Here is a 55,796-nt window from a genome sequence, read left to right as displayed (position 1 = left end):
GATGAGGTACGGCGTGGTGTTGCGTTTGAGCAACTGCGTCAGAGCAAGGCGAGTATCAGCGATATTGCCGAACAGCTTGGCTTTCAGGAGCCAAGCGCGTTTCACCGGGCGTTCAAGAAGTGGACGGGGGAAAGTCCCGGACGGTATCGGGCCCGGTATCAGGGGGAGCTCACTGAGTGAACCCTGTTCTTGATCGTTTCACTTCCTTACTCGACCAGGCGAGACGCGCGTTGCTACTGGTCTGGGCAACGTCTCGCGGACTGTTTCTGGGGTTGGTACTGGCGACATTGATCGCCGGTGTGCTTCCCGCGCTGGCCGCTTGGTTAGGCCAACGCATTGTCGATGCTGTCGTCACCGCTATGCAGTTGCACGCACAACAGGGCAGTGCGCCGTTGTGGCCGGTCGTGCGTTATGTGCTGTTTGAAGCGGGCGTGCTCGCGTTGCTGTCCGGGACTCAACGGGCGCTGTCGGTTCAGCAATCGCTGTTGCGGGTGCAGTTGGGGCAGAAGGTCAACACGATGATTCTGGAGAAGGCCCAGACGTTATCGCTGGTGCAGTTCGAAAACTCCGAGTTCTACGACAAGTTGGTTCGGGTGCGCCGTGAAGCCTCGACCCGGCCGTTGGCGTTGGTGATGAAGTCGTTGGGGCTGATCCAGAATCTGATCGTCTTGATCAGCTTCGGTGTGTTGCTGGTGCATTTTTCGCCTTGGGCTCTGGTGCTGCTGGTTATTGGCGCGTTGCCGGTGTTCTTCGCCGAAGCGCATTTTTCCGGCGATGCTTTCAGACTGTTCACTCGTCGTGCGCCGGAGAGTCGACAACAGAATTACATCGAGACGCTGCTTTCCCATGAGGGCTACATCAAAGAGGTCAAACTGTTCGGTTTCGCGCCGCTGTTGTTGCAACGTTATCGCGACACGTTCGCACGGCTTTATGCCGAAGACCGGCGCCTGACGCTACGTCGGGATGGCTGGGGGTTTGTCCTCGGTCTACTGGGCACCGGCGCATTTTATCTGGCCTATGCCTGGGTCGTAATCGATACCGTCCACGGCAACATCAGCCTCGGGCAGATGACTATGTACCTGGTGTTGTTCAAGCAGGGACAGACGGCAGTCAGCAGCAGCTTGAGTGCCATCAGCGGTCTCTACGAGGATGGCCTTTACCTCTCCAGTCTTTATGAATACCTGGCTGAACCAGTTGTGGCGGATACCGGCAACCTCACCATGGGCGCCGTGCCCGGTGATGGCCTGCGTTTCGAAAACGTCGGTTTCCGTTATCCGGGCGCCAGTCGCGCCGCGCTGGAAGGCATCGATCTACACCTTGTGCCCGGCCACAGTGTGGCGTTGGTGGGGGAGAACGGCTCGGGCAAGACCACGCTGATCAAATTGCTGACGCGGCTGTACCGTCCTGATCAGGGCCGCATCCTGCTGGACGGCAGCGATCTGCAAGCGTGGGAAGAGGACGCGCTGCGGCGGCGTATCGGGGTGATTTTTCAGGACTACATCCGCTACCAATTCTCTGTCGGTGAGAATATCGGTGTCGGTGATACCCTGGCGTTCAGCGATGAACAGCGCTGGCAGGAGGCCGCCGTCGCGGGCATGGCCGCACCCTTTATCGAGGGGCTGGATCGAGGGTATGCCACGCAATTGGGGCGGTGGTTCGCCGGGGGCCAGGAGCTGTCCGGCGGGCAATGGCAGAAGATCGCGTTGTCGCGCGCCTACATGCGGCGCAACGCCGATATCCTGATTCTGGATGAGCCCACCTCTGCCCTTGACCCGGCAGCGGAAGCCGCGGTATTCGAGCATTTCAGTGAGCACACTGAAGGCCGGATGACGTTGTTGATCTCTCACCGGTTTTCCAGTGTGCGCAATGCGGATCACATCATCGTGCTGGACCAGGGAGCGATCCTTGAACGGGGCGATCACGACAGCCTGGTGGCTGCGGGCGGACGCTATGCGCAGTTGTTTGATTTGCAGGCGCGCGGTTACCGATAGACCTCAAGACTCCTGAGAAACCCGATCCACGCCCGGCCCGGCAACCTGGGATGGTTTTGTTTTGATCAAGCCGTCGAGCGCCTGGCGATACTGGGTACCGCCCCGGCTCATGCTGTTGTTGTGCGTACCACCGGGCACCAATAACAGGTGTTTGGGTTCGTTGGCGGCATTGAACAACTGCTGGCTGAATCGCGATGGCATGAACGGGTCGGCCAGGCCATGGACCACCAGCAACGGCACGTTGATGTCGACGATCTTGTCGATGCCTACGGCGTGCCGCTGCCGGGTTCGGCGTTTGAGGGGCATGATCTGGTGGTGTATCAACCGTATTTGCAAGGCAACAAAGACATGACGCAGGTCTCGGAACCGCTGGGCTGCGGGCGCATTGTTTCGAGCCTGAGTCTGCTGGTGCGCCGATTCATTGCTGCGGGGATCGGGCTCGGGGAAATTCCGGTGTACAGGGGGGAGAGGGACGGCCTGGTCAGGTTGTGGCCGGAGCGCACGCGACTGGTGCCGTATGACCTGCTGCTGGTGACCCACGCAGACCTGCGGCACACCGCCAGAGTCCGTGTAGTGATTGATGAAATTGTCGCGGTGTTTTCTGGCACCGGCGAATAAAACGCAAAACCCAGTAGCAGCTGGCGAAGCCTGCGTCCGGCTGCGTAGCAGTCGTAAATCCAGCGAACGCGGTGTGTCATAAAGACCACAGCGTCTGATTTCACGGCTGCTTCGCAGCCGGACGCAGGCTTCGCCAGCTGCTACTGGGATCGCGGGTGGCCGTTATGGCATGTCCGGCAGTTCTTGAGGGCGCAGATCGAACACCAGCACTTCGGCATCGACGCCGTTGCACAAGGTCAGCACCTGTTCATCGCGAACCCGCACGCCATCGCCTTCCTGCAACGGCACTCCGTTGAGCTCGACATTGCCACGGGCTACGTGCACATAGGCGTAGCGGTTCGTGGCCAATTCCAGAGCAGCGCTTTCCTTACCGTCGATCAGCGCGGCATACACCCGTGCATCCTGACGCACCTTCAGCGAGCCATTCGCCCCGTCGGGGGAGATGATCAGTTGCAGACGGCCGCGTTTCTTCTGCGTGCTGAAATGCTCTTGCTGATAACGCGGTTTGGCGCCGCTGACGTCTGGCACGATCCAGATTTGCAGGAAGTGCACCGGCCGGGTGGCTGAGTGGTTGAATTCGCTGTGCGCCACGCCGCTGCCGGCGCTCATCAACTGCACATCACCGGGGCGGATCACCGAGCCGGTGCCCAGGGTGTCTTTGTGTTCCAAAGCGCCTTCAAGCACATAAGAGAAAATCTCCATGTCGCGGTGTGGGTGCTGGCCGAAACCTTTACCGGCGGCAACCCGGTCATCGTTGATCACCAGCAGGTCGGAAAAACCCTGCTCTTTCGGGTTGCGATAGTTGGCGAAGGAAAAGGTATGGAACGACTTCAACCAACCGTGATTGGCCGTGCCGCGATCCGAAGCTTTGCGAAGGGTCAGCATGATGAAATCTCCTATGGGGACGTTGATTCGTCCGAGTAAGGAGAAGGTTAATGGTTACTGGTTGGTGCAATAAGTAGGTGGAAATTGAAATACTGTCCCTTTTAGGTTGACAGTTATCAAGAGGCGATGACGGATTCTTCTCCGGCGTTGAATGCCATATTTGGCCATAATGCGCAGCATCCTTCTGATACCGACACCAAACCCTGGGGTGGTGTTTGGCAGATGGATTTTCTTTTGACTTCAGTGATTTTGAACCCATGAAAACCGTGGCTATGGTGTTGTTTCCGGACTTTCTCCTGCTGGACATGGCAGGCCCGATGGAGGTGTTTTCCATCGCCAATCGATATCTGGCACCGAATGATCGTTACGAACTGTCGACCATCGGCACCGAACATGGCGCACTGCGCGCCTCAAACGGCGTCAGCGTCCAGGCCGATTTGCACATCGATCAGGCCGATCACGCGTATGACCTGTTGCTGGTGCCGGGCGGTCCGGGTGCCTACAACGAAAAACATCCACCGTTGTTGTGTTGGCTCAAAGCCGCAGTCGGTCGCGCCGAGCGATACGGCTCGATCTGCACCGGCGCGTTCGTGCTGGGCCATGCCGGTTTGCTGGATGGATATCGCGTGACCACCCACTGGCATTACACCGAACGACTGATCAAAGGCTTCCCGAAGGCTACCGTCGAGACCGATCAGATTTACGTGCAAGACCGCAACCTCATCACCTCCGGCGGCGTCACTGCCGGCATTGACCTGGCGCTGTCGGTGGTCGCCGAAGACCACGGCAAGAAAGTTGCCCAGGACGTCGCCAAGGTATTGCTGGTGGTCATGAAACGCCAGGGAGGGCAGGCGCAATTCAGCCCGTTGATGGCCGCTGTCGCACCACAGGAAACGCCGATCACTCGCGTGCAGAACCATGTGCTCGAACATATCGATGAAGCATTCAGCATCGAACGCATGGCCAGCCTCGCGAACATGAGTGCGCGGCACTTCGCCCGGTTGTTTGCTCGGGAAGTGAACATGACGCCCATGGAATTTCTGCAAAGTGCGCGTATCGACAGCGCCAGGAATCTGCTGGAAACCAGCGACTTGCCGCTCAAGACAGTGGCGTTCAAAAGTGGGTTCGGCAGCGTGCGGCACATGCGTTTCCTGTTCAGTGAAAAGCTTGGTTTGACGCCGACCCAATACCGCGAACAGTTCAGCTAGAGCCTTCTTGTCCGTTATGCGCACCGTGATGGCTGTGACGCTCCCACCGTGGCAGTTGTACCGTCACTGATGCCTGCCAAGATAGCCTGAACGCTTTGCGACGGAGGTGCGGGAGCCTGGAAGGCGGGTGCAAGTGATGGTGCTGCACTGTGAGCCGGGCCAGGTTTCAGCACGTGAATGTGCATGAACAGCCTCAGAGATTTAAACAGCGATGCGGTGCTGCGATTCGGCCCCTATGCATTCCACCTGCGGCAACGGCTGATCCTTGAAGGCGATCGACCGCTGCGCATGGGCGGTCGTGCACTGGATATCCTCCAGGTGCTGGTCGAGCGCGCCGGTAACGTGGTCAACAAGGACGAACTGATTGCCCGCGTCTGGCCGACGTCGGTGGTCGAGGAAATCAACCTGCGCGTGCACATTGCAGCCCTGCGTCGGGCGCTTGGCGACGGGCAGAATGGCCAGCGCTACATCATCAACATTCCCCAGCGCGGCTACAGTTTTATCGCCCCGGTGCACCATGCATCCGTGGGCACGGGACTCTTGATCGATACCGTGCAAAAAAATCAGCACAACCTTCCTGCGCGGCTCACGCCGGTGATCGGTCGAGATTCGCTGGTCGGCAGTCTGGTCCGGCAGTTGCCGATCCGGCGTCTCATGACGCTGGTTGGCCCCGGTGGCGTCGGCAAAACCACCGTGGCGTTGCGTGTCGCCGAACTGCTGTTGCAGCACTATGAAGAGGGTGTGTGGCTGGTTGATTTCGCGGCGATCGATGATCCCGCGCGAGTGGTCGATCATCTGATCCAGACCCTTGAACGGGCGATCGGCACGACGCTGGAGGTGCCTGCAAAGTGGCACGCATTGCTGGTGCTGGACAACTGCGAACACCTGTTGGAGCGCTGTCGAACCCTGGTCGAGGATTTGCTGACCTCGGCGCCTCGGCTGTCCATTCTGGTGACCAGCCGCGAGCCTTTACAGGCAGGAGGGGAAACGGTTCAGCGTGTACCGTCTCTGGCGGTGCCGCCCGCGTCGGCGTTGCACAGTGTCGCTGAAACCATGGGGTATTCGGCAGTGCAGCTGTTCGTCAGTCGTGCCCGAACCCGTCAACAAGGGTTTGCCTTGCGCGAACAAGACCTCAAGGCGGTCCGTGAAATCTGTCGGCGGCTCGACGGTTTGCCACTGGCTATTGAACTGGCTGCGGTGCAGATCCATGCGCTGGCGTTGGTCGGTTTGCAAGCTCAGCTGGATAACTGTCTTCAGCTGCTGACTCAAGGTCGGCGCACGGCGGTGCCCCGACATCAGACGCTCAAAGCTGCCCTGGACTGGAGCTATGAACGGCTGAGCCTGCCGGAACAAACCGTGTTGCAGCGCCTGTCGGTGTTCAAAATGTCCTTCACTCTCGATGCCGCGATTGGCGTGTGCAGTTGCGTGGAGATGAAGCCCGGTCAACTGGCGGCGCTGATGACGCGATTGGTCGCCAAATCGTTGCTCTCGATGGATCAGGTCAACGGCACGACCCGTTATCGCTTTCTCAACACCACGCGTACCTATGCTCTTGAGAAGCTCGAACACAGCGGCCACCTGCGAGTGTTTGAGAGGCGCCATTCGCATTACATCAGCCGGGCGCGCTGGGTCTCAGGCGTGCAGTTGCCCATGGATCTCGTCGAGTAATCGACGGACTTTGCTCAAGTCCGGTGTCGAAAATCCCTCGGTGAACCGATTGTAGATCGATGCCAGCAGCTCATGAGCTTGCTGATACAGGCCTCGACGCTGCCAAAGTTGCGCCAGTGAGGTGGCGCTGCGCAGTTCCCAAGCCAGGGCACCCTGATGTTTCGCCACGCTTGATGCCCTGATCAGCAGTGCCTCGGCCGCTTCGGTTTTCAGAGGACAACCCTCGGCCAGCAGTGCATCAGCCCGGGCCCGTAGAACTTCCGCCGTGCTCCAGCCGGCCGTACCGGTGTCGGCGCGTTGCACCAGGGCATCATCGACGAAACTGCCATCCAGCGTGACCATGATGTCCTTGATCAGCCCCTGGCCCGGCTGAAGCGGCAAGTGTGCCTCGGCGCGGTCGATCACCTGCGCATAGTGTCGGGCCCAGGTGTAGAACAGCAGTACCGAGTGTTTCTGTGCTTGTTCCAGCAGCAGGTGCAAGAGTTCACGAGCCGTACGGGTATCGCCGTTGTAGTGAGCGATCAGGCAACCGGCCAGCGCCAGGGTGTAGCAGATGGACGTGCCGTGGTTGATCTGGGTTGCAATGTCCAGCGCTTGCCGGGCGGTGCGCCAGGCTTGTTCCGGTTGCCCTTGCAACCAGAGGATGCGCGCCAGAATCGTCAGGGCGGCGACGCTCTGGTCGTAGTGCACGCCAAAACCGTAGGTGAAGCGGTTGAGGTGGCCACTCTGGGCCATGCGCTGAAGCACCTGCTCTGCGTTCCGCCGGGCCTGCGGCTGGTCCCCGGCAAAGTGCAACGCCAGCACCCGCAAGCGATGCATGCTGAGGGACAACACCGCATCGCCGTGCAGCCCCAGCCGATCGAATTGCCGGCTCTGTTCCAGAGCCATTTGATAGTTGGCGCAACAGAGGTTGACCGCCATGTGCCCGGACACCGCCCGCAACTGACCGGCCAAATCATCGCAATGTTCGGCCAGGATTCTGGCACTGACGAATGCCTCGATGGTTTCTTTTGTGCCGACCTGAGTGTGATAACAGGCGCTGCCAAGGGCGAGATGCAAGGCTATTTTCAGCTGTGGACAGGGATCGGACGTTGCATCGAGCAGCGCCAGCGCCCGGCCCACGTACAAGCCGTGCTCCTTGAGCAGCGACAGTTCCTGCCAAAGCGGGGTGGAAGCTGCCGTCAGGCGGATTGCCAGTGCCCGCGGTCCTTGCGCGTTAAAACACCAGTCGAGGGCCGAACGAATATCTTCCAGAGCACGGGCATATCGCTCGATCCACACGCCTGTCGGGATCAGCTCCCAGTCGTGCTGGGCCTGATTCATCACCGCCAGACAGCGCTTGGCGTGACGTTCCCGGGTATCGGGCAGTTCGGCGGCCTGGTCAAGTTTCTCCAGGGCATAGCTGCGGGTGGTGTCGAGCAATCGGTAGAACACCTCTTCGTCACCCACCTCCACGTTCAGCAGCGATTTGGCCACCAGTTGCGTGATCGAGCCAAACACTGCTTGCGGTTCGATGTGTTCGCCGACGATCACCGCCGCCGCCGATTCCAGGGTGAACCCGCCTCTGAACACACCCAGTCGGCGCAGGCAGGCTTGTTCGCAGGCATTTAGCAGCTCGAAGCTCCAGTCCAGTGTGGCGCGCAGGGTTTGGTGTCGGCCCAGCGTAGTCTGACAACCCTGGGTGAGCAGGCGAAAACTGCCTTGGAGTTGGGTCAGTAATCCGCTCAATCCGAGGCTGCTGACTTGTGTGGCCGCCAATTCGATCGCGAACGGAATACCGTCCAGACGCCGGCAGATTTCAATTGCCAGCGGTAGTTCGTTATCGGTCAGTTCGAAGCTGTCGTGGCTGGCCATCGCCCGTTCGACGAACAACTGCAGGGCGGAAAAGGTCAGGGCCTGAGCGCGGTCTGGCACGGCAATGGGGGGAGGGCAGTCCAGCGACTCCAGGTGCTGGACACATTCACCTTCGGCCCGCAGGCTCTCACGACTGGTGGCCAGAATGTGCACCTCTGGCGCGGCGCGCAGGAGGCTCTCGCTCAGCAATGCGATGGCGTCGACCAGGTGTTCGCAATTGTCGATCACCAGCAGCATCTGCCGGTCGCGCAAAAATGCGGCGAGGCCGCTCATCGGCTCAGCGTCGTGCAAAGACAGTTCGAGCAATGTCGCCAGGTGAACGGTGATCATCGACGGATCATTGATCGGCGCCAGGTCCAGCAGGCGAATGCCATCCCGGTAGCGCCCGATCAGTTGTTCGGCGACACGCAGGGCCACGGTGGTTTTGCCGATCCCGCCGGGGCCGACCAGGGTAATGAAACGCTGGCGCGACAGCTGGACCACCAGGCTATCGACGAGAGACTGGCGGCCGATCATGCGGGTTCGACGAACGGGCAGGTTGTGGCCACTCGGCGCGGGCGCTTCTCTCTCCGGAGGGTGCTCGATGTGCTCCAGAGAATATGGCGCCACAAAGCTGTACCCACGCTGCGCCACGGTGATGATGTAACGCTGGCCGGCCTGGCCGTCACCGAGGGCCTTGCGCAAGGCCGCCATGTGCACCCGCAGGTTGATGTCTTCCACCACGTTTTTCGGCCAGACCCTGGCGATCAGCGTTTGTTTGCTGACCACATTCCCGGCGTGTTCCAAAAGGATCAACAGAATGTCCATGGCGCGTCGACCCAGGCGCAGGGGCTGGTCGGCCTCCATGACCAGACGTTGTCCGGGATAGATCCGGTAGGGGCCGAAATGGATGGCTTGGTCGGGGGGAAGGCTCAACGTGTCACTCCTGCTTGCAGCCGTCTGATACGCGGCTTTCGAGCATATTCGTCAGGTTTTTACGGCAACGCAATGCGCTGGCCGGATGACGCTGCGCTGTCCGCCAGGACTGCTGGTTTCCCGCCCTTGTTCATGACTTCCGCAAATATTGGGCGAGACAGTCTTGAAGGTATCGCTGAGGCTTTTGGCGCGCCAGGGAAAATTAACAACGTTTAACTCGTCCTGCGTCCCGTCTACGCCCAAAACTCCATAGCAGGGACTAAACATGTCATGAGGACGCCGGAATGAGCAACGTGGAGGTCTATCACAGTGGCTCCCGGCACACCCGTTTCATGACCGAAGCCGTGACCCCTAACGCCCACTGCCCCCCAAAGACCGCTGTCCATCTGGGCGAACGAGTGGCGCGGCTGGCTGAACGCATGAGCCACTCAACGGTTTGATCCCCCAACACTCACTAAGGAGACAATGCATGAGCACGTTCACGACCCGAGACGGCACCGAGATTTATTACAAGGACTGGGGCACCGGTCAGCCTATTGTCTTCAGCCATGGCTGGCCGTTGAACGCCGACAGCTGGGAATCGCAGATGATCTTCCTGGCCGCCCAAGGCTACCGGGTGATCGCCCATGATCGGCGCGGTCATGGCCGCTCCAGCCAGCCGTGGAGCGGCAACGACATGGACACCTACGCCGATGATCTGGCGCAGTTGATCGAGTTGCTGGACCTCAAAGATGCCGTGCTGTTCGGCTTCTCCACCGGCGGCGGTGAAGTGGCGCGCTACATTGGTCGCCACGGTACCGAACGCGTGGCCAAGGCCGGGCTGATTTCTTCGGTGCCGCCGCTGATGCTCAAGACTGAAGCCAACCCTGGCGGCCTGCCGATCGAGGTGTTTGACGGCATTCGTCAGGCGTCCCTGGCCGACCGTTCGCAGCTCTACATCGACCTCGCCAGCGGTCCGTTCTTCGGCTTCAACAAACCGGACGCCAAGCCATCCCAGGGCATGATCGACTGGTTCTGGATGCAAGGCATGACCTCCGGCCACAAGAACGCTTATGACTGCATCAAGGCATTCTCCGAAACCGACTTCACCGAAGACCTGAAGAAGTTCGACATTCCGACGCTGGTGGTGCATGGCGATGCTGACCAGGTGGTGCCGATCGAAGCGTCGGGCATTGCGTCTGCAAAACTGGTGAAAGGATCTACGTTGAAGATCTACCCCGGCGCGCCTCATGGCTTGACTGATACCCACAAGGATCAGCTCAACGCCGATCTGCTGGCGTTTTTGAAGGACTAAGCGTTAATCCCTGGCCCCCCGATCCTGCCATGGAAGCTTTGTAGCAGCTGTCGAGCTCCGGCGAGGCTGCGTTCGGCTGCGAAGCAGTCGCAAAATGCGAGCGCGCCGCCTGCCTGAAAACACCGGGGGGCTGAGTTCACGACTGCTTCGCAGCCGAACGCAGCCTCGCCGGGGCTCGACAGCTGCTACAAGAAATGTGTTAGCGGGTTTGTTGCGCGTGAAGTTGAGCGGTGCAGGCGGGACGGTGAGCCAGGGAGCGCACGGTGCGGCAACGCCACGCAAATGGAGTGATGCCTTCATTGCGAGTGAAGATGTGGCAGAAATGTGCCTGATCGCAGAAGCCGCATTCGAGACTGATTTGCGTCAGCGTCAGGTCGGTGCTCTGGATCATTTGCTTGGCGCGGGCGATGCGCTGGTTGCGAATCCAGTCTTGAGGCGAGAGCCCGGTGCTGCACTTGAACGCGCGGGAGAAATGACTGCGTGAAAGAGCACAGGCGCGGGCCAGTTCGGTCACTTCCACGGTCTCACCAAGGCGCTCGAGAATCAGTTGCTTGACCAGGCTTTCGCGCCAAGGAGTCAGGCCGCCGGTCGTTTTCTTTCGCGTTTCAGTGGTCGTCTCGCGGGTGACGTTTTGCTGTGAGCGGGCCATGACAAATGTCCGTGTCGGTGAGCTTCATTTTTGGCCGCAGGGTTCTGGCAGGCGAGTTAAACGTTGTTAATTCCGTCGGTGTGCGGGGGTAACCAACAGCACGGACTCAGCACATTGCTGCAATTTCTGCAGATGCGAACCGTGCAAAATCGACGTTATCTGGTGGTTTTCGCCCCAGCGCCAAGTGCCTGGCTGAACACACAAGGAAATCTGCCTGTGAACCGTAACGATCTGCGCCGCGTCGACATGAACCTGTTGGTGATTTTCGAAGCGTTGATGTTTGAAAAGAACCTCACCCGTGTTGCCGAAAAACTGTTCATGGGGCAGCCAGCGGTGAGTGCGGCGCTGGGGCGGTTACGGGATCTGTTCGATGATCCGCTGCTGTTGCGCAACGGCCGCGGGATGGAGCCGACAGGGCGGGCACTGGCGATTCTCAAGGAGCTGCAGCCGGCGATGGATGTGATTTCCGGGGCAGTGAGCCGAGCTAAAGAATTCGACCCCGCTACAAGCTGCGATGTGTTTCGCATTGGGCTGTCGGACGACGCCGAATTTGGTTTGTTTCCACCCTTGTTGAGCCAGCTCCGGGAAGAGGCGCCAGGGATCATAGTGGTCGTTCGGCGGGCGAATTATCTGCTGATGCCGGCATTGCTGGCGTCTGGGGAGATTTCGGTAGGAGTGAGTTACACCACGGATCTGCCGGCCAATGCCAAACGCAAGACGTTGCGGGATATTCCGTGCAAGGTGCTGCGTAGCGACAAACGACCGGGGACGCTGTCGCTGGATGAATACTGTGAACGACCGCATGCGATGGTGTCGTTTTCGGGGGATTTGAGCGGCAACATTGATCTTGATCTCGCGAAGATCGGACGAAGTCGGCGGGTGGTGTTGGGCGTTCCGCAGTTCAGTGGATTGCGGGCATTGCTGGCCGGGACCGAGATGATCGCCACCGTGCCGGATTACGCAGCGTGTGCGTTGGTCGAGGGGTGTGCGTTGCGGGCCGAAGCCCCGCCGTTTCCGATTGAAGCGGCGCAGCTTTCGATGGCCTGGAGCGGGGTGCATGACAACGATCCGGCGGAACGGTGGTTGCGGTCACGGATCAGTGAGTTCATGTCCAGGCCTTTGCCTATTTCGGCTTGACCGTGGCGGTCTTCGGGCCGACCTGTTTATATCCTGATGTACCCAGTCCAACTGTGGGAGCGGGCTTGCTCGCGAAGGTGGCCTGATAGCCGACCTATTTCTTTGAGGTGTACATATCCATTTCTGCGGTAACGGCGGCTGGCGGTTTCGCCCTTACGGCGAGGCACTTTTTTCAAACGCCAAAAAAGTACCCAAAAAGGCTCGCCCCAAGCGTCCGGCCCCTCGCCTAGGCTCGGCGTTCCTTCGTTCCGGCATTCATCTGGGGGCATCGCCTCCGGTTGGCTTCGCTTCAACCTCCTCTCGATGTGTTCGACTTCGTCGAACGGCGCTGCGCGCCCCCCCCAGATGAACACCTCCACTCAGCCTTCCGAAGGGGCGGGTAGATCAAGATCAAAAGCTGCAGGCGAGCTAACGCTCGGCCTGTTGAGTGGTGAAGGGCGAAAGGCGTACGCCGATCTTCTGTGGGAGCGAGCCTGCTCGCGATGGCGGCCTGACAGCCGACCAATCTCTTCCTGCCGAATCCAATCTCTGTGGGATCTGCGGTGGATCGTGTCGCCGGGCTCATCCACAAAAAGAGCACACACATCCAATTTTTTCCGACCTCACACCGGCACTATCAAACCAAGTCCGGGCGCATGAACACCGGTGGTTTTTTATTTGTGCAGGTAGCCCATGAACACGTCGCGATGGGATGAACGAGCCCAGGATTTCGGGCTGTTATTTTTGCGGGTCAGCGGTGGTTTGTTTCTGCTGTGGGTGCACGGTTTGCCGAAACTGCTTAACTACAACGCTCAACTGCAAGTCATCGAAGACCCTTTCCATCTGGGTGTGAACGCCACGCTGATGCTGGCGATTTTTGCCGAGGTGTTGTGCCCGCTGCTGATCATCGCCGGGGTGCTGGTGCGTCTGGCGTGTCTGCCGATTTTGGCGGTGTTGCTGATTGCGCTGCTGGTGGTGCATGCGCAATGGAGTCTTGATGAAGGGCAGTTCGGTTGGCTGTTGTTGATTCTGTTCACCAGCGTTCTTATCGCCGGGCCGGGACGGCTGGCGCTCAATGTTCGATTCGCCGGAGCTTTGCGTTATGCCTGAATCCAATCGTTTCGAGGAAGTCGTGACCCTAGTCATCAAGCACCGGATCAAGGCGGGTTTTGAAGCGCCGTACGAAGCCTGGTTGCGCAACATTGTCAGCATTGCCGGGCAGCAGGAAGGGCACTTGGGCGTCGATGTGATCCGCGGCAAGAGCGCCGGCCTCGACCTGTACACCTGCGTGCTGCGCTTTTGCTCCACCGAATCGATGCAGCGCTGGCTCGATTCACCGCAACGGCTGGAACTGGTCAACGAAGCCGCACCGATGCTCGCTGACGGCGACCAGACCGAGGTCAATCCGGTCAACGAATTCTGGTTCGCACCGCAAGCCGACGCCGCTTCGCCACCACCGCCGCGCTGGAAGCAGGCCGTGGTGACGTTGTTGGTGATTTTGCCGCACACCTTGCTGGTGCCGCTGATCTGGGGCCCGCTGCTGCAGCTCAATACCTTCCTGTCCAATTACGTGGTCGCGACGTTCCTGATCACGCTGACCATCGTCGTGTCGGTGGTGTACCTGTTCATGCCAATGGCGACGCGGTTGTTCGCGCCTTGGCTGTCCTCTTCCACTCAGCCCAAGGAAAAGCGATGAACGCCGATCTGATTTTGTTCAATGGCCAATTTCATACGGTTGACCGTGAAAACCCACGCGCCAGCGCCGTAGCGATCAGCAATGGTCGTTTCGTCGCGGTCGGCACCGACGCCGAAGCCATGGCCCTGCGCGGTTCGGGGACGCAGATCATCGACCTCAAGGGGCGCTGTGTCATTCCCGGCCTCAACGACTCGCACTTGCACCTGATCCGCGGCGGTTTGAACTACAACCTCGAACTGCGCTGGGAAGGGGTGCCGTCGCTGGCCGATGCCCTGCGCATGCTCAAGGATCAGGCCGACCGCACGCCGACGCCGCAATGGGTGCGGGTGGTCGGTGGCTGGAACGAATTCCAGTTCGCTGAAAAGTGCATGCCGACCCTCGAAGAACTCAATCAGGCCGCGCCGGATACACCGGTATTTGTCCTGCATCTGTACGACCGCGCCTTGCTCAACCGTGCCGCGTTGCGCGTGGCCGGTTACACCCGCAACACGCCGAACCCGCCGGGTGGCGAGATTGTGCGCGATGCCAACGGTGAGCCGACCGGCATGCTGGTCGCCCGTCCTAACGCGATGATTCTGTACTCGACGCTGGCGAAGGGGCCAAAGTTGCCGCTGGAATATCAGGTCAACTCGACCCGCCAATTCATGCGCGAGCTCAACCGTCTCGGCCTGACCAGCGCCATCGATGCCGGTGGCGGTTTCCAGAATTATCCGGACGATTATCAGGTGATCGAGCAGTTGGCCAAGGACCAGCAGCTCACAGTGCGGATCGCCTACAACCTGTTCACCCAGAAGCCGAAAGAAGAACTGACTGACTTCAAGAACTGGACCAGCAGCGTGACCCTGCATCAAGGCGACGATTACCTGCGGCACAACGGCGCCGGGGAAATGCTGGTGTTTTCAGCGGCGGATTTCGAGGACTTCCTCGAGCCGCGTCCGGACCTTCCACAAACAATGGAAGACGAGCTGGAACCGGTGGTGCGCCACTTGGTCGAGCAACGCTGGCCGTTCCGTTTGCACGCCACATACAACGAATCCATCAGCCGCATGCTCGACGTGTTCGAAAAGGTTAACCGCGACATTCCGTTCAACGGTTTGCCATGGTTTTTCGACCATGCCGAAACCATTACGCCGCAGAACATTGAGCGGGTGAGGGCGCTGGGTGGCGGTATCGCGATTCAGGATCGTATGGCGTTCCAAGGCGAATATTTCGTCGAGCGTTACGGCGCCAAAGCCGCCGAAGCGACCCCGCCGATCAAACGCATGCTGGCCGAAGGTGTACCGGTCGGCGCCGGCACCGATGCCACGCGAGTCTCCAGCTACAACCCCTGGACTTCGCTGTACTGGATGGTCAGCGGCCGCACGGTCGGTGGCCTGGAACTGCATGCCGAGGGCTTGTCTCGTCAAACGGCGCTGGAGCTATTCACCCACGGCAGCGCCTCGTTTTCTTCCGAGCAGGGCAAGAAAGGCATGATCAAGGTCGGCCAACTGGCTGACATCGCGGCCCTGAGCGCGGATTTTTTCAGCGTCGACGAAGAAGCGATCAAGTGGATCGAGTCGGTGTTGACCGTGGTCGGCGGCAAGGTGGTGTACGCCGCCGGTGATTTTGAAAAACTCGGGCCGGCCAGCGTACCGGTGCTGCCGGACTGGTCGCCGGTGGTGAATGTACCGGGGCACTGGCGTCCGACCTCGCCATTGCAGGCGCAGGTGCACCATTGCAGCGGGCCGTGCGGCGTGCATTCCCATAGCCATGAAAAGGCGCGCTTGTCGAATGCGCCGGTCAGCGATTTCGCGGGTTTCTGGGGCGCGTTTGGCTGCTCGTGCTTCGCGTTCTGACGATCACAAAAAAGCGCCGGCCCTGCACGTCGGCGTTGTATGTCACACCCATCCATCGAGGAGTTTCACATGAGCAACGTTCCGTACAAACGCCTGAACAAAGATGACGCCGTTGTGCTGTTGGTCGACCACCAGACGGGCCTGATCTCGCTGGTTCAGGATTTCTCGCCGAACGAATTCAAGAACAACGTGCTGGCCCTGGGCGATGTGGCCAAGTTCTTCAAGCTGCCGACCATCCTGACCACCAGCTTCGAAAACGGTCCGAACGGCCCGATGGTTCCCGAGTTGAAAGAGCAGTTCCCGGACGCACCGTACATCCCGCGTCCAGGCCAGATCAACGCCTGGGACAACGAAGATTTTGTCAAAGCCGTTAAAGCCACTGGCCGCAAGCAACTGATCATCGCCGGCGTCGTCACCGACGTTTGCGTGACGTTCCCAACGCTGTCGGCGTTGGCGGAAGGGTTTGAAGTGTTCGTCGTGACGGACGCCTCGGGCACCTTCAACGAAACCGTGCAACAAGCGGCCTGGGCACGTATGGCGGCGGCCGGTGCTCAACTGGTGAACTGGTTCTCGGTGGCCTGCGAGCTGCAGGGCGACTGGCGCAACGACATGGAAGGCCTGGCCAACCTGCTGTCGCCGCGCATTCCGAACTACCGCAATTTGATGAACAGCTACTCGGTGCTGTCTTCGAAGTAAGTCCCGCCACAATGAAAGATGCCCGCCAATGTGCGGGCATTTTCGTCTGAGACAAAAAGCGGCTATATAGTGTCTGACTGTCAATCAGAGCGTGACAATGAACCCGTTCGAAGATATGCGTATTTTTTGCCAGGTCATGGACTCCGGCAGCTTTACTGCGGCGGCCGATCAATTGGGCCTGTCCAAGCAGTTCGTCAGCCGGCGGTTGATGCAGCTCGAAGAGCGTCTGGGTGTGCGGCTACTCAATCGCTCCACGCGGCGACTGGACGTGACGCCACTGGGGCAGAGTTATTACGAGTCAGCCTTGCGTCTGCTGGGCGAAGTCGAGCAAGTAGAGCAGGGCATCGCCGGCCAGACCACTGAGCCCCGCGGCACGATCCGTATCAGCGCGCCATTGTCGTTTGCGGTGGCGCATTTGGGCTGTTTGCTGCCGGTGTTTTTGCAGCGTTATCGCGACGTCACGGTAGAGGTCGACCTCAGTGATCGATCGGTGGATTTGCTCAGTGAGGGTTATGACCTGGCGCTGCGAATCGGCATTCTGGAGGATTCGACGCTGATCGCCCGACGCATCGCCTCCATCCAGCGGGTGTACTGCGCCAGCCCGGCTTACCTGGCCGAGCGCGGCACACCGCTCAAACCCGAAGACTTGCACGCACATGACTGCCTGCCTTACGGCCATGGTCGTCAGGTGCAATGGCGTTTCGAAGGGCAGGGCAAGCCGTTGGTGGTCAATGTCACCGGGCGGATGCGGGTGAACAATGGTGAATTGCTCAGGGATGCGGCGATTGCCGGTATGGGGATTACGTACTTGCCGACCTTCATTGTGGGTTCGGCGTTGAAGGACGGCAGGCTGGTGCCGGTGTTGGACGCATTTCGTTGCGCGCCGCTGACGTTGTCGGCGGTCTATCCGCAGCACCGTCAAGCATCGCGACCGGTGCAGGTGTTGATCGAGTTCTTGCGTGAAAGGCTGGATCAGGCTGAGGGTGGGTTGTAGAGCGGTTATAGTGTCAGCACGCAATTAATGAATTCCCCCCAGTCTGGAGCGCGCAATGGAAATGCCGACAAAAGAAAAAGCCATCGCCAGCAACCGCGATGCCTGGAATGACTCAGCCCGACACCACAAGGACACCCCCGAATGGCAGGCCCGTTTGACGGCGGTCAGCCACCGGGATTTTTGCTGCATGGACGACACCCTCCGAGGGTTACTGGAACAGGTCGGTGTTGACGGTAAAGATGTGGTGCAACTGGGCTGCAACAATGGCCGCGAAAGCTTGTCGTTGTTTGCGCTGGGTGCCCGCAGCGTCACAGGCGTCGACCAGTCTGAGGCATTCCTCGATCAGGCGCGGGAACTGGCGTCACGCTCGCCCCATGCGCCTGAGTTCATCGAGGCAGACATCCATCACTTGCCGACAGAACTTCATGGCCGTTTCGACGTGGCCCTGATCACCATCGGCGTGTTGAACTGGATGCCGGACATCGGCGAGTTTTTTCGCCATGTCGCCCAAACCCTCAAGCCTGGCGGCAGTCTGGTGGTGTACGAAACCCACCCGTTCCTCGAAATGTTCGACCCTGAGTCCATCGATCCGTATCGACCGGACAGCTCGTACTTTCGCAGCGAACCTTTCGTGCAGGACCAGCCGATCGTCTACGAAGGCAAAGTCGATCAACAGGCCGCGATGTCCTACTGGTTCGTCCACACCTTGGGCGCGATCTTCACCGGCGCCATTGAGGCGGGATTGCAGATCAGTCACTTCAAGGAGTACCCGCATTCCAACCGCGAGGAACTCTATGATCGGTATGAGCAGCAGACGGCGCAGCTGCCGTTGTGTTTTACGTGGGTGGCCGTGAAGCGATAGGTTTCAGGCATTTCGCGGTGCCGCTGCCGTCCGCTATCCTTGCTCCACGCACATCGAACGGTTTCCCCCATGCTTTCGGTCCAAGGCGTCTTCAAAAGCTACGCCACTCCCCAGGGCCCGCTGCCGGTTCTGCAAGGTGTCGACCTCACCTTGAAACCCGGCAGTAGCCTGGCGTTGATGGGGGAGTCGGGCAGTGGCAAGAGCACTTTGCTGCACCTGATTGCCGGGCTGGACAAGGTCGATCGCGGCAGCATCCGCAGCGGCGAGCATCGGCTGGAGCAGATGAGCGAAGGGCAACTGGCGAACTGGCGGCGGACCGAAATCGGCCTGGTGTTTCAGCAGTTCAACCTGATCGGCAGTTTGCGCGTGGAGGACAATCTGGCCTTCCAGGCGCGATTGGCGGGACGCCATGATCCGCGCTGGCAGGCGCATCTGGTGCAACGCCTGGGCTTGGCTGATTTGCTGCGGCGTTATCCGGAACAGTTGTCCGGCGGCCAGCAGCAACGGGTCGCGCTGGGCCGGGCCCTGGCGTCGCAGCCAAAACTGCTGCTGGCCGACGAACCCACTGGCAGCCTCGATGAAACCACCAGCGATGAGGTTTTGAAGTTGTTGCTGGAGTTGCTCGACGATAGCCCCACCACTTTGTTGATGGTCACCCACAGCCCGCGGGTCGCGGCGCGGCTGGCGGAAAAAGTGGTGCTCCACGGTGGTCGTCTGGCTGGCGCGGACGAGCGCTGAGGTGCCGGTCTTTCGCGAGACGCTACGGGCGCTGCTCAGTCATTGGCGGCAACACCCGGTGCAGTTTTTCAGTGTGCTGACCGGGCTCTGGCTCGCCACCAGCCTGCTGACCGGCGTGCAGGCGCTGAACAGTCAGGCGCGGGAAAGCTATGCCCGGGCCAGTCAGCTGATCGGCGGTGAACCCCAGGCCAGCCTCAGTGCGCCCAGTGGCGCGACTTTTTCTCAGCAAGTGTTTGTCGACCTGCGTCGTTTGGGCTGGCCGGTGTCGCCGGTCCTGCAAGGTCGGATGACGCTCAAGGAGCATGACGACCAGCGCTTGCAGTTGATGGGCATCGAGCCAGTGTCGCTGCCCGCCGGTTCCTCGGTGGCGGGGCAGGCGTTGCCGATCGAGCAGGTTGTCGAGTTTTTCAGCCCGCCGGGCAGCACCTGGGTTTCGCCGCAGACGTTGCAGGCACTGGGTTTGCACGAGGGTGATCGCCCGGAGAGTTTGAGTGGTCAGGCCTTGCCGCCGCTGCGTGCCCAGCCTGATATGGCCCCGGGTGTGTTGCTGGTGGACATCGGCTTCGCCCAGCAGATTCTCGGCCTGCCGGATCAGCTGTCACGCCTGCTGCTGCCGAAGGATTTCACCGCGCCGCTGCCTGAGCAATTCAAGGGTCAATTGCAGCTCAAGACCAGTGGCGAAGAGAACAATTTGGCGCGCCTGACCGAAAGCTTTCACCTTAACCTCGATGCGCTGGGTTTTCTGTCATTCGTGGTCGGTCTGTTCATCGTCCACGCCGCGATCGGCCTGGCGCTGGAACAACGCCGTGGTTTGCTCCGAACCCTGCGTGCCTGCGGTGTCAGTGCACGGATGCTGATTGCCTGTCTGGCGGTTGAACTGGGCGGTCTGGCGTTGATCGGAGGACTGGTCGGGGTCGCCAGCGGCTACCTGCTGGCCAGCGTGCTGTTGCCGGATGTCGCCGCGAGTTTGCGCGGTTTGTACGGCGCCGAAGTGGCGGGGCAGTTGAGCCTCAGTCCGTGGTGGTGGCTCAGCGGCGTCGGCCTGAGTCTGTTGGGCGCGTTGTTGGCGGGGGCCAACAGTTTGTTGCGGGCCGCACGCCTGCCGTTGCTGGCCCTGGCCGACCCGCAAGCCTGGCATCAGGCTCACGCACGCTGGTTGCGACGTCAGGGTTGGGTTGCCGTGATCGCCGCGGTGATTGCAGTGCTGGCGTTGATCTTTGGCGACAGCCTGGGCAGTGGCTTCGTGCTGATGGCGGCACTGCTGATCGGTGCTGCGCTGGCGTTGCCGGTGGTGCTCAATTGGGTGTTGAACCGGGTGCTGCATCGCAGTCGCTCGGTGCTCGGCCAATGGTTTCTCGCCGACTGCCGCCAGCAACTGCCGGCCCTGAGCCTGGCGCTGATGGCGCTGTTGCTGGCACTGGCGGCGAACATTGGAGCGGGCAGCATGACCGCCGGTTTTCGTGAGACTTTCAGCAATTGGCTCGAACAACGCCTGACCGCCGAACTGTACGTCAATCCGCGCAATCCGGCCCAGGCCACAGAGTTGCAAACCTGGCTCAAGCAGCAACCCGCACTCACGGCCGTGCTGCCCAACTGGCAAGTGTCGATCCAGTTGCAAGGCTGGCCGGCGGACGTCTTCGGCGTGATCGATCACCCGACCTATCGCCAGCATTGGCCGCTGCTGGAAGCCTTGGGCGACAACCCTTGGGACCGACTGGCCAAGGACGACGCACTGATGCTCAGCGAGCAACTGGCCCGCCGGCTGAAGGTGCGCCTTGGCGATCATTTGACGATTCCCACACCAAACGGCACCTGGTCGCCACGGATCGTCGGCATCTACGCCGATTACGGCAATCCCAAAGGCCATATTCTGGTCAACGTCGACCATCTGCTGCGCGGCTGGCCGCAGTTGACCCCGAACCGTTTCAACTTGCGCATCGACCCGACGTTGATCCCTGATTTCCTGACCGCGCTGCAAACCCACTTCACGCTGGAGGACAGCCGCATCGTCGACCAGGCCCGGCTCAAGGGCTGGTCCACGCAAGTGTTCGAACGCACCTTTGCCGCGACTGCCGCACTCAACAGCCTGACTCTCTGTGTGGCGGGCGTGGCGCTGTTCATCAGCCTATTGACGCAAAGCCAGAGCCGCCTCGGGCAACTCGCGCCCCTGTGGGCGCTCGGCGTGACTCGCCAGCAATTGATGCTGCTCAATCTGGGACAGACCTGGTTGTTGGCGGTGCTGACGCTGGTGCTGGCATTGCCGTTGGGAATCGCATTGGCGTGGTGCCTGGACACGGTGATCAACGTCCAGGCCTTTGGCTGGCGCTTGCCGCTGCGGGTGTTTCCGCTGCAGCTGTTGCAGTTGATGGGATTGGCGCTGTTGGCGACTTTGCTGGCGTCGGCGTGGCCGCTGTATTCGTTGTACCGCACGCAACCGGCGGATCTGCTGAGGACGTTCGCTCGTGAAGATTAAGGTCGGTGTGTTGCTGTTGGCGTTGTTGAGCGGCTGCGATGACTCGGCGCCTGTCGAGAAAGGTTTCGCCGGTCTCGGCAAGCAAGCGGCAGCATTCACCCCGGTGGTACCCGGTCGGGAGTTCAGCTTTCCGGAGGATCACGGTCCCCATGACGGTTTTCGCATCGAATGGTGGTACGTCACCGCCAACCTCAAGGACGATCAGGGGCGCGAGTTCGGCGCGCAATGGACGCTGTTTCGCAGCGCCTTGAAAGCAACGCCCGAGGTCGCTGGCTGGGGCAATCAAATTATCTGGCTTGGCCATGCGGCCGTGACGTCGGCGACGGTGCATCACGCCGCCGAACGTTACGCCCGTGGTGGCGTTGGTCAGGCGGGTGTGAGTCTCGCGCCGTTCAACGCGTGGATCGATGATTGGCGTTTCAGCAGTCAGGCTTCCGACCCTATGACGGATCTTCAACTCAGCGCCCGGGACAAGCATTTTGGCTATCAACTGCGGTTGACTTCCACGGGGCCCTTGGTGCTTCAGGGCGACAAAGGCTTTAGTCAGAAGTCCGAACAAGGGCAAGCGTCGTACTACTACAGCCAGCCGTTTTTCCAGGCCAGCGGCACGCTGGAAATCGACGATAAAACCTATCGAGTCAGTGGCCCGGCCTGGCTCGACCGGGAATGGAGCAGCCAGCCCCTGACCGCCAACCAGATAGGCTGGGACTGGTTTTCCCTGCACCTGGACAGCGGCGAACAAGTCATGCTCTACCGCATGCGGCACAAGGACGGCGCGCCTTACCTCACCGGCACCTGGATCGACGCTCAGGGCCAGACGCAGCTACTGCATGCCGCCGATATCAGCCTCACACCGCAAGACACTGCCAAGGTTGCCGGACGTTCGATGCCGGTGCGCTGGTCGATCAAAATCCCCGACAAACATCTCGACATCACGATCAGCGCACTCAATCCCAATGCGTGGATGGCTTTGCGCATTCCCTATTGGGAAGGTCCGGTGCAATTGAGCGGCAGCCATGGTGGGCAGGGATATCTGGAAATGACCGGGTATTGAGTCGGAACTCTCGGTAGAGCGCTAGCCTCCTAATTCTAGAAGCCCGTTCACAGGAGACCGCCATGAGCGAAGACCTGAAACCGCCAGACCTTGATTCGTGGCAGCGTCTGTTCGAGGACAAGGCCTACTGGCAACAATCCCCTGACGCCCATTACGTCGAACTGCTGCGGGTAGCAGACGACTTGCTGGGGCAGGGCGCCATTGACCTGGAACAATGGCAAGACTTGAAGGCCAAGGCGGATCAATCCCATAAAGATTCGCCTGCCGTGAATGTTGCCCATGAGGTTGACGATCCCGAAGCCTGAGGAGACCCCCATGAAACCGACGACCCCCACTGAGCACCCTGACGAACCGCGGCCACCGGGTGAAGTCGAGCGCGATAACGACGCCCTGCGCCCGACCGATCCGACCCGGCGCAAGGAAAGCGGCAAGGGCACAGAGAGCGGCGAATCCACCGCACAAGAAACTGCGAACACTCCCTGATCAGCGTCTATGCTCATCTGCACAAAGGGCGCCGGACGGTGGTCCAGCGCTCTTTGCTGCCTCCAATTCACAGGGAATGCATCGCTTATGAAACTTCATGCACTGACTAAAGCCATCACCCTCGCTACCTTGTTGTCTGCCGCCAGCCTTAGCGCCATGGCTGCGGACATTCCGCTGTCTGCCGTCGTGGTTGCCGATCAGGTCGTCACCAAAGTCGTCTCGGTCGATGCTGCCAAACATCAGGTGGTTCTGGAGGGGCCGGAAGGTCGTCAGGTCCATGTGCAATTGACCGACAAGGCCAAAAACCTCGGCAACCTGAAAGTCGGCGACCAAGTGGATGTCAAGGTGACTAGCGCTGTCGCCGCCTACCTCGACACCGATATCGACAAAGGCCTGCCAGGCACCGTCGAACGCGCGGGTGAAGTCCGTGCAGCCCCCGGCAGCGACAACCCGGGCGGCGAAGCCTACCGTCAGGTGCAGGTCCAACTGAAAATTTCCAAAATCGATGTGAAGAAAAACCAGGTAACCTTCGAAACCCCCGCTGGCGAGTCCAAGACTGTCGACATTGTAAGACCCGAAGTTCAAGCGAAATTGAAAGATCTGAAAGTTGGGCAGAGTGTCGTTGTGACCTATACCGACATATTGGAAGTGACCAGCAAGCACGAAAGTTGAGTATTAACTCTATATATCGATTGTTCTTGTACAACTTTTCTGTATAAGAACAATCAATTTTGATGGTCTAACTGGTGAGTTCTGATGATCGGTAAAAATAATATTTGGACCGACATTTAATCGAAAGTTGTTTCGATAAATTTCATGTTCATATACGCGGACATATTCGATAACTTCCATTAAAATACTTCCCGTTCGCCCAGTGTCAGGGCTCTTTACCGGTGCATGGATTGCCAGGCCATTACACTGGGCGAACACCTTATCGAGGTTCGATACACTTCCCCCGCAAGCAATACGCTGTTTCGCTGAACTCCCCCCGATTGCCATTTCGCTTTCTCAATCACACCACCAAACTCATCGCAAACGCGGTATGCAAAGGTCTGTGGTGGTTAAGTACGAGGTTGAGAAAAGTTTGCTGACTAGAAATACATGAAACGGGCAATCATTAGATCGTCCGTTTTTTTTTTTGGCGCCGGGTGGAAAATTTTTCATGGTGAAGCGCTTGAATCAATAGAACCGCAATGCGGCATTTGCATGCCGTGATGATATTCGGTCTGTCAAAACTGCTCGCTGAGGTTGCTGCGCCACTATTGACGGTTCAGTTCCGTCTCCGGATCAACAAAGTGAAAACTCTGGAAGGGCACAAATAACATCGACCAGCAGAGCTGGCCGATGCTTGAGACGGTCAGCCTGAGTCAGACGACCGGTTGACGCCAGTCATCGGAACCCGAAGTACCGGATACTTCGTGGGTCCAGGTGATTTTGCGGTAGGTGAATTGCACTTCTTCCAGGTGCGTGAAGTGCGAGTTCGACGGATCCTGGCAGTTGTGCATTTTGTTGTTGATGGCGACGATGATCGCGTCTTCCAGTTTGGTGGTGTAGTAGTGCTCTTGGGTACCTTGAGCCGAAGTGCGGTACCACTGGATAACGATTTCGCTCATGCGCTCGCCGGAGGTCAGAGCGGCTTGCAGCAGTGGCGAAGCCTTGTCGTAGACCTTGGTGATCACGACTGGCTTGTGAACGCGCTGACCGGTCGGTTGGCCGGACTGTGGGTCACGCGGGATGATCACGTCGTGGCTGAAAGCCTGAACCATGACCTGGTCTTCGTGACCTTCCTGGTAGGTATTGCCAACCGAGTCGGCAGTAAATGCGCCGGCAGTGATCAGACCTTGTTTCTCGCCAGTGACGGACATGTACGCGGGTGTAGCCATGGATGTGCTCCTTGCTAATGTTAAGGGTGCCCGGGAGGCAGTATCGCCCCGGTGGGTGCCTGACTGTTATCAAGGTCCGTGCCATAAACGGTTAGTGCTATATAAATCAGCAGGTTGAGAGTTTTTTTAGACCGTTTGAAGCATGTTCGGCAGCGATCGCCTGTGAATGTGCGCAAGAAGTTGCGCAGTGCTGGGCAACTTCTTGCGCACTTGGCTGGAGCGCCTGCCAGGCCGGGCGATCAGCGGTCCCGAATTGGTTTTCTTTGCGTTGAGTGCGCAACTTCTTGCGCATCAAAGCGGTTGGCCATCATTCGCTGCCTTATCAGGAAGAACCGCTAGGGTGACAGGTGCAACGAATGTGGCGGCCTGGAGGTCAAACTCAGCGCCGAGATCAATGAACATCTGCGAACTCAAGGAGCACGACATGAAAATCCTGATGGTTCTAACGTCACACGATCAATTGGGTGACACGGGTAAGAAAACCGGCTTTTGGCTGGAGGAATTCGCCGCACCGTATTTCGCCTTCAAGGACGCCGGCGCTCAGTTGACCCTGGCCTCGCCCAAAGGGGGGCAACCACCGCTGGACCCAAAAAGCAACGAGCCGGACGCGCAAACCGCAGCCACCGAGCGCTTTCGCAAAGACCCCGCCGCCCAGTCCGCATTGGCGTCTACCGCTCTGCTGAGCAGCGTGAGAGCTGAAGATTACGATGCGATTTTCTACCCGGGCGGCCATGGCCCGCTGTGGGATCTGGCCGAAGACAAAATTTCGATTGCTCTGATCGAGGCGTTTTACCAGGCGGGCAAGCCGGTTGCGGCCGTCTGCCACGCCCCCGGTGTGTTTCGTCACGTCAAAGACGCGGATGGCCAGCCGCTGGTCAAAGGCAAGCGTGTGACGGGTTTTACCAATTCTGAAGAGGAGGCTGTGCAACTGACGAAGGTTGTGCCGTTTTTGGTGGAGGACATGCTTAAGGAGAAGGGTGGTGTCTATTCCAAAGGTGCTGACTGGGCCAGTTATGTGCTCACCGATGGTTTGCTGATTACCGGTCAGAATCCGGCGTCGTCCGAGGCTGCCGCCGAGGCGTTGTTGGCGAAGCTGGCTTAATCCCCGGACGGCTAAAATATTGGCCGGACACTTTCATGTGGCGAGGGAGCTTGCTCCCGCTGGGCTGCGTAGCGGCCCCGCTTTCTGCGAACGATTGCAGATTTTTGTGAGTGCTGCGCACTCAAGCGGGAGCAAGCTGCCTCGCCACAAGGTCAAGCCAGACTCTACAATCCCATTGCCTCGCGGCATTCCTCGATCGAGCGTCGTTGCGTCTCGGCATACAACGCCAATTCATCAATTGTCGATCGCCCCAGCGCCATCTCGAACACCTGCCGGTTCGATTGCACGCCATAGTGGGTTTGCGCGGCATCTCCCAGGTTCGACTGAAAAATCCCCGCAGCGCTGACTGGCAGGAAATCTTCGTACACCAACGACTCAACCCGCAGATAGCCGCCGCTGAGCAGATCCTCCAGCGACCACGATTTCAATTCATCCGCCCCCAACCCTTTTTCCGTGAGGAAGTAGCGAAAGTACGCCAGTTCCTCTCGGCGCATGCCCTCAAGGGTGTCAGGGAACTGCGCAAAGTGCTGCGCCATCAGCGCGTTGTAACGTGCGGCATTGGCCTCATTGGGGAAGTCTTTCAGTTCATCACGGGCAGCGTTGAGCAATCGGTCGTAAAGCGCCCGGCCTTTGGGGGTGAGCGCCGCGCCGCGTTGTTCGATCTCGCCGAAACGGGCGCTGTGGCTGCCGTGAGTCCGGGTCTGATCGGTGAAGGCGACAGGCTCGTCCAGGGCTTTGAAACTGGTCTGGCGCAGCAGGATCGGGCACTGACGGCGGGGTGGGCCTTCGATCACCGCTTTGGGGGTGATGCCGTGAACAGGCATTTGCGCCTGGACGATGTCGATGTCCAGGGTGCGCGGCGTCAGGTGGTTGATATGCGGGCCGGTGAACGCTACCACGTCGGCGACCAGGCGATGCTGGGCGCAGAGCTTGCGGTACTGCTCGGCGGTCACGGTGGCGGTGTGGTGCCAGCGGAACGTTTCCAGTGCCTGTTCGACGAAGTCCCGGGCTTCCTGTTCCGTAAGACCGCCCTGGGTTTCGGCGCGGTCGATGAGGCTTAGCGCGGTGGGCGTGAAGATCGAACGTTTATCCAGCACTGACTGGGCGAATGCTCGCAGTTCCAGGTCTTCGATCAGTTCCAGGCGCAGCAGGGAAGTGAATACCCGGAACGGGCTGACCTGCAACGCCGCCTCATGCACCGCGCGAAAAGCCGTGGAGTGGACCGGTACGCCGGCCGGGGTCAGGTCGTAATAACCCACCGGTTGCATGCCCATCACCGCAAACAGCCGGGCGAGGGTCGCCAGTTCATCAGCGGTGCCGACACGGATCGCGCCATGCCGCTCCAGGTCCAGGCGCTGGATTTCACCGGTGCTGTGCAACTGTCGGGCGATGTGCGGATCGCTGTCCAGCACGTGACGGTTGGTCTGTTCCACCAGTTCCATCAGCGCGCCGTACAGCGGCACTTCTTCGCGGTACATGTCGGACATCGCTTTGGAAAAGCGTTGGCGGATCAGGTCAGGGCTGATGAAGTTCGGATGACTCATGAAAGAATTCCTGGCGCGGTGACGTAAAGGATGCGAGAAAAGATCGCAGCCTTGTGCGGCGCCGACAAACGAAGAATCTTACGAACTTCATTCTGCAAAGGACTGCTGGCTGAAGCAGCTTGTAGCAGCTGTCGAGCCTGCGAGGCTGCGTTCGGCTGCGAAGCAGTCGCAAACCCTATATGCACGTTCCTCCTGACACACCGCGGTGCCTGATTTCACGACTGCTGCGCAGCCGAACGCAGCCTCGCAGGCTCGGCAGCTGCTACAGGGGGGCGGTGTTCGGCTGCTACACCGGGAGTTCCGAGCGCAGTGATGCCAAAAATTCCCGGTACAGCCGTGCCGTGTTTGTCGGTTGTTCCACCATCGGCATATGGCCGGTGTGGTCCCAGACTTCCACTCGCAGGTCGGCGATGCCTTTGCTCCAGATCGCCACGCTGCTGACATCGATCAAGCGGTCCTTATGCCCCCACAGCAACAGTGCCGGGCACTTGATGTCGGGCAGTTTCGGCTCCATCGGCGGGCTGGCACGGAAGCCGTTGAAGATTTCCTCCAGCTCATCGCGGCTCTGTTCATAGCGTTGCGCGATGGCGTCCAGCACCACCTTGGGTACCCACGGCGGTTCAGCCATGGTCATGGCGTAGAAACGCTGGAATTCTTCCCGCGAGTGAATCAGGAACGGGTTGTGGCCCTTGGCCAAATGCCGCTCCAGGTCGCTGGCTTCGGGGGCGGTGACACCTGCCGGATCGATCAGGGCCACCGAAACAATGCGATCCGGGTAAGTGGCCGCCAGCCACGCTGCCATGTAACCGCCCATCGAATTGCCGATTACATGGACTTTCTCGACGCCGCAAACATCGAGCAACTGGATCATCCGCTTGGCCTGCAACGGAATGTCGTAACCGCCGCCCGCCTTGAAGCCGGTTTCGCCATGCCCGGCGATGTCGGGAATGATCACCCGATAGTTGCCGACAAAGTGTCGGGCAAAACGCAGCCAGACATTCTTGTCGGCGCTGTAGCCGTGGAGCATCAGCACACTGCTGGACGCTTCGTACGGCCCGCCTTGCCAGGTCGAGACGGTCATTTCGGCGATCGGCACGACAATTTTGTGCAGTCCATACAGCTTCGCCTCTACCGACATGTTCAAGTCATAGAGCCAATGACCGATGGCCGGGTAACTCAACCAGCTCCAGGCCACGAAAACCGCGATTGCGACAACCAACAAAAGCATCAGGCATCTTCCTTTTACGTGATCAGGACAGAATGTGATCGGCGGGTTTCAGCGCTCTGGTCAACCGGTGATAGCTGAAACTGAACCCCGGAAACATCGCAATCACATGACCGCTCTTGCTTTGATACCAACTGTGCAGCCCCCGGACTTCCATACCGTGCGTTCCATTTCCCGGTGGATCATTTCAGTGTAGGTACGTTCTGCTTCGGAGCGTACTTCGATGCTGCGCAAACCCTGTTCTTTTAACGTACGGATGCAATCAAGAATGTAGTTCATCTGAGACTCGATGATGAACAGCACCGAGGTATGACCGATGCCTGTGTTGGGGCCGATGACGATAAACAGGTTGGGGAAGTCGGGCAGGCTGGTGCCAAACATTGGGCGCCCGCCTCATGGCTATGCCTTGGTATTCAGGCCGCCCGCCGGTGATGGCTATTTGCCGCTTCCCTGATAGACTCTCACCAGACTTGAAACCCTTGTGTTTCAGGCTCCGTTCAGTGGCGCAGAGGCCTCTATGGGAAAAACGGGAGGAAAAGGACTTTCACTGGCCAGGAGGCTCTATACATCGCGAATCCTGGGTTTAGCCTTGGGGCTGTTGCTTGTGAGCGCGGCGATGTATCCACTCAACCCTGCACCGTGGGTCTGGGTGACGATGCTGCTCAATGCCGTACTCTGGCCGCACGTGGCTTATCAATGGGCGCGCCGCGCGCCAGTGCCTTATCACGCCGAACACCGCAACCTGCTGGTGGATGCCTTTCTCGGTGGTTTTTGGGTCGCAGCCATGCACTTCAATCCGCTGCCCGCCGCGACCACCCTGGCCATGATGGCAATGAACAATGTGGCCATTGGCGGTTTGCGTTTCCTGTTGGCGGGAACCGTGGCGCAAGTTCTCGGGATGGGCGTCGGACTGCTGGTTTTCTCCCCCACCTTTGTCCCACAGACCAGCCAACTGCAGATGTATGCCTGTTTGCCCTTGATGTGTTTGTACCCGCTGGCATTGGGCTGGATCTGCTTCCGCCAGGCCCACACCCTCGGTCGACAAAAGCGTGAATTGCTGGCACTGAGCCGCACCGACAGCCTCACCGGCCTGTTGAATCACGGCGCCTGGAAGGATCAACTGGAAATCGAATTCCAGCGTTGCAAACGTCAGCAGCAGGGCGGGGCGATTGCGCTGATCGACATCGACCATTTCAAAACCATCAACGACACCTACGGCCACGTTGCCGGGGATATCGTGCTGCGTCAGTTGAGCAAAATGCTCAAGCAGAACCTGCGCGCGGCGGATGTTGCCGGGCGCTACGGCGGCGACGAATTCTGCGTGATCCTCCCGGACCTTCCGCTCACGAGCGCGGCGGCCGCCATGGATGCCCTGCGTGATCGCTTCGCCACCTTGGGCTATGAGCAGAGCCCGGCGCTGAGAGTCAGCCTGAGCATCGGCCTTGCCGCCTTCAACCCGGCACACACTGACGCGACCCTGTGGCTCAACGACGCCGACCAGGCGCTCTATGAAGCCAAGGCCACCGGTCGCAACCGCGTCATTTGTTGCAGCGATGGCGCACCACATCACCCATTACTTGATTCGGTGTGAAACGTGATCGTTCCCACGCTCCCGCGTGGGAATGCCTCAACGGACGCTTTGCATTCGGCTTTGGATGGGACGCGTAGCGTCCCGGGCTGCATTCCCACGCAGAGCGTGGGAACGATCAAAGAAAAGGCTGCCGACCTTGTGGGTCGGCAGCCTTGGTAGTGCACTTAACGAGAGCGATATCAGTCTTTGGCTGGCAAGCTCCAGAATTTCTTGATTTCGTGGATATTGCCCACGTTATAACGAGGCATGAAATCGGCGCACGGAACTTCCATTGTTGTCTTGACTGGCGTATTGATTACGGCAGTCCCGGCGCGCAGAAGCGAAGTTTCATTCCAGTTGTTCAGTGGTTTGTTCATATTCATTCCTTTTTTAAATTTGGAGGGTAGTCAGTAACTATCCTCGTTCAAGCAGTGACAGCGTATTTTCATAGAGCGCTGTTTCCTGCATGGCGATACCGGGGTAAGTCGGTACGTAGTTTTCGTCGAAGCACCAGGCTTCTTCGGTTTTAACCGATTGCTGAGGATGAATAAGCAAACTCAACGATGCGGACATACTTTTCGGTGGAAGCTGTTTGTGCACTTCCTGTAGTGGAAGCATGTGCAGAACTTCCCCGGGTGCAAGTTTAAGTACTCGCTCTTCACCGAGTACGGGCCTTCTTCCGGCTTGTAACGGAGTTTGATCCAGTATCTTTCGCGAGACGGTTGTGTAGCCGTCACCGCCGTAACCCACGGCATAGAGTTCGAAGTCATGGGTGTGGTTCAGGTCATAGATGAACGTTTCACTTTCATCTTTTGACGTGACCGGAGACCAAAAACCCAATCGGACAGTAAACAGATCGTTGTAGTGCAGTACAAATGCATAAGCGCCGTATAGACTGTTTTTGGTACTGAAACCCGCTTGTTGAATAGTGGTGTAAAGGTGCTCGCTCAGCAACGTACGGTTTGTTGCCAGTTGACGCAGATCTTCCACGATCTTTGGCTTGTCTCGCTCCAGATCGTAAGTCGTCATACGCTCAACGAAAGTCTTTAGTTTCATGCCGCTTCACTCTGGTCGAGTAAAAGATTCAGGCGGCTGTTTTGCAGATTTCTCAACAGCGGTGCGTAATGCAATGCGGCCCGCGGATCCGTTTGCTGTATTACCTGAAATGCCTTCCAGGCGACAGCGGGGTGGTAGTGATAGATCAATTCTTCGGCCACTCTGAATGCCCCGGGATCCTGTGCGGCTTCAAGCAGCTCAAGGCTCACCAGGTACCGTGCGGCGCTATCGTCATGAGGGAACCAGGCGATTTTGTTCAATGAAACACGGTCGAAAACACTGATGTCTGCGCTTCTGTCTGGCAGGTTGATGCTGCCGATAAATGCCGGATGCCCGTATCCAGTCGGGTTGCTATCGAACAGGACCTTCGTGCCGTCGATGAACAACGGGTTACTGGCATCTACGATGACCAGCTCTGCGCGAGTCAGATGATCTTCTTCGAGCGCGTAAAGTTGAATGCAAAACGATTCTGCGTTGATCGCAAATAAAACACTGTTGCCGGGTACGGAATAAAGTTGCTCGGACGCCGGTGCGTTATCAGGTGCCTTGAGGCTGATATTGCCATTTTTATTACAATGTAATGTCAATGTTCCGGTATGGATGTTCGTCAGTTTCATGATTTCAGCACGGCGAGATGAATCTAAAGTGTGTGCTGTTTGTTCGGGTAGCTGGTCTGCGAGATTTTTTACTTCGACACTCATGTCCAGTGTCTTGATGCTGGTGATAAGTTGTGAAGGTGTAAGGTTAGGGTCGAGCAACGTTTTTATCATGAAGAATTCTGCTTGGCTTTTTATGGTTTCTAATGAGGCGGAACAGATGTTTTAGCAAATGGAATCGTTCAGTCTATTATTGTTAGGGTAGTTGCTTTTAACTCATCAAGCCCATCAGTTGTTAAGAGACGTCAGTGGCTGAATGGTGTGGCCACTGACGTCGGTTTAACAAATGGGGGATGGTGCTTCCAGGCAGGTACGAACATCTGGCTGGGTGCGACCCCGGTAAATCGTTATAAGGTCTTAATCCTGGGCAGATACGTTACGGTATTTCTTGATTTCGTGAATGTTGCCTACGTTAAATCGAAGCCCGTCCCAACCAGGGCAGTTGGACTCGTGAGTGGATTTTGTCGGTGTGGTGATGACTTTGGCTTCGGCGCGCAATAGCGGGGAGTTTTCCCAGTTGCTGGTAGTGGTTTTCATAAGGTTTCCTTTGATAGGGGTTGAGTGAGGATAAAGCGCTTGTCGTATAAGTAGCGATATTGCTTTGAGTTTGTTGCTGTCTGGGTTAAATATTTTTTGTTATTTAACGGTTTGGAGATTATAGAGGACGATATTTAATATCAACTTGGGAGTTGTTATTAAATATTGGTGTTTGTTTTTAAGTGTGTATTTTGGGGCGGCAGATGACAGCCATTCGGCTCAAGATCTTGCAATCCCGCCGGTGACATTGCGTCTACCGGCCGAATTACAAGTCGCTTCAGGAGCCGAAATCAGAGAGGAATCATTCCTTAACGCTCATAAACTCTTCCGCCCAACGGATGTATTCCTCAGGCTGCGTATAGGTATGAGTCAACTCTGTCGCATTCAGGTCCGACGCCTGATTAAAGATCTGCCGCTGTTCCCGCAGGCTGTCATACGTGGCCTTGATCGCGGCGAAGTAGGCGCCGTGACCATCGATGGTGACCCGCACGCCGAGTTCGGCCAGGCGTTTGTCGTCGCGCAGCAACGGGTTGCCGTAGGTGACCAGCATCAGCGGCACGCTCAGGTGCTCGGCGATTTGTTCGAGATGGTCGAAGTCCCGCACGCCCACCATGCAAATCCCGTCCGCACCGGCCTGCTGGTAATGACAGGTACGGCTGATGACTTCCTGTACCGGCAGGATGCCGGCGTTGGTGCGGGCGATGATTGCCATTTCCGAGTCGACCCGGGCTTCCAGTGCTGCACGAATCTTGCCGACGCCTTCCGCCACCCCGATCAGGTCGGTGGACTTGCGGCCGAACTGGGCGGGCAGCAAGGTGTCTTCGATGGTCAGGGCGGCGACGCCGGCGCGCTCGAGTTCGACGATGGTGCGCATGACGTTGAGCGCGTTGCCGTAGCCGTGGTCGGCGTCGGCGATCACCGGCAGTTGGGCGACGCGGCCAATGCGAGTGGCCTGCTCGGCGAATTCGCTGAGGGTGATCAAGGCAAAGTCAGGCGCGCCCAGTACCTGTAACGATGCGACTGAACCGCCCAGGATCCCTACCTCAAAACCCAGGTCAGCGGCAATGCGGGCCGACATCGGGTCGAAGACCGAGGCGGTGTGATAGCAGGCGCTGGAGGCGAAAAGCTCGCGAAAGTTACGGCGTAAATCTTGATGAGAAAGCCTGGACATATGAGTTCCACCACTGCAAAGGGCATGGAAAGGCTTGAGCAAAAGTGTCAACGCCGAAGGAACAAAAGGCTATCACGCGGGCGGGGAAAGGATGATGACGATTTTCAGAGGCGAATGGACCTGCGTCGGTCACGCCGCCACTGACTGCTGCTGTTGTTGATTAAGCAGTGGCACGGCGCGCACCGAATTGCCGGGTTGCAGTTGCAGGCGTTTGGCGGTGAGGCGGTCGACGATCAGGCTGTTGCCCACCAGTCTGGCCTGGGCGGCGGTGATGCGGCAGTTTTCCAGGCGACGGTTATGGATCAGCCACACCGGGGCCTGCTCGTCGGGTGTGCCGATGGCCAGCACCAGCGGTTGGCTGTCGCGCACGGTGCGGATATTCGAGACCGGGGCTTCGATCACCGGGCCCGCGTCAAAGATGTCGATGTAACCCTTATGGGCAAAACCTTCGGCGGTGAGGATTTTCAGGGCCGGTTCGGTGTTCGGGTGCGCCTTGCCGATCACGGCCTGGGCCTGTTCGGTGAGCAGGCAGGTGTAAAGCGGTTGGCGTGGCATCAGTTCAGCGATGAACGACTTGCTGCCCAGCCCCGACAAGTGATCGGCGTGGCTGAAATCCATCTTGAAGAAGTGCCGGCCCAGGCTGTCCCAGAATGGCGAACAACCTTGTTCGTCGGCGCTGCCACGCAGTTCGGCAATGAGTTTGTCGCCGAACAGGTGCGGAAACTCGGCCACAAACAACAGCCGCCCCAACGACAACAATCGACCGTTACTGCCCTGGCGTTGATCAGGACGTAGAAACAGCGAGCAAATCTCCGATTGGCCGGTCATTTCATTGTTCAGGAACAACGTCGGAATCTGACGCCGGATACCCAGGTCTGGTGACGAACTGACCGTGAGCCCGACGCGGTAGTTGTACCAGGGCTCGCGCAGGCCTACGGCGCCGACCAGGGCGCTGACACCCACCAATTGCTGGTCGTCGTCTTCGAGCACGAAGAGGTAATCAGCATCGGCGCGTTCGACCTGTTCGGCGAAGGTTCGTTGAGCCCAGCGTACCCGGTGGGACAGGCGTTCCTCGTTGGCCGGCAGGGTAGTGAAGCCGGGGCCGGCCTGGTGTACCAGGTTGAGCAAGGCGGGCAGGTCGGTGACGCGAACCGGGCGGACAATCATGATGCAACTCCTTCTGCACGCCCGCTCGGGCGCTGTCGTTGGGCGCGGGGCCGGGTGATGCTCACAGGGCGATCAGCCGGATCGGGCTGCCTTCGGTCACGTTCAGGGCGGCGCACATTTCGCCGCTCAACCTCACAGGTTGCCCGGCCTGGTAGTCCAGATCGGCGACGATGGCGCGGTAGTCCTTCAGCGAATCGTTGCTCACCAGATAGCTGCCCCGGGCATCGATGGACGCACCCGGTTTCACCGTGCCGGTCTGGCTCTGGGCGATGGAGCGGATGCCGGGAGTGCGCGCATACAACGTCGGACCGCCGTCGAACAGGTCGATGTAGCTGTTGGTCTCGAAGCCTTCGCGCTCGAGGATATCGAAAGCCTCCTGGCCATCGGGGTGGATGCGGCCGATGCAGTCCTGCGCCGCCTGGGGCAGCATTGGCACGTAGATCGGGTATTGCGGCATCAGTTCGGCGAGGAAAGTACGGCTTTCCAGGCCGCAAAGTCGCTCGGCCTCGACGTAGGGCAGGTCGAAAAAGTGCTTGCCCACCGCATCCCAGAACGGCGAGTGCCCGTCATCGCTGCTGAAGCCGACGATCTCGGTGATGACGGCTTCGGAAAAGCGTCGCGCGTGGGCGGCGATGAACAATAGCCGCGCCCGGGACAGCAGTTCAGAGAACCGTGTGCGCACCAGCGCTGCGTCAATATGAAAACCGCGCAGCAAGGTATGGCCGCTGAGGTCGTGGCACAACGACAACGCGGGCACGCCGTGCTCGATGTTCAGCTCCCGCGAGGCGCTGGTGAAATGCCGGTTGCGCAGGCTGTAGAACGGCTCGCTGAAACCGGCGGTGGCCAGGATCTCCGAGCAGCCCACCAAGCGCTCTCGGGTCAAATCTTCCAGCACGAAGAAATAGTTCTCCGGGCCGTGACTCTCAACGTCTTTTTCAAACGAGGCGCAGGAGTCGAGAATCTTCTCGCGCAGGCATTCGGTGTCGTCCGGCAAGGACGTAACGCCTACCAGACTGTCGCGCGCCAGTTGCTGCAACTGGGGCAGGTCGGTTAACTCGACTGGACGTAAGACCAGCATGGATGCACTCCTGTATCAAAGGGTTCAGCGGTTGACACCGAACCTGACTATCACTGTCGGTTTCCACGCGTTCAATCGGCGGTCGCCTGAATTTTTGTCAGACGCCGCTCTTTTTCTTGTCAGCCGTTGCTTGGGTCGGGCAGTGCTGCACGTCTGCCCAGTTTGTTGAGTACAAACAGGTAGACCAGGCCCAGGGCAATCCAGATCAGGCCGAGTTTCTGCGCATCGACGCCCATGTTGTACATGATCGCCGCGACGATGATGAAGCCGATCACCGGGCAGATCAGGTGACGGATGACCTGGCCGGATTTCTGCCGGCGCCAGTAGTAGTTGATGACCGTCAGGTGCAGCAACATGAAACCGCTCAGTGCGCCGAAATTCACCAGCGAGGTAAGGGTGTCCACCGAGTTGATGAACAGGTAGCAGATCAGCAGCGACAGCACGGCCACCAGGTAGATGCTCACGTACGGCGTGTTGTGTTTGGGATGAATCTTGGCCAGAACCTTTGGCAACTTGCCGTCCCGGGCCATGCCGAACAGCAGACGAGACACTGCCGCTTGGGAGGTGATTGCCACCGCAACGCCCCAGGCCAGTGCGGTCGCCACGGCGGTCAGGGTAGCCAGCCAGCTGCCGGCCGCGAGTTCAGCGATTTCATAAAAAGCCGTGTCAGCCGTTTTGAAACCCATGCCGGCCGCCAGATCGGTCGCAATCCAGGTCTGCACAACGAAGATCACGCCCATGACCACCAGCGTGATCAACGCGGCCTTGCCGACGCTGCGGCCCGGGTCACCCTTGATCTCTTCGGCGAGGGTGGAAATCGCATCGAAACCGAGGAACGACAGCACCGCAATCGACACCGCTTGCATCAGCAGGGCGAAGTTGAATGTCTCGGGGTTGTACAACGGCGCCAGTGTCAGCTGACCGTTACCGCCGCCGCTGTGCAGTGCGTTCCAGGCGTAGAACAGGAAGATCCCCAGCACCACCAGTTGCGCCAGCAGAAAGATGATGTTCATTCGCGCGGTGAAGGTGATGCCGCGCAAGTTAACGAAGGTCGCGCTGACCAGGAAGGCCAGGATGAAACCGACCTTCGGAATGTCCGGGTACAAATGGTTCAGGGCCATGGCCGCGTACACATACAGCAGCGGCGGAATCAGCAGGTAATCGAGGAGCATCAGCCAGCCGGCGATAAACCCTGCGTGCGGGTTCAGGCCCCGTTGCGCGTAGGAATAAACCGAACCGGCAATCGGAAAGGCCCGTGCCATGCTGCCGTAACTCAGGGCCGTGAAGAGCATCGCCACCATGCCGATGATGTACGCCAGCGGTACCAGCCCTGGCGCCTCGGCGTTGACGTAGCCATACACGCCAAACGGTGCGATGGGGATCATGAAGATCATCCCGTACACCACCAGGTCGGTCAGCGACAGGCTGCGCTTCAACTCTTGCTTGTAGCCGAATTCTTCTATTTCCATGAAGCCTTTCTCCTTGGGATGAAAGCAGCTGCAAGCTGCGAGTTTGAAGCGGTTGCTTTACAACAGTGGCGCCAGGTATTCGGTAAAACGACGGACATTCTCAGGCGTGCGCAGCAGGTCGTTGCGCACCTCGATCAATACCGATTCCAGCCCTCGTGCATCGCCATGGACCGGCACGGTCATGTCGCCCAGCGGGTTGATTTTGTACGGTTCATTACCGGCAACCTTCAATGGATGCCGGCCCAGGCCATCGATCAAACGCTGGGCATATTCCATGCTCTTGCCAAACAACACGCCGACTTCCAGCGCACGGGGCTGGTCATGATAGACCGGTGTGAAACTGTGAATTCCCACCACCCGCACCGTTCGTCCTTGAGCGACACGCTCGTCGATCAAGTCAGTCAGACGCGAATGAAACGGCTCGAACAAGGATTGCCGACGGTACTCGCGGGTGGCTTCGTCCAGGCCCCGGTTGCCCGGCACCTGAAAAATTTCGCTCTGTACCGGAATGCTGTCCGGGGCTTGCAACGGGCGGTTGAGGTCCACCAGCAGCCGTGAATAATTGGCCGCCAACAGGGTTGCGCCCAATGCGCGGGACAAACCCTCGGCCAGCGCCAGGGCGCCGATGTCCCAGGCGATGTGCTCGCGGGCCGCCTCGTGACTCAAGCCCAGGTCATTCAACCCGGCGGGAATAAAACGGCTGGCGTGCTCGCACACCAGAATCAACGGGTGATCGGAGTCTTCCCGACTCAGGGTGTACGCGGGCCCGGTGTAAAGACCGAACTCAGCAGATTCAGTACAGGCGCGCATAGTGCTCACAGCGTTCGGCGGGCGACAGCTGTTCCGTCAGGGTCAGTTCCTCGGTTTTCAGGGCGAAGTAGGTTTCCAGCAACGCGCTCGGCAGGGCCTCGATCAGTGCCTCGCTGTTGCGCAGGCAATCCAGGGCCTGGGCAAGGGACGCGGGCAGGGCGACGATGCCGCGCGCCTGGCGTTGTTCTTCGTTCAGTGCGTCGGGGACTTCATTGGTGATTGCGTTCAAGGCCAGGCGTTGTTCGATGCCCAACCGGCCGGCAATCAGCAGCGCAGCCATGGCCAGGTGCGGCGAGGACGTGGCGTCCATGGCGCGAAATTCCAGGTTGTATTGCGACGCCACCGATTTGCCGCCCAGGCTTGTCGTCGGGCAGATTCGCAGCGCCGCTTCACGGTTGCGTTGCCCGAGGCACGCGTAGGATGCGCTCCAGTGGTGGGGCTGCAAACGCTCGTAGGATACCGGCGTCGGCGCGGTAAACGCACAGAGTGCGGGCAGGTAATGCAGGATGCCGGCGGCCCAGTGCTGGCCGAGAGTCGACAAGCCATTGGTGGTGCCGGCGTCATACATCACCGGCTGACCAGCCAGATCCAGCAGGCTGACGTGCAGGTGCACGCCGTTGCACACCGCATGCTCCGAGGTCTTGGGCGCGAAGCTCAACGCCAGGCCCATTTGCCGGGCGATCTCGCGAGTGATTTCACGCACGTTCACCGCGCGATCGGCAGCGGCCACCCCAAGGGTCGGGCGGCAAGTGATTTCGTATTGATGCTTGCCATACTCGGGCAGGAACATTTCCGGCTCGACGCCACCGGCCCGCAGGGCGCCGAGCAGCCAACCGCCAAACTCGGCCCCCTGACGCTGGGCTTGCAGGGAAAACGCCAGGTGTTCAACGTCGCCGGTGTTCAAGTTGAATTCATGCTCAAACGCTGCATTGATTTGCAAGCCCAATTCGGCGCGATAACGCTCCACCTCGTTGCGCAACAACGTACGCGGGCAGGCTCCCCACGGGCGGCCATCGGTTTCGCAAATGTCGCTGTGCATGAAATCCAGTGCCGGGGCACTGGCATCCGGGCCGTTGTCGACCGTCACTCGACTGAGCAGATCGGGCATCAGTCGCAAATCACCATAAGCGCCCCACGGGTTGGCGTAGGCGATGATGTCTTGCGGGGTCAGCGCACTGTTGGCCGGCACCCAGCCACACCCCATCTTTAGATAGCGCTCGAGTTCGTCCGTGGGAAAGGAGCGTCCACGCGTGACGCCGATCAGGTCGGTGGTGACGAGGGTGGTCATGGGCAGTGGCAGCAGGCGCTCGCTCATGGCTGCATCTCCTGCAACCGGCCGAGCACGGTCTGGGTGTCGGTAATCCAGCAGTAACCCCTGATTGCATTCAGGCAGGCCTGATGCCGCGCGGGCGTATAAGTCGCGCAGGCATCTTCCACCAGCGTCACCAGATAACCGCGGTCGGCGGCATCGCGCACGGCCATGTCCACGCATTGGTCGGTGACGATGCCGGCGATGATCAGGTGCCGCGTCCCGAGGTTGCGCAGCACGTAGTCGATGTTGGTGGAATTGAAGACCCCGGACGAGGTCTTGGGCAGCACGATTTCGTTTTCTGCCGGGGTCAGGTCGTCGATGATCCGTGCTGGCGGGCTGCCCTTGGGCAAGTGCATGTCCGAGAGCTTGTGGTCCAGCGAGCGGTCGCGGCCATCGGCGGTGAGGCTTTCGATGATCGTGTGCAGCACGTTTTGCCGGGCGCTGCGAAAAGCGCTGAGCAGCCGGCGTTGATTGGGCACCACCTGCATGTGGGTGCGGGTCAAGAAGTATTCGGCGTCCGGCCCGTTGAGGTGCGGGTCGAACTGCGGCTCAAGCCAGGCGCGTTGCATGTCCACCAGTAACAGCGCGGTGTGATCGGTGACGAAGGGCAAATCCCGAGGTGAGTGGTGGGGGAGCTTGAACATCCTTATTTTTCCTCCAGCAGGTGGGTGTCGAAGTCGGTCCGCAGGGCGTCGATGCCTTCCAGGCGATCGGCCAGGTCCGGACTGCGCAGGGTCAGGCAGGCGATCAGCGCCTCGACCTGGGCCAGCGCCGGAACCAGGGTGTCGAAGGCCGACACCGATTCCACTGGCGCACTGATGATCAGGTCGGCCATTTCCCGCAACGGTGAAGCATAGATGTCAGTGAACAACACCACGCGTGCATAGCGACTTTTCGCCGCATTGGCCACGCGCAGGGCTTGTGACTGGTAGCGGCGATAGTCGAACACCAGCACCACGTCCTGGCGCTGCACGTCGAACAAACGGTCGGGCAGTTGCGCGTTGTCTTCCAGGGCGAAACAGCCCGGACGCAGCAAGCGCAAGTGATTGAGTAAATAACTGGCGAGGAAACTGCTGAAGCGCCCGCCGAAGCAATGCACCTGATGGCGGGTGTCGAGCAGCCATTCCAGCAGAATTCGCACATCTTCGGGTTGGGTCAGCGCATGGGTGTCCACCAGCGCTCGATGGCTGTGCGCCAGATATTGGCTCCAGGCGTCGCCTTTCTGAAGATGAGCACGGGGTTGCAACAGGGTGCTGGGAGAACGGAGGCGGTGGTCCATGTCGCTGAGCAGGGCATCCTGGAAATCGGCATAACCGCTGAAACCCAGTTTTTTGACCAGTCGCACGATGGTGGGATCGCTGACACCGGCATGTTCGGCCAAACGTGACATCGGGCCCAGTCCGTTACGCGGGTACTGGTCCAGCAAGGCACGGATCACTTTGCGTTCCGACGGCGTAAGGTCCAGGCCGGGATCGGTGATCAGGTCTCTGAGAGAAGGCATCCGGGCTCCTGCTGGATGGATATGTCGGTTTCATTTCATAAATTGCTAAAACAGTATTTATGTAGCGGACTCAACATGTCTAGTGAATTTTTCAATGGATTTTTAACGTTAGAAAAATGGGCGAAAACCCCGTGGGCTGTGGGCTACATGGAAGTCGACAGAGCTTGTAGGCCATCGCCCATAGTGGTGTCGGATATCGCTGATTTTTTCAGGCGGGTGTGGGTTGAAACCTGTGTTTGCCCGATCAAACGAAACGCCCTGGATCGCGCTTCTTGCGGCACAATTGGCCAATTGTTTGCGGCGTGTTGCCGTTTTCCATTCCATCGACAGAGTGATCCTTCGTGCAGGCAACCCGTTTGACTTTGATGTGCCACGCTCGAACCGTCGCACAAAAATTGGCGTGTTTTCCTACGAATGAGCCAATAGAAATGGATTGGCAATCGGCAAGGGGATCGCGTCGTGCTCAGTTCAAGGGGACGCCGCGACTAGTATGTGGACCTGAACTGCGAACCCGGCAAACCGCCGAGCTGTTCGGCAGCGCCGTGGAAATTGTCGAGGCATTGAGGGATTGCGATTTCGGGCGCTGGCAAGGCGTGCGGATCGACGATCTGCAAAAAAACGCAGCCGAAGCGCTGCAGACCTGGCTCGATGATCCGAATTCGGCGCCCCATGGCGGCGAGTCGGTGGCGCAACTCGCAGGGCGGGTGGCCGCGTGGCTGAAAACCCTGGAGGCCACACCGGGACACATCGTTGCCATCACCCATCCGTTTGTTATTCGCGCCGCGCTGACGCAGGTGCTGCACGGCACAGCGTTCAACCTGATCGACGTTGAACCGCTGTCGGCCATCGAGTTGCGGTTCAACGGCCGTTGGCGTTTACGTTTGTTGGGCACTGAACCTGAAGGAGCCTATTGATGAAAAAACTTCTGGTCATCGGCATCGGCGCCGGCAACCCCGACTACATCACCATGCAAGCCGTGAAAGCGCTGAACCTCGTCGACGTGTTTTTCCTCATGGACAAGGGGCAGAGCAAGGACAAGCTGATCGACCTGCGCCGAGAGATCTGCGAACGCTACATCACCGATCGCGACTACCGCTTCGTCGAAGCCCACAGCCCGGAGCGCGAACGCGGTGATGTGGACTACAAGGCCAGCGTGGAAGATCTCAATCTGGCTAAACAGCGGACGTTCGAACGGTTGATCAGCGAGGAAATGACTGACGAGCAGTGCGGCGGTTTTCTGGTGTGGGGCGATCCGGCGTTGTACGACAGCACCATCCGGATCTTGCAGGCGATTCTGGCCTCGGGCCGGTGCGTCTTCGAATTTGAAGTGATCCCCGGCATCACCAGTGTCCAGGCGCTGGCGGCGCAACATAAAGTGCCGCTGAACCGCATTGGCCGCTCAATTGAAATCACCACTGGCCGACGGCTGGCGGCGGGGCAGGTGAGTGATGCCGACAGCCTGGTGGTGATGCTCGATGCAGAAGATTCCTACCATCAGGTGGCGGATCAGGAGACAGAGATTTATTGGGGGGCTTACTTGGGCACGCCGGATGAGATTTTGATCAGCGGCAAGCTCAAGGATGTGGCGGATGAGATCGAGCGAGTGCGCAAGGCGGCCCGGTTGGAGAATGGGTGGATTATGGATACCTATCTGTTGCGCAAGCCTTGAGAAAATTGTTGTCTGGGCTGGCCTCATCGCGAGCAGGCTCACTCCCACATTAGACCGCGTCCGTCCAGACAACTCGGTCAACTGTGGGAGCGAGCCTGCTCGCGATGAGGCCCTAAAAAACACCTCAAAAAATCGCCTTTGACTCCCGCCCAAACCGCTCCCGATACACCGACGGCGGCACGCCTACCACGCTGCGAAACGCCACCCGAAAACTCTCCACCGAGCGATAACCGCAGTGCTGGGCAATCTGGTCGGTGTTCTGGCTCGTGCTTTCAAGCAGCTCGCGAGCCCGGCCCAGGCGCTCATGCTGCAACCAGGCCTTGGGCGGCATGCCGGTGGCTTCAGTGAAGCGGCGCAGAAACGTCCGTTCACTCATCGCCGCTTCACTCGCCAGCTCGCGCACCTCCAGCGGTTCATGCAAACGCTCGCGTGCCCACTGCATGACGCGCGACAAATCGCTACGCGGCGTAGGACTGACCGGTGTCGGAATGAACTGCGCCTGGCCGCCGGTGCGTTGCGGCGACATCACCAGCCGCCGCGCCACCGAGTTGGCCACTTGCGTACCGAAGTCCCGCGCCACCAAATGCAGGCAGGCATCGATGCCGGCAGCGCTGCCGGCCGAGGTGATCAGTTGACCTGAATCGACATAGAGCACGTCCGGGTCCACCAGAATGTTCGGAAACCGCTCGGCCAATTCAGCGGTGTAGCGCCAGTGCGTAGTGGCGCCGTGACCGTCGAGCAAACCGGTGGCCGCCAGCACGAACACACCCGAGCAGATCGACAGCAGCCGCGCACCCCGCGCATGGGCTTGGCGCAGGGCCGCGATCAATGCCTCAGGCACCGGGGCGCTGCGGTCACGCCAGCCGGGAATGATGATGGTCCGGGCATCTTCGAGCAGCTCCATGCCGCCATCGGCCAGCACTTGTATTCCGCCCATGGCGCGCATCGGCCCCTGATCGACGGCGGCGATCCGGTGCTCGTACCAAGGGAAGTCGAACTCCGGACGGGCCAGGCCGAAGATCTCCACGGCGATGCCGAACTCGAATGTGCAGAGGCCGTCGTAGGCCAGAATCGCGACCAATCCAGGGGTGGGCTGCATTTGGCGGAAAGTTCCCGGTGGGTGTCTTGTGCGCCACTGTAGCCGCAAGCGTCGGGCGGATAAAGTCTTCTCACACCCACCGAGACTTTGGAGTACAGCCCATGACCAGCCTGGTCCGAGAGATTCCCGCCGCCCCATCGGCCATCGCCCTGATGCATTTCAGTAACCGTCTGACCTTCGAAACCGACTGTTCCGACGTTCACGGCAGCCAACAGGCCGGCGAAGTGGATTTTGTCTTGATAGACGTGCGCGGCCCGCTCGCGTTCGAGCGTGGCCATGTGCCGGGAGCGATCAATATTCCGGGGCGACTGCTGAACGCTGCAAGCCTGGCGGCCTACCCGAAAACCAGCCTGTTCGTGGTGTATTGCGCCGGGCCCCACTGCAACGGTGCCAACAAGGCTGCGGTGAAACTGGCGGCGCTGGGGTACCCGGTCAAGGAAATGATCGGCGGGGTGACCGGGTGGCTGGATGAAGGGTTTGAGTTGAGCGTTGCTGTGCAACGGCCTGCCAGCAGCGTGATCGGTTGCGAATGTTGATGTAGTCGAAAAGATCGCAGCCTCGTTTTCACTCGACAGCTCCTACAGGCAATCGCGTAGACCTGTAGGAGCTGTCGAGTGAAACGAGGCTGCGATCTGTTGATCTTGCTTCTTTAAACCTGTGCCGACCACCACCCATCAAGCGTCGCCTGCAACCATTCGAACACGGTTGCATAGGCGGCGCTGTCCTGTTGACCCCAAGGTAGCGGTGACTCGTCGCCAAAGTGTTCATTGAGCGTTGCCACCGATTCAGCCGTCCATTCCGGATGAAACTGCAAACCCACCCGCGTCGGCCCGACGCAAAACATCTGCTGCTCGCACTGATCACTGCTGACCAGCAACTGCGCGTTTGGCGGCAGGTCGATGGCGTCTTCGTGCCATTCGAGCACTTGTAACGTCTGGCCATCGACAAAGGTCACGGGCGTCCAACCGGTCTCCCATCGATTCATCCGCCGCACATTCCCGCCCAGACTCAGCGCCAGTAACTGCGCCCCCAGACAAATCGCAAACACCGCCGCGCCTTGGTCCAGGCTGCCCGCCAACCACTGGCGTTCAGCTTCCAGCCAGGCCGGCCCGGCGTTGGACTCATAAGGCCCGCCCAGTAGAATCACCGGCGCTGCATCCACTGGCGGCAATTGGCCGAGGTCGGCGCGAAACACGTTCAAGGTCAAACCTCGGGACGTGGCCCACGTGGCAATGGCGCCGGGTCCTTCGGCAGGGTGGTGCTGGATCAGGTTCAACGTGGGCATAAGGGCTCTCTTGTAGTTTTTACTTGTAGGTTTTGTCTGAAAAAAGGACTTGTCCTACAGTCTTTGCACCGGCTTGGCGCACGCTTCAAGGGACTCGTATCCCTCGGCTGCTTTTCTATAAGTATTTGTCGCTTAAACACAATTGACCCTCCTGAAGCCGCTCTAGACTGCCGGCCACTTCGGTGCTTTCCAATCGGAACCCGCCACCGAATGCCAATCGAAAGCTGCCAATAAAAGCCTCCGCACACAGGAGTTATAAATGAAGAAGCTAGTGATGTTCGGTGCCCTGGCACTGTCGATGTTGTCCCTGACGGCTGTGGCCGAAGACGCCAAGCCGATCCGCCTCGGTATCGAAGCCGGTTACCCGCCATTCTCGATGAAAACCGCTGACGGCAAACTCACTGGTTTCGACGTGGACATTGGCGACGCGTTGTGTGAGCAGATGAAAGTGAAATGCACCTGGGTCGAGCAAGAGTTCGACGGTCTGATCCCAGCGCTGAAGGTCAAGAAAATCGACGCGATCCTGTCGTCCATGACCATCACCGACGATCGCAAAAAGAACGTCGACTTCACCATCAAGTACTACCACACCCCGGCGCGCTTCGTGATGAAGGAAGGCACCGACATCAAGGATCCGCTGACCGAACTCAAAGGCAAGAAAGTCGGTGTGCTGCGCGCCAGTACCCACGATCGCTTCGCCACTGAAGTGCTGGTGCCGGCCGGGATCAACCTGGTTCGCTACGGCTCCCAGCAGGAAGCCAACCTGGACATGGTCGCCGGTCGTCTCGATGCGATGCTGGCCGACTCGGTCAACCTGGACGACGGTTTCCTGAAAACCGACGCCGGCAAAGGCTTCGCTTTCGTCGGCCCGACCTACGAAGACGCCAAGTACTTCGGCGGCGGCGCCGGTATTGCCGTGCGCAAGGGCGATACCGCTTTGGCTGAGAAATTCAACACTGCCATTAACGAAATCCGCGCCAACGGCAAGTACAAGCAAGTGCAAGACAAGTACTTCGACTTTGACGTTTACGGCCATTAATCACGCCGTTCAAAAAAGTGGCAACCGTTGACGCGGTTGCCACTTTTTTTATGCTCTTTCTCTGTTGAAATGAGATCCCTGTGGGAGTGAGCCTCGCGAAAGCGGTTTTTCAGTGGTAAGTCTTTTGCCTGACACACTGCTTTCGCGAGCAGGCTCGCTCCTACAGGTGATTTTCGCCGTTCAGATATTCAGGAGTTTCCATGCAACGCATCGACCATTCACTGCCCTGGAGTCACTTGGGCACCGAACGCACCCTCAGCGTGTTTCGTTATGGCGCGGGCACTCGCAAGGTCTACATCCAGGCCAGCCTGCACGCGGATGAACTGCCGGGCATGCGCACGGCGTGGGAACTGAAAAAGCGTCTGGCCGAACTCGAAACCCAGGGCCAGTTGCAGGGCGTGATCGAACTGGTCCCGGTGGCCAATCCCATCGGCCTCGATCAACACCTGCAAGGCAGCCACATGGGCCGCTTCGAGCTGGGCAGCGGCAAGAACTTCAACCGCTCCTTCGTCGAACTCAGCGCACCGGTGGCCGAGTTAATCGGTGATCGCTTGGGCAGTGACGCGGCGGCCAACATTGCGCTGATTCGCCAAACCATGGGCCAGGTACTCGACGATTTGCCGGCACCGGCCTCGCAGCTTGAAGCCATGCACCGTTTGCTGTTGCGCCACGCCTGTGAGGCCGACATCACCCTCGATCTGCATTGTGATTTCGACGCGGCGATTCATCTGTACGCCTTGCCGCAACACTGGCCGCAGTGGCAATCCCTGGCGGCGCGTTTGAAGGCCGGGGTGGCGTTGCTCTGCGAAGACTCCGGCGGCAGTTCATTCGATGAGTCGTGTTCAACCCCGTGGTTGCGCCTGGCCAGGGCTTTCCCAGAGGCCGCGATACCGCCGGCCAACCTGGCGACAACGCTGGAACTGGGCAGCATGGGTGATACCCGCGTCGATCAGGCCCAAGCCAATTGCGAGGCGATTCTCGGCTTCCTCGCCGAGCAGGGTTTCATCAAAGGCACTTGGCCTGCGGCCCCGAGCGAATGCTGTGAAGGCATGCCGTTCGAAGGCACCCAATACCTGTTCGCGCCGCATCATGGGGTCGTCAGTTTTCTGCGCGACTCGGGTGAGTGGGTGGAAAAAGGGGATGCGCTGTTCGAAGTGGTCGATCCATTGAACGATCGGGTCACCACTGTTTGCGCCGGGACCAGTGGGGTGTTGTTTGCGATTGACCGTGGGCGCTATACGCAACCGGGGACCTGGCAGGCGAAGGTGGCGGGGCGCGAGCCGATTCGGGTCGGGAAACTCGTCAACGATTGAAGATCCTCACTGATCGTTCCCATGCTCTGCGTGGGAATGCCACAACGGACGCTCCGCGTTCGGCTTCTGGGACGCAGAGCGTCCCGGGCTGCATTCCCACGCAGAGCGTGGGAACGATCAAAGGCCAAAAGAGGTGTTAGGCTCTGCCCCGAATCCTGCACTTGTGAAGGAAGGTTTATGTTGAAGTTTCTCGCTCTGCTGACACTCCTGGCGTCCACCGCCGTCCACGCTCAAACCCCGCTGCAAACCGATCTGCCGCTCAAGTACCTGGAGCAGGCCAGCCCCGAATCGCGCCATCAGCCCCTGGTGATTTTCCTCCACGGTTTTGGCAGTAACGAAGAAGACCTGTTCGACATCAAGGATGAACTGCCCGCGTCATACAACTACCTGTCGGTACGCGCACCGATGGTGATAGAGGAGGGCCGTTATCAGTGGTTTCGCCAGAAAGGTGATGGCGCCTATGACGGCGAGACAGATGATTTGAAGGCCAGCGGCGCAGTGTTGCTGGATTTTGTCGCACAGGCGGCGAAGAAGTATCACACCGAACCTAATAAGGTATTCCTGGTGGGTTTCAGCCAGGGCGCGATGATGTCCTACGAGGTGGCCCTGCGTCATCCTGAGGCGGTGGGCGGGATCGCGGCGTTGAGCGGGCGGATTCTGCCAGTGCTCAAGTCCGGGTTGAAACCCGATGAAAAACGCCAGCAGCTGGCGATTTTCATTGGTCATGGCACCGCCGACACACTCCTTCCCTACAAGGACGGCACGGACGCTGACAGCCTGTTGCAGAGCCTGTCACTCAAGCCTGAATTTCATGCCTACCCCGGCGTTGGTCATAGCATCAGTGCCACCGAAATGCAGGACTTGAGCGCCTGGTTGCAGCGTCTCAATCCCTGACGCTTACTTGCCGCTGACGATCTGTTTGACCAGCGTCTCGTGGCCAGCATTGTCACTGAGGCGGGAAATCACCTGAACGATCGCCATGCGCGTGTTGGAGGCGGCCATCAGCGTAGTGTCGAGGGTTTTGCCGCCGCCCTGGGTGGCGGTGCTGTCGATCTGTCGCAGTCCCAGGCCCGTGCCTTTCTGGGTCAGGCTCTTTTCGCTGAGCTTGGTGAAGTCCGGCAGCGCCGTGGCTTGTTGGGTGGCGAAGTCAGACGCCACGGAGTCGAGGAACTGACCGTCGTTGTCTTTGACGTTGAGGCCGCCGGGGATGGTGTTTTCAGCGGCGATCACGACAGTTTTAGTCGCCTGATTGGTGTACATGGTGCCCGTTGCCCCGCCGGTGCCGGTGCCGGTGGCCGCGTCGCCGGCAGGCAACGGGTTGGCGACGAAGCCTTTGGGCAGGGTGAACTTGAACTTGCCGCCGAGCATCGAGACTTTCTGTGCTGGCGCGGTATCGCTGGCAGTGGCCTTGGCGGCCTGCGCATTCAGCGCTCCCAGACTGGCAACCGCCGTCAACAACAGCACAACGGCTTTTTTACTCAACAATGACATTCAGAAACTCCAGGGATGGTCGCGCGTTCGGCGCAATCATCCCATGGAATCCACTTTCTGGCAGCCCTCAGCCCTGTAGCAGGGGGACAGCGGTGTTACGCCTGATTCTGCGGCTAGAGAGTTCTCTTTAAGACCATGGTGTTACGTGTTGGCCTTCTGCAAGTTTTTCGATACGGTCGAACTGTCTTTTGAACTCATTAGCAGTCTCTTCGTCACCAGCAACATCCCCAATGAAACCACCACTCCCATCGCGAATCCCCACCAACCAAACTTCGGCAACGTCAGCGCCAACACCAGGCAAAACGCGGCGAACGAATACATCCCGGTTGCGGTGGCCCGCAACAATGCCGCGGTAAACGCGGGGCCGCGGGTTTGCTGGGAGAACACCGCCATCACGCTGCCCAGCACCGGGAACACTGCGAGCAGACCGCTCCAGCGTTCGCCGACGGTGCTGGCCAGCAACGTGACGGCGAGGGTGAGCAGGGCACCGGCAATCATGCGCAACAGCAATTTGTCGGACTTCGGCGCCGGGCCAGAAATGATCGGCTGTACCGAGGGAAACAGATATGGCGCCGCCAGCAGAGCGGTCGCGGCGGCGATCACCGAGAACACCAGCGACGGCGGAATCAACGACAGCACAACGGCCACCGTGGCCCAGACTAACAGCGAAATCACCAGCGCCCACGGCCATTTCGCGCGTTGTGCAACCTGAGCGTAGGTCACGCAAAAGGCAATCATCGCGAACATCGCCGACAGCGCTGCCGTCGCCGATTGAGCGGCGAACACCTGGCCCTGCTCGATGGCGAGAAAGAACAGAATCGGCCCGACCACCACCGGCAACCCCGACAACCAACCGGCGACACTTGGTCCCCAGCGTTTACCGGCCAGGGAAATCAGCAAGAGAAACCCTGGGATGACCAGCAGTTTGAGTAGCAGCACGCACGTACCTCCGACCTGAGTGAGGCGGCAACGTTAGCATTGCGTGGGAGCGATTGCTCTATAGATGTCGTGATTTTGTATACAAATATCAGGGCTTCAATGCTTGATCGTTCCCACGCGCCGCGTGGGAATGCCTCAATGGACGCCCCGCGTCCGCTTCGGCAGGGACGCGGAGCGTCCCGGGCTGCATTCCCACGCAGAGCGTGGGAACGATCAGTCGTGCTTAAGCGCCTCAACGATAAAATCGATGAACACCCGGGTCTTGGCCGGCATTAACGTCCGGCTCGGGTAATACAGCGAAATCGGTCCCGCGTCGGCGTGCCAGTCGGGCAGCAGGCGCACCAGTTCGCCCCGCTGGATATTCGCCAGCACATCCGGCAACACCAGCAGTGTCACGCCCAGGCCGAGGATCGCCGCTTGGCGCATGGCGGCCGGGTCGTTGAGCACAATGTGTTCGTTGAGATTGGCCGGTGCTTCGTTGCCCGCGCCATCGTGCATCAGCCATTGGCGAATCCGTCCGGTGCGGGTGCCGCGCATCACAATGCCGGTGTGTCCGCACAGGTCTGCCGGACTCTCGGGCAGGCTGCGTCCTGCAAGGTAGGCGGGAGAGGCGACTGCCACCACATGCGCCGCCGCCAACGTCCGCGACACCACCCCTGGCATTAACTCGAAACCGCCGCCAATGGCCGCGTCATACCCTTCGGCAATCAGATCCACAGGGCGGTTTTCGAAGTGCCATTCCGGGCGAATCAATGGGTAGCGCGCCAGGAACGCCGGCAGCAGCGGCAACACATGATCGATGCCAAAGGTCGGCGCCAGACTGACCTTGAGCACGCCCGCCGGCTCGCCTTGGTCGCTGCTCACCGCGCTGATGGCGGTCTGTAACGCTTGCAGATTGCCGCCGATGCTCGTCAGAAAGCGTTCCCCGGCTTCGGTCAGGGACAGCTTGCGGGTCGAGCGCTGGAACAACCGCACGCCGATGTTGCGTTCGAGCATCGCCACGTTGCGGCTGACAGCGGCAGGGGTCAGGGCGAGCACCCGTGCGGCGGCGGAAAAACTGCCGGTCTCGGCACTGCGGACGAAGGATTCGAGGTTGGCGAGGGTTTCCATGGACATCACCTGATAGTCATGCTTGAAGATCATTCAAGGCATTACCCGCTAATCAAGCGCTAATGGCAAGCGCAGTATTCACTCCAACGACAACCCACGGAGTGAACAACCATGAGCACCATCGGAATCATCGGCGCCGGCGCAATCGGCGCAGCCTTTGCCAGAGCACTGTCGCGTCAAGGCATTGAAGTGGTAATCGCCAACAGCCGTGGGCCGCAAAGCCTGGCCTCGCTGGTGGCAGAACTCGGGCCAACGGCGCGTGCCGGAACCCGCGAGGAAGCCGCTGCGCAAGCCATCGTGCTGGTCGCGGTGAACTGGTCGAAGCTGCCGACCGCGCTCGCCGGCCTGCCGGATTTTGGCGGACGGATTGTCATCGACGCCAACAACTCAATCGAGGCGCCATCGTTCAAGGCGGTGGATTTGCAGGGGCGGACGTCCAGCGAAGTGTTTGCCGAATGGGTGCCCGGTGCGCGGGTGGTGAAAGCGTTCAATCACCTTCAGGCGCATTTTCTGGAGAGTGATCCGACCGCGGAGGGCGGGCGACGGGTGCTGTTTCTCTCGGGTGATGATGCCGATGCGAAAGCACAAGTGGCAGCGCTGATCGAACAGCTGGGCTTCTTCGGGATTGATCTTGGGGAATTGAGCGTCGGGGCGCGACTAGTGCAGTTTCCGGGCGGTCCTTTGCCTGCGCTGAACCTGGTGAAATTCGCCTGACGATAGACAAAAAGAACCCGGTGCGACGTGAGTCGCGCCGGGTGTTTTGCCAGACGGCGAACGGATATTCGTGGGTCCCCGCGCCATCTGTTGAACGCTGTTTGATCGTTCCCACGCTCTGCGTGGGAATGCAGCCCGTGACGCTCTGCGTCACTTCCAAAGCCGAACGCAGAGCGTCCGATGAGGCATTCCCACGCAGAGCGTGGGAACGATCCTTGTGACCGAAAAAACGTTTACGCCCGTTCGATCGCCAGTGCCACGCCCTGACCACCACCGATGCACAGGGTGGCGAGGCCTTTCTTGGCGTCACGCTTGATCATTTCATGCAGCAGCGTCACCAGCACTCGGCAACCCGACGCACCGATCGGGTGGCCCAAGGCGATAGCGCCGCCGTTGACGTTGACCTTGTTCAAGTCCCATTCCAGGTCCTTGGCCACCGCCAGAGATTGCGCAGCGAAGGCTTCGTTGGCTTCGATCAGGTCCAGTTGGTCGATGGACCAGCCGGCCTTGTCCAGGCAGCGACGAGTCGCGCTGACCGGGCCGATGCCCATGATCGCCGGGTCTACACCCGCGTTGGCGTAAGCGGCGATTTTCGCCAGCACGGGCAGGCCGAGGGCTTTGGCCTTTTCCGCGCTCATCAGGATCACGGCGGCGGCACCGTCGTTCAGGGACGAGGCGTTACCGGCAGTCACCGAACCGTCCTTCTTGAAGGCCGGTTTCAGTTTGCCCAGGGAGTCGGCGGTGGTGCCGGCCCGTGGTTGTTCGTCAACCTGGAAGGCGACCGGATCGCCCTTGCGCTGAGGAATCAGGATCGGCGTGATCTCGTCGGCAAATCGCCCTGCTTCGATGGCGGCCGTGGCTTTCTGCTGCGAGGCCGCGGCGAAGGCATCTTGCTGTTCGCGGGTCAGGCTGTACTTGTCAGCCAGGTTCTCGGCGGTGATGCCCATGTGGTAATCGTTGAACGCATCCCACAGGCCGTCGCTGATCATAGTGTCGACGATTTTCGCGTTACCCATGCGCAGACCAGTGCGCGCACCGGGCATGACGTAGTTGGACAGGCTCATGTTTTCCTGGCCGCCGGCAATGATCACGTCGGCATCGCCGCAGCGAATTGCCTGAGTAGCCAGGTGCAATGCTTTGAGGCCCGAGCCGCAGACCTTGTTCAGGGTCATCGCCGGCACGGTAAACGGCAGGCCGGCCTTGATCGCGGACTGGCGCGCAGGGTTTTGTCCGGCGCCGGCGGTCAACACCTGGCCCATGATCACTTCATCGACTTCAGCAACGTCCAGGCCGGTTTGCGCCAGCAGCTGACGGATTACCGCAGCACCGAGATCAACCGCGGACACGTTGGCCAGGGCACCCTGGAAACTGCCGATGGCAGTGCGGGTGGCGGCGACAATGACGACTTCTTGCATGGAATGATTCCTCACTGGGCAGCGAACTGCATTTCCGGAACGTGATCCGGCACGATCAGTTTACCGGCGGTCTTGGCGACAATCTCCTCGACGCTGACGCCCGGTGCACGTTCCTTGAGAATGAACGCGCCGTTTTCGATTTCCAGGTAAGCCAGGTCGGTCAGCACGCGCTTGATGCACCCGGCACCGGTCAGCGGCAGGCTGCATTTGGACAACAGCTTGGACTCACCGTCCTTGGAGGCGTGGGTCATGATGACGATGATGTTGTCTGCGCCGGCCACCAGGTCCATGGCGCCGCCCATGCCCTTGACCAGTTTGCCGGGGATCATCCACGAGGCGATGTTGCCTTCCACGTCCACTTCGAACGCACCGAGTACAGTCAGGTCGACATGACCACCGCGGATCATCGCGAAGGACTCGGCCGAGGAAAAGATCGACGCGCCGATACGCGCGGTCACCGTTTGTTTGCCGGCATTGATCATGTCGGCATCGATGGTGTCTTCGGTTGGAAAGGGACCCATGCCCAGCAAGCCGTTTTCCGACTGCAGCATGACTTCCATGCCTTCGGGGATGTAGTTGGCGACCAGGGTCGGAATGCCGATGCCCAGGTTCACGTAGAAGCCGTCCTGCATTTCGCGGGCGACGCGTTGAGCCATTTGTTCGCGGGAAAGTGCCATTGTTGTTATTCCTTCATTCGGTCCGGGGGCAGGGGATCACTTACGCACGGTGCGCTGTTCGATGCGCTTCTCGAACGTGCCGCAAATGACCCGGTCGACGTAGATGCCAGGGGTGTGGATCTGCGCCGGGTCCAGCTCGCCGGGTTCGACGATTTCTTCGACTTCGACCACGGTAATCTTGCCCGCGGTGGCGGCCAGCGGGTTGAAGTTCTGGGCGGTGTGGCGGTAGATGACGTTGCCGAAATGGTCGGCTTTCCAGCCTTTGACGATGGCGAAGTCACCGGTGATGGATTCTTCCATCAGGTACTTGCGGCCATGGAATTCGCGGACTTCCTTGCCATCGGCAACAGGAGTGCCGACGCCGGTGGCAGTGAAGAACGCCGGGATGCCGGCACCGCCTGCGCGCATTTTTTCGGCGAGGGTGCCTTGGGGGGTCAGGACCACTTCGATAGCACCGCTGAGCAGTTGCTCCTCGAACATTTTGTTCTCGCCGACGTAGGACGCCACCACCTTGCGGATCTGCCGGTCTTCCAGCAGCACGCCGAGGCCGAAACCGTCGACGCCGCAGTTGTTGGAAACCACGGTGAGGTCGCGTGTGCCTTTGCGCTTGATCTCGGCGATGAGGTTTTCCGGAATCCCGCACAGACCGAAGCCGCCAGCGATCACGGTCATGCCGTCTTCAAGACCTGCCAGAGCTTCCTCGTAGGAACTCATGCGCTTGTCGAAACCTGCCATATGCACCTCTTTTATTCTTTGTGGGCGGCTGGCTAGCCGTATTGGGGTAGGAGTGTCGCGCTGCAGAATTCATTTGTTAAGTTGATTTTTAAGGTTGATTGATAGATAAAACTCACCAATAACCCTTGTGGGAGCGAGCCTGCTCGCGATGGCAATTTCAAGGAAGCCATCGCGGGTAAACCGTGCTCCTGATTACTGGAGCAATTCGCACATGACAGTCAAGCAGATCCGCGCATTCCTGGCCGTGGCCCAGAGTCTGAGTTTTGCCGTGGCCTGCGAGCGATTGCACCTGTCGCAATCGGCATTAAGCCTGACCATCAAGGCGCTGGAGGAGGGGTTGGGCGGGCGACTGTTCACCCGCACCACGCGCAATGTCGCGCTGACAGCAGAGGGGGAATCACTGGTGCCGCTAGCACGTCGGCTGATCGCTGACTGGGATAACGCCGAGGATGAGCTGCGGCAACGCTTCACCCTCCAGCGCGGACGCGTGACGCTGGCGGCGATGCCCTCGTTTGCCGGCAACCTGCTGCCGCCGATCCTGAAAACCTTTCGGGCGCGATACCCCAAGGTCAACGTCACGGTGAATGACGTGATCAACGAGCAGGTGCTGGAGATGGTGCGTGACCGGCAGGTTGAACTGGGAGTGGCGTTTGAACCGAATCAGAGTTCATCGCTGGCATTCACGCCGTTGTACATGGACCGTTTCGTGGCCGTGGTGCCGAAGGATTCTCCTTTTGCCGAACGGCAAGATATCGATTGGCAGACCCTGCTCGAGGAACCGTTCATCACCTTGCAGCGACCATCGACGGTGCGGGTGATGCTCGAAGAGCACTTGCAGGCACGCGGGATGAAATTGCCGGTGGAGTTTGAAAGTCATCAGTTGGCGACGGTGGGGCGGATGGTCGCCAGCGGGTTGGGGGTGAGTGCGGTGCCGGCGTTGTGTGTCGGGCAGATGCTGGAACTCGGAGCGCGGTGCATCACTTTGCGCGACCCGGTGGTGGAGCGGGCGATCGGGGTGCTGACCAAGCCAGGGGTGGAACTGTCGGCGGCGGCGCAGGCGTTGTTCGATATCCTTAAAGCCGAAAACCTCGGCCAACGCCTCCATTGATCGTTCCCACGCTCCGCGTGGGAATGCAGCCCGGGACGCTCTGCGTCCCATCCAAAGCCGAACGCGGAGCGTCCGTTGAGGCATTCCCACGC

General features: G+C 59.5%; 55 protein-coding genes and 3 pseudogenes (1 of these 58 running past the window's edge). 30 read left to right on the top strand and 28 right to left on the bottom strand.

The annotated features are described in order from the left end of the window. Together AC3WP4_RS23910 and AC3WP4_RS23905 are read left to right on the top strand one after the other, a co-directional pair. Positions 1–180, top strand: partial view of an AraC family transcriptional regulator gene (locus tag AC3WP4_RS23910; protein ID WP_102615186.1) — the end only. Its footprint begins 840 nt before the window's first position; 180 of the gene's 1,020 nt are visible here — the last part of the coding sequence; its start codon lies beyond the left edge, outside the window; its stop codon occupies positions 178–180. Further along, positions 177–1,991: an ABC transporter ATP-binding protein gene (locus tag AC3WP4_RS23905; protein WP_074875518.1), complete on the top strand. Its 1,815-nt coding sequence runs from the start codon at positions 177–179 to the stop codon at positions 1,989–1,991. Before AC3WP4_RS23910 ends, AC3WP4_RS23905 begins: the two co-directional genes overlap by 4 nt. A 3-nt stretch (positions 1,992–1,994) precedes the next feature. On the opposite strand, the pseudogene AC3WP4_RS23900 reads toward AC3WP4_RS23905, so the two are convergent. Beyond that, positions 1,995–2,255: pseudogene (locus AC3WP4_RS23900) on the bottom strand (alpha/beta hydrolase); the annotation flags it as partial. Between AC3WP4_RS23900 and AC3WP4_RS23895 the strand changes: the two are divergent. Beyond that, positions 2,250–2,609: pseudogene (locus AC3WP4_RS23895) on the top strand (LysR family transcriptional regulator); the annotation flags it as partial. The pseudogenes AC3WP4_RS23900 and AC3WP4_RS23895 sit on opposite strands and share 6 nt — an antisense overlap. A 162-nt stretch (positions 2,610–2,771) precedes the next feature. On the opposite strand, the gene AC3WP4_RS23890 reads toward AC3WP4_RS23895, so the two are convergent. Next, positions 2,772–3,494 carry a pirin family protein gene (locus AC3WP4_RS23890; protein ID WP_074875519.1) on the bottom strand — a complete coding sequence of 241 codons (723 nt, stop codon included), beginning with the start codon at positions 3,492–3,494 and terminating at the stop codon, positions 2,772–2,774. 257 nt (positions 3,495–3,751) lie between these two features. On the opposite strand from AC3WP4_RS23890, the gene AC3WP4_RS23885 reads away from it, so the two are divergent. Then, positions 3,752–4,702 carry a GlxA family transcriptional regulator gene (locus AC3WP4_RS23885; protein ID WP_102615185.1) on the top strand — a complete coding sequence of 317 codons (951 nt, stop codon included), beginning with the start codon at positions 3,752–3,754 and terminating at the stop codon, positions 4,700–4,702. A 183-nt stretch (positions 4,703–4,885) separates the two neighbouring features. Next, complete coding sequence (locus AC3WP4_RS23880) at positions 4,886–6,370, top strand: ATP-binding protein (RefSeq protein WP_102615184.1); 1,485 nt, start codon at positions 4,886–4,888, stop codon at positions 6,368–6,370. On the opposite strand, the gene AC3WP4_RS23875 is transcribed toward AC3WP4_RS23880, so the two are convergent. After that, positions 6,335–9,139 (bottom strand): ATP-binding protein, encoded by a 2,805-nt coding sequence (locus tag AC3WP4_RS23875; RefSeq protein WP_102615183.1) that lies wholly within the window; start codon positions 9,137–9,139, stop codon positions 6,335–6,337. The two genes, AC3WP4_RS23880 and AC3WP4_RS23875, sit on opposite strands and share 36 nt — an antisense overlap. A 284-nt stretch (positions 9,140–9,423) precedes the next feature. Here AC3WP4_RS23875 and AC3WP4_RS23870 point away from each other — a divergent pair, with 284 nt between their 5' ends. Both AC3WP4_RS23870 and AC3WP4_RS23865 read left to right on the top strand, forming a co-directional pair. After that, on the top strand, positions 9,424–9,579 hold the full coding sequence (locus tag AC3WP4_RS23870; RefSeq protein ID WP_158242635.1) for a hypothetical protein: 156 nt from the start codon (positions 9,424–9,426) through the stop codon (positions 9,577–9,579). Positions 9,580–9,608: 29 nt separating this feature from the next. Continuing rightward, positions 9,609–10,433, top strand: a complete 825-nt coding sequence (locus AC3WP4_RS23865) for an alpha/beta fold hydrolase (RefSeq protein ID WP_074875526.1) — start codon at positions 9,609–9,611, stop codon at positions 10,431–10,433. 199 nt (positions 10,434–10,632) lie between these two features. On the opposite strand, the gene AC3WP4_RS23860 is transcribed toward AC3WP4_RS23865, so the two are convergent. Next, positions 10,633–11,082, bottom strand: a complete 450-nt coding sequence (locus tag AC3WP4_RS23860; protein ID WP_074875528.1) for a helix-turn-helix domain-containing protein — start codon at positions 11,080–11,082, stop codon at positions 10,633–10,635. A 216-nt stretch (positions 11,083–11,298) separates the two neighbouring features. Between AC3WP4_RS23860 and AC3WP4_RS23855 the strand changes: the two genes are divergently transcribed. The 13 genes from AC3WP4_RS23855 to AC3WP4_RS23795 all read left to right on the top strand — a co-directional run bounded on the left by AC3WP4_RS23855 (position 11,299) and on the right by AC3WP4_RS23795 (position 23,701). After that, complete coding sequence (locus AC3WP4_RS23855; RefSeq protein ID WP_102615192.1) at positions 11,299–12,219, top strand: LysR family transcriptional regulator; 921 nt, start codon at positions 11,299–11,301, stop codon at positions 12,217–12,219. A 672-nt stretch (positions 12,220–12,891) separates the two neighbouring features. Beyond that, on the top strand, positions 12,892–13,308 hold the full coding sequence (locus tag AC3WP4_RS23850) for a DoxX family protein (protein WP_074875530.1): 417 nt from the start codon (positions 12,892–12,894) through the stop codon (positions 13,306–13,308). After that, a complete protein-coding gene (locus AC3WP4_RS23845; protein WP_102615182.1) occupies positions 13,301–13,894 on the top strand; it encodes an antibiotic biosynthesis monooxygenase in 594 nt (197 codons plus the stop codon). Before AC3WP4_RS23850 ends, AC3WP4_RS23845 begins: the two co-directional genes overlap by 8 nt. Next, complete coding sequence (locus tag AC3WP4_RS23840) at positions 13,891–15,729, top strand: amidohydrolase (RefSeq protein WP_102615181.1); 1,839 nt, start codon at positions 13,891–13,893, stop codon at positions 15,727–15,729. Before AC3WP4_RS23845 ends, AC3WP4_RS23840 begins: the two co-directional genes overlap by 4 nt. A gap of 69 nt (positions 15,730–15,798) precedes the next feature. Beyond that, complete coding sequence (ycaC, locus tag AC3WP4_RS23835) at positions 15,799–16,425, top strand: isochorismate family cysteine hydrolase YcaC (RefSeq protein ID WP_045061273.1); 627 nt, start codon at positions 15,799–15,801, stop codon at positions 16,423–16,425. Positions 16,426–16,522: 97 nt separating this feature from the next. Then, complete coding sequence (locus tag AC3WP4_RS23830) at positions 16,523–17,419, top strand: LysR family transcriptional regulator (RefSeq protein ID WP_102615180.1); 897 nt, start codon at positions 16,523–16,525, stop codon at positions 17,417–17,419. 55 nt (positions 17,420–17,474) lie between these two features. Continuing rightward, on the top strand, positions 17,475–18,281 hold the full coding sequence (locus AC3WP4_RS23825) for a class I SAM-dependent methyltransferase (protein ID WP_074875538.1): 807 nt from the start codon (positions 17,475–17,477) through the stop codon (positions 18,279–18,281). A 69-nt stretch (positions 18,282–18,350) separates the two neighbouring features. Further along, positions 18,351–19,019 (top strand): ABC transporter ATP-binding protein, encoded by a 669-nt coding sequence (locus AC3WP4_RS23820; protein WP_074875540.1) that lies wholly within the window; start codon positions 18,351–18,353, stop codon positions 19,017–19,019. A gap of 1 nt (position 19,020) precedes the next feature. After that, entirely contained in the window at positions 19,021–21,492 is a 2,472-nt protein-coding gene (locus AC3WP4_RS23815) for an ABC transporter permease (RefSeq protein ID WP_102615191.1), read from the top strand. Continuing rightward, the gene (locus AC3WP4_RS23810; protein ID WP_102615179.1) at positions 21,482–22,546 is read left to right on the top strand and encodes a lipocalin-like domain-containing protein; all 1,065 of its coding nucleotides are present in this window, start codon (positions 21,482–21,484) and stop codon (positions 22,544–22,546) included. The genes AC3WP4_RS23815 and AC3WP4_RS23810 overlap by 11 nt, the downstream gene beginning before the upstream one ends. Before the next feature lie 62 nt (positions 22,547–22,608). Further along, the gene (locus tag AC3WP4_RS23805; RefSeq protein ID WP_074875544.1) at positions 22,609–22,851 is read left to right on the top strand and encodes a hypothetical protein; all 243 of its coding nucleotides are present in this window, start codon (positions 22,609–22,611) and stop codon (positions 22,849–22,851) included. A 10-nt stretch (positions 22,852–22,861) separates the two neighbouring features. Continuing rightward, positions 22,862–23,029: a hypothetical protein gene (locus AC3WP4_RS23800; RefSeq protein ID WP_162842855.1), complete on the top strand. Its 168-nt coding sequence runs from the start codon at positions 22,862–22,864 to the stop codon at positions 23,027–23,029. Positions 23,030–23,116: 87 nt separating this feature from the next. After that, positions 23,117–23,701: a hypothetical protein gene (locus AC3WP4_RS23795; RefSeq protein WP_102615178.1), complete on the top strand. Its 585-nt coding sequence runs from the start codon at positions 23,117–23,119 to the stop codon at positions 23,699–23,701. Positions 23,702–24,396: 695 nt separating this feature from the next. On the opposite strand, the gene AC3WP4_RS23790 is transcribed toward AC3WP4_RS23795, so the two are convergent. After that, positions 24,397–24,912 (bottom strand): Hcp family type VI secretion system effector, encoded by a 516-nt coding sequence (locus tag AC3WP4_RS23790; RefSeq protein WP_076030554.1) that lies wholly within the window; start codon positions 24,910–24,912, stop codon positions 24,397–24,399. Positions 24,913–25,336: 424 nt separating this feature from the next. Between AC3WP4_RS23790 and AC3WP4_RS23785 the strand changes: the two genes are divergently transcribed. Then, positions 25,337–26,014, top strand: coding sequence for a type 1 glutamine amidotransferase domain-containing protein (locus AC3WP4_RS23785; protein WP_074880613.1), 678 nt, complete (start codon positions 25,337–25,339; stop codon positions 26,012–26,014). A 164-nt stretch (positions 26,015–26,178) separates the two neighbouring features. On the opposite strand, the gene hglS is transcribed toward AC3WP4_RS23785, so the two are convergent. The 3 genes and pseudogenes from hglS to AC3WP4_RS23770 form a co-directional block, all read right to left on the bottom strand. Then, positions 26,179–27,558 carry a 2-oxoadipate dioxygenase/decarboxylase HglS gene (hglS, locus tag AC3WP4_RS23780; protein WP_102615176.1) on the bottom strand — a complete coding sequence of 460 codons (1,380 nt, stop codon included), beginning with the start codon at positions 27,556–27,558 and terminating at the stop codon, positions 26,179–26,181. A gap of 286 nt (positions 27,559–27,844) precedes the next feature. Further along, positions 27,845–28,786, bottom strand: a complete 942-nt coding sequence (locus AC3WP4_RS23775) for an alpha/beta fold hydrolase (RefSeq protein WP_102615175.1) — start codon at positions 28,784–28,786, stop codon at positions 27,845–27,847. A 22-nt stretch (positions 28,787–28,808) separates the two neighbouring features. Continuing rightward, positions 28,809–29,170 (bottom strand): annotated as a pseudogene (locus tag AC3WP4_RS23770) (flavin-containing monooxygenase); the annotation flags it as partial. A 130-nt stretch (positions 29,171–29,300) separates the two neighbouring features. Between AC3WP4_RS23770 and AC3WP4_RS23765 the strand changes: the two are divergent. Then, the gene (locus AC3WP4_RS23765; RefSeq protein WP_102615174.1) at positions 29,301–30,374 is read left to right on the top strand and encodes a diguanylate cyclase; all 1,074 of its coding nucleotides are present in this window, start codon (positions 29,301–29,303) and stop codon (positions 30,372–30,374) included. 179 nt (positions 30,375–30,553) lie between these two features. Here the strand turns inward: AC3WP4_RS23765 and AC3WP4_RS23760 are convergent, their stop codons facing one another. From AC3WP4_RS23760 to AC3WP4_RS23705, 12 genes are all read right to left on the bottom strand, one after another. Then, positions 30,554–30,730 carry a hypothetical protein gene (locus AC3WP4_RS23760; RefSeq protein ID WP_162842856.1) on the bottom strand — a complete coding sequence of 59 codons (177 nt, stop codon included), beginning with the start codon at positions 30,728–30,730 and terminating at the stop codon, positions 30,554–30,556. 37 nt (positions 30,731–30,767) lie between these two features. Next, the gene (locus tag AC3WP4_RS23755; RefSeq protein ID WP_074875556.1) at positions 30,768–31,409 is read right to left on the bottom strand and encodes a transposase; all 642 of its coding nucleotides are present in this window, start codon (positions 31,407–31,409) and stop codon (positions 30,768–30,770) included. Further along, positions 31,406–32,110, bottom strand: a complete 705-nt coding sequence (locus AC3WP4_RS23750) for a hypothetical protein (protein ID WP_309475448.1) — start codon at positions 32,108–32,110, stop codon at positions 31,406–31,408. Before AC3WP4_RS23750 ends, AC3WP4_RS23755 begins: the two co-directional genes overlap by 4 nt. A gap of 312 nt (positions 32,111–32,422) precedes the next feature. After that, on the bottom strand, positions 32,423–32,602 hold the full coding sequence (locus AC3WP4_RS23745) for a hypothetical protein (RefSeq protein WP_074875560.1): 180 nt from the start codon (positions 32,600–32,602) through the stop codon (positions 32,423–32,425). A gap of 301 nt (positions 32,603–32,903) precedes the next feature. Continuing rightward, positions 32,904–33,773: an isocitrate lyase/PEP mutase family protein gene (locus AC3WP4_RS23740; RefSeq protein WP_074875562.1), complete on the bottom strand. Its 870-nt coding sequence runs from the start codon at positions 33,771–33,773 to the stop codon at positions 32,904–32,906. 129 nt (positions 33,774–33,902) lie between these two features. Then, a complete protein-coding gene (gene astA, locus AC3WP4_RS23735; protein WP_102615172.1) occupies positions 33,903–34,940 on the bottom strand; it encodes an arginine N-succinyltransferase in 1,038 nt (345 codons plus the stop codon). 61 nt (positions 34,941–35,001) lie between these two features. Further along, positions 35,002–36,018 carry an arginine N-succinyltransferase gene (locus AC3WP4_RS23730; protein ID WP_102615171.1) on the bottom strand — a complete coding sequence of 339 codons (1,017 nt, stop codon included), beginning with the start codon at positions 36,016–36,018 and terminating at the stop codon, positions 35,002–35,004. A gap of 119 nt (positions 36,019–36,137) precedes the next feature. After that, on the bottom strand, positions 36,138–37,487 hold the full coding sequence (locus tag AC3WP4_RS23725) for an APC family permease (protein ID WP_102615170.1): 1,350 nt from the start codon (positions 37,485–37,487) through the stop codon (positions 36,138–36,140). Positions 37,488–37,544: 57 nt separating this feature from the next. Continuing rightward, positions 37,545–38,297, bottom strand: a complete 753-nt coding sequence (locus tag AC3WP4_RS23720) for an N-formylglutamate amidohydrolase (protein WP_102615169.1) — start codon at positions 38,295–38,297, stop codon at positions 37,545–37,547. Further along, positions 38,281–39,612, bottom strand: a complete 1,332-nt coding sequence (locus AC3WP4_RS23715; protein ID WP_074875572.1) for a glutamine synthetase family protein — start codon at positions 39,610–39,612, stop codon at positions 38,281–38,283. The genes AC3WP4_RS23720 and AC3WP4_RS23715 overlap by 17 nt, the downstream gene beginning before the upstream one ends. After that, complete coding sequence (locus AC3WP4_RS23710; RefSeq protein WP_074875574.1) at positions 39,609–40,253, bottom strand: cysteine hydrolase family protein; 645 nt, start codon at positions 40,251–40,253, stop codon at positions 39,609–39,611. Before AC3WP4_RS23710 ends, AC3WP4_RS23715 begins: the two co-directional genes overlap by 4 nt. A 2-nt stretch (positions 40,254–40,255) precedes the next feature. After that, positions 40,256–41,110, bottom strand: a complete 855-nt coding sequence (locus AC3WP4_RS23705; protein ID WP_074875576.1) for a MurR/RpiR family transcriptional regulator — start codon at positions 41,108–41,110, stop codon at positions 40,256–40,258. Positions 41,111–41,451: 341 nt separating this feature from the next. On the opposite strand from AC3WP4_RS23705, the gene AC3WP4_RS23700 reads away from it, so the two are divergent. Both AC3WP4_RS23700 and cobF read left to right on the top strand, forming a co-directional pair. After that, entirely contained in the window at positions 41,452–42,024 is a 573-nt protein-coding gene (locus tag AC3WP4_RS23700) for a histidine phosphatase family protein (protein ID WP_102615168.1), read from the top strand. Beyond that, complete coding sequence (cobF, locus tag AC3WP4_RS23695) at positions 42,024–42,779, top strand: precorrin-6A synthase (deacetylating) (RefSeq protein WP_074875580.1); 756 nt, start codon at positions 42,024–42,026, stop codon at positions 42,777–42,779. Before AC3WP4_RS23700 ends, cobF begins: the two co-directional genes overlap by 1 nt. Before the next feature lie 124 nt (positions 42,780–42,903). On the opposite strand, the gene ftrA is transcribed toward cobF, so the two are convergent. Then, on the bottom strand, positions 42,904–43,878 hold the full coding sequence (gene ftrA / locus AC3WP4_RS23690) for a transcriptional regulator FtrA (protein WP_102615167.1): 975 nt from the start codon (positions 43,876–43,878) through the stop codon (positions 42,904–42,906). 101 nt (positions 43,879–43,979) lie between these two features. On the opposite strand from ftrA, the gene AC3WP4_RS23685 reads away from it, so the two are divergent. Beyond that, on the top strand, positions 43,980–44,414 hold the full coding sequence (locus AC3WP4_RS23685) for a rhodanese-like domain-containing protein (protein WP_074875583.1): 435 nt from the start codon (positions 43,980–43,982) through the stop codon (positions 44,412–44,414). Positions 44,415–44,527: 113 nt separating this feature from the next. Here AC3WP4_RS23685 and AC3WP4_RS23680 read toward each other — a convergent pair whose 3' ends face one another. After that, positions 44,528–45,163, bottom strand: a complete 636-nt coding sequence (locus AC3WP4_RS23680) for a type 1 glutamine amidotransferase (RefSeq protein WP_102615166.1) — start codon at positions 45,161–45,163, stop codon at positions 44,528–44,530. A gap of 259 nt (positions 45,164–45,422) precedes the next feature. Here AC3WP4_RS23680 and AC3WP4_RS23675 point away from each other — a divergent pair, with 259 nt between their 5' ends. The 3 genes from AC3WP4_RS23675 (at position 45,423) to AC3WP4_RS23665 (ending at position 48,409) form a co-directional block, all read left to right on the top strand. After that, a complete protein-coding gene (locus AC3WP4_RS23675; protein WP_074875587.1) occupies positions 45,423–46,202 on the top strand; it encodes an ABC transporter substrate-binding protein in 780 nt (259 codons plus the stop codon). Between the two features lie 200 nt (positions 46,203–46,402). Next, positions 46,403–47,515, top strand: a complete 1,113-nt coding sequence (locus AC3WP4_RS23670) for a succinylglutamate desuccinylase/aspartoacylase family protein (protein ID WP_102615165.1) — start codon at positions 46,403–46,405, stop codon at positions 47,513–47,515. A gap of 177 nt (positions 47,516–47,692) precedes the next feature. Next, entirely contained in the window at positions 47,693–48,409 is a 717-nt protein-coding gene (locus AC3WP4_RS23665; RefSeq protein ID WP_102615164.1) for an alpha/beta hydrolase, read from the top strand. Between the two features lie 3 nt (positions 48,410–48,412). On the opposite strand, the gene AC3WP4_RS23660 is transcribed toward AC3WP4_RS23665, so the two are convergent. From AC3WP4_RS23660 to AC3WP4_RS23650, 3 genes are all read right to left on the bottom strand, one after another. Beyond that, positions 48,413–49,006: a DcrB/PsbP domain-containing protein gene (locus tag AC3WP4_RS23660; protein ID WP_102615163.1), complete on the bottom strand. Its 594-nt coding sequence runs from the start codon at positions 49,004–49,006 to the stop codon at positions 48,413–48,415. Positions 49,007–49,147: 141 nt separating this feature from the next. Next, complete coding sequence (locus tag AC3WP4_RS23655; RefSeq protein WP_074875595.1) at positions 49,148–49,945, bottom strand: hypothetical protein; 798 nt, start codon at positions 49,943–49,945, stop codon at positions 49,148–49,150. 213 nt (positions 49,946–50,158) lie between these two features. Continuing rightward, complete coding sequence (locus AC3WP4_RS23650; protein ID WP_074880615.1) at positions 50,159–51,055, bottom strand: LysR family transcriptional regulator; 897 nt, start codon at positions 51,053–51,055, stop codon at positions 50,159–50,161. A 111-nt stretch (positions 51,056–51,166) separates the two neighbouring features. On the opposite strand from AC3WP4_RS23650, the gene AC3WP4_RS23645 reads away from it, so the two are divergent. Next, positions 51,167–51,769: an NADPH-dependent F420 reductase gene (locus tag AC3WP4_RS23645; RefSeq protein ID WP_074875597.1), complete on the top strand. Its 603-nt coding sequence runs from the start codon at positions 51,167–51,169 to the stop codon at positions 51,767–51,769. Positions 51,770–52,002: 233 nt separating this feature from the next. Here the strand turns inward: AC3WP4_RS23645 and AC3WP4_RS23640 are convergent, their stop codons facing one another. Genes AC3WP4_RS23640 through AC3WP4_RS23630 form a run of 3 tightly spaced genes read right to left on the bottom strand, consistent with a single transcriptional unit; the run spans position 52,003 to position 54,596 of the window. Next, positions 52,003–53,184: an acetyl-CoA C-acetyltransferase gene (locus AC3WP4_RS23640; RefSeq protein WP_102615161.1), complete on the bottom strand. Its 1,182-nt coding sequence runs from the start codon at positions 53,182–53,184 to the stop codon at positions 52,003–52,005. 11 nt (positions 53,185–53,195) lie between these two features. Next, positions 53,196–53,861, bottom strand: a complete 666-nt coding sequence (locus AC3WP4_RS23635; RefSeq protein ID WP_074875601.1) for a CoA transferase subunit B — start codon at positions 53,859–53,861, stop codon at positions 53,196–53,198. A 36-nt stretch (positions 53,862–53,897) separates the two neighbouring features. Next, a complete protein-coding gene (locus tag AC3WP4_RS23630) occupies positions 53,898–54,596 on the bottom strand; it encodes a CoA transferase subunit A (RefSeq protein ID WP_102615160.1) in 699 nt (232 codons plus the stop codon). Positions 54,597–54,807: 211 nt separating this feature from the next. Here AC3WP4_RS23630 and AC3WP4_RS23625 point away from each other — a divergent pair, with 211 nt between their 5' ends. Beyond that, positions 54,808–55,704: a LysR family transcriptional regulator gene (locus tag AC3WP4_RS23625; protein ID WP_074875604.1), complete on the top strand. Its 897-nt coding sequence runs from the start codon at positions 54,808–54,810 to the stop codon at positions 55,702–55,704. Positions 55,705–55,796: the final 92 nt, after the last annotated feature.

Source organism: Pseudomonas sp. FW305-20 (assembly GCF_058788075.1).
The sequence above is the reverse complement of the archived record's forward strand: the minus strand, read 5'-3'. Positions and strand labels throughout refer to the sequence as shown.

Coding starts and splice junctions, on each gene's coding strand:
- AC3WP4_RS23730 (WP_102615171.1), bottom strand. CDS start 36,018: ATGCTGGTCTTACGTCCAGTCGAGTTAACCGACCTGCCCCAGTTGCAG.
- AC3WP4_RS23765 (WP_102615174.1), top strand. CDS start 29,301: ATGGGAAAAACGGGAGGAAAAGGACTTTCACTGGCCAGGAGGCTCTAT.
- AC3WP4_RS23715 (WP_074875572.1), bottom strand. CDS start 39,612: ATGAGCGAGCGCCTGCTGCCACTGCCCATGACCACCCTCGTCACCACC.
- AC3WP4_RS23775 (WP_102615175.1), bottom strand. CDS start 28,786: ATGCTTTTGTTGGTTGTCGCAATCGCGGTTTTCGTGGCCTGGAGCTGG.
- ycaC (WP_045061273.1), top strand. CDS start 15,799: ATGAGCAACGTTCCGTACAAACGCCTGAACAAAGATGACGCCGTTGTG.
- AC3WP4_RS23800 (WP_162842855.1), top strand. CDS start 22,862: ATGAAACCGACGACCCCCACTGAGCACCCTGACGAACCGCGGCCACCG.
- AC3WP4_RS23795 (WP_102615178.1), top strand. CDS start 23,117: ATGAAACTTCATGCACTGACTAAAGCCATCACCCTCGCTACCTTGTTG.
- hglS (WP_102615176.1), bottom strand. CDS start 27,558: ATGAGTCATCCGAACTTCATCAGCCCTGACCTGATCCGCCAACGCTTT.
- AC3WP4_RS23630 (WP_102615160.1), bottom strand. CDS start 54,596: ATGGCAGGTTTCGACAAGCGCATGAGTTCCTACGAGGAAGCTCTGGCA.
- AC3WP4_RS23850 (WP_074875530.1), top strand. CDS start 12,892: ATGAACACGTCGCGATGGGATGAACGAGCCCAGGATTTCGGGCTGTTA.
- AC3WP4_RS23790 (WP_076030554.1), bottom strand. CDS start 24,912: ATGGCTACACCCGCGTACATGTCCGTCACTGGCGAGAAACAAGGTCTG.
- AC3WP4_RS23750 (WP_309475448.1), bottom strand. CDS start 32,110: ATGAGTGTCGAAGTAAAAAATCTCGCAGACCAGCTACCCGAACAAACA.
- cobF (WP_074875580.1), top strand. CDS start 42,024: ATGAAAAAACTTCTGGTCATCGGCATCGGCGCCGGCAACCCCGACTAC.
- AC3WP4_RS23760 (WP_162842856.1), bottom strand. CDS start 30,730: ATGAACAAACCACTGAACAACTGGAATGAAACTTCGCTTCTGCGCGCC.
- AC3WP4_RS23755 (WP_074875556.1), bottom strand. CDS start 31,409: ATGAAACTAAAGACTTTCGTTGAGCGTATGACGACTTACGATCTGGAG.
- AC3WP4_RS23680 (WP_102615166.1), bottom strand. CDS start 45,163: ATGCCCACGTTGAACCTGATCCAGCACCACCCTGCCGAAGGACCCGGC.
- AC3WP4_RS23840 (WP_102615181.1), top strand. CDS start 13,891: ATGAACGCCGATCTGATTTTGTTCAATGGCCAATTTCATACGGTTGAC.
- AC3WP4_RS23625 (WP_074875604.1), top strand. CDS start 54,808: ATGACAGTCAAGCAGATCCGCGCATTCCTGGCCGTGGCCCAGAGTCTG.
- AC3WP4_RS23890 (WP_074875519.1), bottom strand. CDS start 3,494: ATGCTGACCCTTCGCAAAGCTTCGGATCGCGGCACGGCCAATCACGGT.
- AC3WP4_RS23640 (WP_102615161.1), bottom strand. CDS start 53,184: ATGCAAGAAGTCGTCATTGTCGCCGCCACCCGCACTGCCATCGGCAGT.
- AC3WP4_RS23845 (WP_102615182.1), top strand. CDS start 13,301: ATGCCTGAATCCAATCGTTTCGAGGAAGTCGTGACCCTAGTCATCAAG.
- AC3WP4_RS23820 (WP_074875540.1), top strand. CDS start 18,351: ATGCTTTCGGTCCAAGGCGTCTTCAAAAGCTACGCCACTCCCCAGGGC.
- AC3WP4_RS23645 (WP_074875597.1), top strand. CDS start 51,167: ATGAGCACCATCGGAATCATCGGCGCCGGCGCAATCGGCGCAGCCTTT.
- AC3WP4_RS23710 (WP_074875574.1), bottom strand. CDS start 40,253: ATGTTCAAGCTCCCCCACCACTCACCTCGGGATTTGCCCTTCGTCACC.
- AC3WP4_RS23705 (WP_074875576.1), bottom strand. CDS start 41,110: ATGCCTTCTCTCAGAGACCTGATCACCGATCCCGGCCTGGACCTTACG.
- AC3WP4_RS23670 (WP_102615165.1), top strand. CDS start 46,403: ATGCAACGCATCGACCATTCACTGCCCTGGAGTCACTTGGGCACCGAA.
- AC3WP4_RS23785 (WP_074880613.1), top strand. CDS start 25,337: ATGAAAATCCTGATGGTTCTAACGTCACACGATCAATTGGGTGACACG.
- AC3WP4_RS23830 (WP_102615180.1), top strand. CDS start 16,523: ATGAACCCGTTCGAAGATATGCGTATTTTTTGCCAGGTCATGGACTCC.
- AC3WP4_RS23725 (WP_102615170.1), bottom strand. CDS start 37,487: ATGGAAATAGAAGAATTCGGCTACAAGCAAGAGTTGAAGCGCAGCCTG.
- astA (WP_102615172.1), bottom strand. CDS start 34,940: ATGATTGTCCGCCCGGTTCGCGTCACCGACCTGCCCGCCTTGCTCAAC.
- AC3WP4_RS23740 (WP_074875562.1), bottom strand. CDS start 33,773: ATGTCCAGGCTTTCTCATCAAGATTTACGCCGTAACTTTCGCGAGCTT.
- AC3WP4_RS23660 (WP_102615163.1), bottom strand. CDS start 49,006: ATGTCATTGTTGAGTAAAAAAGCCGTTGTGCTGTTGTTGACGGCGGTT.
- AC3WP4_RS23720 (WP_102615169.1), bottom strand. CDS start 38,297: ATGCGCGCCTGTACTGAATCTGCTGAGTTCGGTCTTTACACCGGGCCC.
- AC3WP4_RS23745 (WP_074875560.1), bottom strand. CDS start 32,602: ATGAAAACCACTACCAGCAACTGGGAAAACTCCCCGCTATTGCGCGCC.
- AC3WP4_RS23665 (WP_102615164.1), top strand. CDS start 47,693: ATGTTGAAGTTTCTCGCTCTGCTGACACTCCTGGCGTCCACCGCCGTC.
- AC3WP4_RS23675 (WP_074875587.1), top strand. CDS start 45,423: ATGAAGAAGCTAGTGATGTTCGGTGCCCTGGCACTGTCGATGTTGTCC.
- AC3WP4_RS23885 (WP_102615185.1), top strand. CDS start 3,752: ATGAAAACCGTGGCTATGGTGTTGTTTCCGGACTTTCTCCTGCTGGAC.
- AC3WP4_RS23870 (WP_158242635.1), top strand. CDS start 9,424: ATGAGCAACGTGGAGGTCTATCACAGTGGCTCCCGGCACACCCGTTTC.
- AC3WP4_RS23650 (WP_074880615.1), bottom strand. CDS start 51,055: ATGGAAACCCTCGCCAACCTCGAATCCTTCGTCCGCAGTGCCGAGACC.
- AC3WP4_RS23860 (WP_074875528.1), bottom strand. CDS start 11,082: ATGGCCCGCTCACAGCAAAACGTCACCCGCGAGACGACCACTGAAACG.
- AC3WP4_RS23865 (WP_074875526.1), top strand. CDS start 9,609: ATGAGCACGTTCACGACCCGAGACGGCACCGAGATTTATTACAAGGAC.
- AC3WP4_RS23825 (WP_074875538.1), top strand. CDS start 17,475: ATGGAAATGCCGACAAAAGAAAAAGCCATCGCCAGCAACCGCGATGCC.
- AC3WP4_RS23685 (WP_074875583.1), top strand. CDS start 43,980: ATGACCAGCCTGGTCCGAGAGATTCCCGCCGCCCCATCGGCCATCGCC.
- ftrA (WP_102615167.1), bottom strand. CDS start 43,878: ATGCAGCCCACCCCTGGATTGGTCGCGATTCTGGCCTACGACGGCCTC.
- AC3WP4_RS23635 (WP_074875601.1), bottom strand. CDS start 53,861: ATGGCACTTTCCCGCGAACAAATGGCTCAACGCGTCGCCCGCGAAATG.
- AC3WP4_RS23805 (WP_074875544.1), top strand. CDS start 22,609: ATGAGCGAAGACCTGAAACCGCCAGACCTTGATTCGTGGCAGCGTCTG.
- AC3WP4_RS23880 (WP_102615184.1), top strand. CDS start 4,886: ATGAACAGCCTCAGAGATTTAAACAGCGATGCGGTGCTGCGATTCGGC.